Source organism: Mycobacterium farcinogenes, from assembly GCF_019739075.1.
Classification (GTDB): domain Bacteria; phylum Actinomycetota; class Actinomycetes; order Mycobacteriales; family Mycobacteriaceae; genus Mycobacterium; species Mycobacterium senegalense.
In genome coordinates this window covers 3,661,762-3,719,432 of the sequence record NZ_CP081673.1, presented here as the reverse complement: position 1 = coordinate 3,719,432, position 57,671 = coordinate 3,661,762, and the positions used below count along the sequence as shown (strand labels likewise).

At 66.6% G+C, this 57,671-nt stretch carries 46 protein-coding genes (2 of these 46 only partly in view); 29 read left to right on the top strand and 17 right to left on the bottom strand.

The window, feature by feature from the left end; all coding sequences use genetic code 11:
• From scpA to K6L26_RS17640, 10 genes are all read left to right on the top strand, one after another.
• Positions 1–75, top strand: partial view of a methylmalonyl-CoA mutase gene (gene scpA, locus K6L26_RS17685; RefSeq protein ID WP_221850979.1) — the end only. 2,187 nt of this gene lie to the left of the window's left edge; 75 of the gene's 2,262 nt are visible here — the last part of the coding sequence; the start codon falls outside the window, past its left edge; the stop codon is at positions 73–75.
• A gap of 2 nt (positions 76–77) precedes the next feature.
• On the top strand, positions 78–1,052 hold the full coding sequence (gene meaB / locus K6L26_RS17680) for a methylmalonyl Co-A mutase-associated GTPase MeaB (RefSeq protein WP_019343920.1): 975 nt from the start codon (positions 78–80) through the stop codon (positions 1,050–1,052).
• Between the two features lie 9 nt (positions 1,053–1,061).
• Positions 1,062–1,394, top strand: a complete 333-nt coding sequence (locus tag K6L26_RS17675; protein ID WP_221850977.1) for a DUF4333 domain-containing protein — start codon at positions 1,062–1,064, stop codon at positions 1,392–1,394.
• A gap of 76 nt (positions 1,395–1,470) precedes the next feature.
• On the top strand, positions 1,471–2,736 hold the full coding sequence (locus K6L26_RS17670) for an esterase/beta-lactamase LipL (RefSeq protein WP_221850976.1): 1,266 nt from the start codon (positions 1,471–1,473) through the stop codon (positions 2,734–2,736).
• 975 nt (positions 2,737–3,711) lie between these two features.
• The gene (gene pks2, locus K6L26_RS17665; protein WP_221850975.1) at positions 3,712–9,993 is read left to right on the top strand and encodes a sulfolipid-1 biosynthesis phthioceranic/hydroxyphthioceranic acid synthase; all 6,282 of its coding nucleotides are present in this window, start codon (positions 3,712–3,714) and stop codon (positions 9,991–9,993) included.
• 52 nt (positions 9,994–10,045) lie between these two features.
• Entirely contained in the window at positions 10,046–11,494 is a 1,449-nt protein-coding gene (locus K6L26_RS17660) for a condensation domain-containing protein (protein ID WP_221850973.1), read from the top strand.
• Between the two features lie 28 nt (positions 11,495–11,522).
• Positions 11,523–12,884, top strand: a complete 1,362-nt coding sequence (locus K6L26_RS17655; protein WP_221850971.1) for a hypothetical protein — start codon at positions 11,523–11,525, stop codon at positions 12,882–12,884.
• Positions 12,885–12,888: 4 nt separating this feature from the next.
• Positions 12,889–14,280, top strand: coding sequence for a hypothetical protein (locus tag K6L26_RS17650; RefSeq protein WP_221850969.1), 1,392 nt, complete (start codon positions 12,889–12,891; stop codon positions 14,278–14,280).
• 14 nt (positions 14,281–14,294) lie between these two features.
• The gene (locus K6L26_RS17645; protein ID WP_221850968.1) at positions 14,295–16,046 is read left to right on the top strand and encodes an AMP-binding protein; all 1,752 of its coding nucleotides are present in this window, start codon (positions 14,295–14,297) and stop codon (positions 16,044–16,046) included.
• A gap of 18 nt (positions 16,047–16,064) precedes the next feature.
• A complete protein-coding gene (locus K6L26_RS17640; protein ID WP_221850966.1) occupies positions 16,065–17,393 on the top strand; it encodes a hypothetical protein in 1,329 nt (442 codons plus the stop codon).
• Positions 17,394–17,396: 3 nt separating this feature from the next.
• Here K6L26_RS17640 and K6L26_RS17635 read toward each other — a convergent pair whose 3' ends face one another.
• Positions 17,397–18,104 carry a GAP family protein gene (locus K6L26_RS17635; RefSeq protein ID WP_221850964.1) on the bottom strand — a complete coding sequence of 236 codons (708 nt, stop codon included), beginning with the start codon at positions 18,102–18,104 and terminating at the stop codon, positions 17,397–17,399.
• Positions 18,105–18,115: 11 nt separating this feature from the next.
• Entirely contained in the window at positions 18,116–19,360 is a 1,245-nt protein-coding gene (locus K6L26_RS17630) for a glycosyltransferase (RefSeq protein WP_019345245.1), read from the bottom strand.
• 261 nt (positions 19,361–19,621) lie between these two features.
• Between K6L26_RS17630 and K6L26_RS17625 the strand changes: the two genes are divergently transcribed.
• Positions 19,622–22,666, top strand: coding sequence for an MMPL/RND family transporter (locus K6L26_RS17625; protein ID WP_221850962.1), 3,045 nt, complete (start codon positions 19,622–19,624; stop codon positions 22,664–22,666).
• On the opposite strand, the gene K6L26_RS17620 is transcribed toward K6L26_RS17625, so the two are convergent.
• Together K6L26_RS17620 and K6L26_RS17615 are read right to left on the bottom strand one after the other, a co-directional pair.
• On the bottom strand, positions 22,652–23,386 hold the full coding sequence (locus tag K6L26_RS17620; RefSeq protein WP_019344953.1) for a hypothetical protein: 735 nt from the start codon (positions 23,384–23,386) through the stop codon (positions 22,652–22,654). The two genes, K6L26_RS17625 and K6L26_RS17620, sit on opposite strands and share 15 nt — an antisense overlap.
• Positions 23,387–23,429: 43 nt before the next feature.
• Positions 23,430–23,798 (bottom strand): hypothetical protein, encoded by a 369-nt coding sequence (locus K6L26_RS17615; protein ID WP_036389799.1) that lies wholly within the window; start codon positions 23,796–23,798, stop codon positions 23,430–23,432.
• A 136-nt stretch (positions 23,799–23,934) separates the two neighbouring features.
• Here K6L26_RS17615 and K6L26_RS17610 point away from each other — a divergent pair, with 136 nt between their 5' ends.
• Both K6L26_RS17610 and ileS read left to right on the top strand, forming a co-directional pair.
• Entirely contained in the window at positions 23,935–24,501 is a 567-nt protein-coding gene (locus K6L26_RS17610) for a hypothetical protein (protein WP_084676639.1), read from the top strand.
• A gap of 290 nt (positions 24,502–24,791) precedes the next feature.
• Entirely contained in the window at positions 24,792–27,932 is a 3,141-nt protein-coding gene (gene ileS / locus K6L26_RS17605; RefSeq protein WP_221850960.1) for an isoleucine--tRNA ligase, read from the top strand.
• 85 nt (positions 27,933–28,017) lie between these two features.
• Here ileS and K6L26_RS17600 read toward each other — a convergent pair whose 3' ends face one another.
• Positions 28,018–28,236, bottom strand: a complete 219-nt coding sequence (locus K6L26_RS17600; RefSeq protein WP_019344017.1) for an RNA-binding S4 domain-containing protein — start codon at positions 28,234–28,236, stop codon at positions 28,018–28,020.
• 33 nt (positions 28,237–28,269) lie between these two features.
• Here K6L26_RS17600 and K6L26_RS17595 point away from each other — a divergent pair, with 33 nt between their 5' ends.
• Positions 28,270–29,652 (top strand): DNA polymerase IV, encoded by a 1,383-nt coding sequence (locus K6L26_RS17595; RefSeq protein ID WP_221850958.1) that lies wholly within the window; start codon positions 28,270–28,272, stop codon positions 29,650–29,652.
• Positions 29,653–29,656: 4 nt separating this feature from the next.
• Here K6L26_RS17595 and K6L26_RS17590 read toward each other — a convergent pair whose 3' ends face one another.
• Entirely contained in the window at positions 29,657–30,127 is a 471-nt protein-coding gene (locus K6L26_RS17590; protein ID WP_435405338.1) for a hypothetical protein, read from the bottom strand.
• A 23-nt stretch (positions 30,128–30,150) separates the two neighbouring features.
• On the bottom strand, positions 30,151–31,110 hold the full coding sequence (locus K6L26_RS17585) for an asparaginase (RefSeq protein WP_221850956.1): 960 nt from the start codon (positions 31,108–31,110) through the stop codon (positions 30,151–30,153).
• Positions 31,111–31,152: 42 nt separating this feature from the next.
• Here K6L26_RS17585 and lspA point away from each other — a divergent pair, with 42 nt between their 5' ends.
• From lspA to dnaE, 5 genes are all read left to right on the top strand, one after another.
• Positions 31,153–31,824 (top strand): signal peptidase II, encoded by a 672-nt coding sequence (gene lspA, locus K6L26_RS17580; protein ID WP_076111982.1) that lies wholly within the window; start codon positions 31,153–31,155, stop codon positions 31,822–31,824.
• Positions 31,824–32,747 (top strand): RluA family pseudouridine synthase, encoded by a 924-nt coding sequence (locus K6L26_RS17575; protein ID WP_019345860.1) that lies wholly within the window; start codon positions 31,824–31,826, stop codon positions 32,745–32,747. The genes lspA and K6L26_RS17575 overlap by 1 nt, the downstream gene beginning before the upstream one ends.
• A gap of 47 nt (positions 32,748–32,794) precedes the next feature.
• The gene (gene rarD, locus K6L26_RS17570; protein ID WP_036389797.1) at positions 32,795–33,694 is read left to right on the top strand and encodes an EamA family transporter RarD; all 900 of its coding nucleotides are present in this window, start codon (positions 32,795–32,797) and stop codon (positions 33,692–33,694) included.
• A 138-nt stretch (positions 33,695–33,832) separates the two neighbouring features.
• The gene (locus K6L26_RS17565) at positions 33,833–34,429 is read left to right on the top strand and encodes a TetR/AcrR family transcriptional regulator (RefSeq protein ID WP_019345858.1); all 597 of its coding nucleotides are present in this window, start codon (positions 33,833–33,835) and stop codon (positions 34,427–34,429) included.
• A gap of 70 nt (positions 34,430–34,499) precedes the next feature.
• Positions 34,500–38,048 (top strand): DNA polymerase III subunit alpha, encoded by a 3,549-nt coding sequence (dnaE, locus tag K6L26_RS17560; protein WP_019347643.1) that lies wholly within the window; start codon positions 34,500–34,502, stop codon positions 38,046–38,048.
• Here the strand turns inward: dnaE and K6L26_RS17555 are convergent.
• Positions 38,014–38,496, bottom strand: coding sequence for a PPOX class F420-dependent oxidoreductase (locus tag K6L26_RS17555; RefSeq protein ID WP_019347642.1), 483 nt, complete (start codon positions 38,494–38,496; stop codon positions 38,014–38,016). The two genes, dnaE and K6L26_RS17555, sit on opposite strands and share 35 nt — an antisense overlap.
• Before the next feature lie 55 nt (positions 38,497–38,551).
• Between K6L26_RS17555 and K6L26_RS17550 the strand changes: the two genes are divergently transcribed.
• On the top strand, positions 38,552–38,941 hold the full coding sequence (locus K6L26_RS17550; RefSeq protein WP_019347641.1) for a MerR family transcriptional regulator: 390 nt from the start codon (positions 38,552–38,554) through the stop codon (positions 38,939–38,941).
• A 12-nt stretch (positions 38,942–38,953) separates the two neighbouring features.
• Here the strand turns inward: K6L26_RS17550 and K6L26_RS17545 are convergent, their stop codons facing one another.
• Positions 38,954–39,787 carry a class I SAM-dependent methyltransferase gene (locus tag K6L26_RS17545; RefSeq protein WP_064899716.1) on the bottom strand — a complete coding sequence of 278 codons (834 nt, stop codon included), beginning with the start codon at positions 39,785–39,787 and terminating at the stop codon, positions 38,954–38,956.
• A 100-nt stretch (positions 39,788–39,887) separates the two neighbouring features.
• On the opposite strand from K6L26_RS17545, the gene K6L26_RS17540 reads away from it, so the two are divergent.
• Complete coding sequence (locus tag K6L26_RS17540; protein WP_085141294.1) at positions 39,888–40,292, top strand: SRPBCC family protein; 405 nt, start codon at positions 39,888–39,890, stop codon at positions 40,290–40,292.
• Here the strand turns inward: K6L26_RS17540 and K6L26_RS17535 are convergent.
• Both K6L26_RS17535 and K6L26_RS17530 read right to left on the bottom strand, forming a co-directional pair.
• Positions 40,286–40,516, bottom strand: coding sequence for a hypothetical protein (locus K6L26_RS17535; protein ID WP_221850955.1), 231 nt, complete (start codon positions 40,514–40,516; stop codon positions 40,286–40,288). The two genes, K6L26_RS17540 and K6L26_RS17535, sit on opposite strands and share 7 nt — an antisense overlap.
• Before the next feature lie 74 nt (positions 40,517–40,590).
• On the bottom strand, positions 40,591–40,998 hold the full coding sequence (locus K6L26_RS17530) for a lipoprotein LpqH (RefSeq protein ID WP_245008609.1): 408 nt from the start codon (positions 40,996–40,998) through the stop codon (positions 40,591–40,593).
• A 167-nt stretch (positions 40,999–41,165) separates the two neighbouring features.
• Here K6L26_RS17530 and ilvA point away from each other — a divergent pair, with 167 nt between their 5' ends.
• A complete protein-coding gene (gene ilvA, locus K6L26_RS17525; RefSeq protein ID WP_036387560.1) occupies positions 41,166–42,458 on the top strand; it encodes a threonine ammonia-lyase IlvA in 1,293 nt (430 codons plus the stop codon).
• A 13-nt stretch (positions 42,459–42,471) separates the two neighbouring features.
• On the opposite strand, the gene treZ is transcribed toward ilvA, so the two are convergent.
• Genes treZ through K6L26_RS17505 form a run of 4 tightly spaced genes read right to left on the bottom strand, consistent with a single transcriptional unit; the run spans position 42,472 to position 50,805 of the window.
• Positions 42,472–44,196 carry a malto-oligosyltrehalose trehalohydrolase gene (gene treZ, locus K6L26_RS17520; protein ID WP_221850953.1) on the bottom strand — a complete coding sequence of 575 codons (1,725 nt, stop codon included), beginning with the start codon at positions 44,194–44,196 and terminating at the stop codon, positions 42,472–42,474.
• Complete coding sequence (gene treY / locus K6L26_RS17515) at positions 44,189–46,456, bottom strand: malto-oligosyltrehalose synthase (protein WP_221850952.1); 2,268 nt, start codon at positions 46,454–46,456, stop codon at positions 44,189–44,191. The genes treZ and treY overlap by 8 nt, the downstream gene beginning before the upstream one ends.
• A 1-nt stretch (position 46,457) precedes the next feature.
• Positions 46,458–48,623, bottom strand: a complete 2,166-nt coding sequence (gene glgX / locus K6L26_RS17510) for a glycogen debranching protein GlgX (protein ID WP_047037770.1) — start codon at positions 48,621–48,623, stop codon at positions 46,458–46,460.
• A gap of 4 nt (positions 48,624–48,627) precedes the next feature.
• The gene (locus K6L26_RS17505) at positions 48,628–50,805 is read right to left on the bottom strand and encodes an acetyltransferase SucT (protein ID WP_064899707.1); all 2,178 of its coding nucleotides are present in this window, start codon (positions 50,803–50,805) and stop codon (positions 48,628–48,630) included.
• Positions 50,806–50,896: 91 nt separating this feature from the next.
• Here K6L26_RS17505 and K6L26_RS17500 point away from each other — a divergent pair, with 91 nt between their 5' ends.
• The 4 genes from K6L26_RS17500 to K6L26_RS17485 are packed head-to-tail and all read left to right on the top strand — an operon-like array spanning position 50,897 to position 54,557.
• The gene (locus K6L26_RS17500; RefSeq protein ID WP_221850950.1) at positions 50,897–52,195 is read left to right on the top strand and encodes an adenosylmethionine--8-amino-7-oxononanoate transaminase; all 1,299 of its coding nucleotides are present in this window, start codon (positions 50,897–50,899) and stop codon (positions 52,193–52,195) included.
• Between the two features lie 28 nt (positions 52,196–52,223).
• Positions 52,224–53,372 (top strand): 8-amino-7-oxononanoate synthase, encoded by a 1,149-nt coding sequence (locus K6L26_RS17495; protein WP_221850948.1) that lies wholly within the window; start codon positions 52,224–52,226, stop codon positions 53,370–53,372.
• A complete protein-coding gene (bioD, locus tag K6L26_RS17490) occupies positions 53,369–54,046 on the top strand; it encodes a dethiobiotin synthase (RefSeq protein WP_221850946.1) in 678 nt (225 codons plus the stop codon). The genes K6L26_RS17495 and bioD overlap by 4 nt, the downstream gene beginning before the upstream one ends.
• Position 54,047: 1 nt before the next feature.
• The gene (locus tag K6L26_RS17485; protein ID WP_019348852.1) at positions 54,048–54,557 is read left to right on the top strand and encodes a 2'-5' RNA ligase family protein; all 510 of its coding nucleotides are present in this window, start codon (positions 54,048–54,050) and stop codon (positions 54,555–54,557) included.
• A gap of 88 nt (positions 54,558–54,645) precedes the next feature.
• On the opposite strand, the gene K6L26_RS17480 is transcribed toward K6L26_RS17485, so the two are convergent.
• Positions 54,646–55,263: a TetR family transcriptional regulator gene (locus K6L26_RS17480; RefSeq protein WP_221850945.1), complete on the bottom strand. Its 618-nt coding sequence runs from the start codon at positions 55,261–55,263 to the stop codon at positions 54,646–54,648.
• Positions 55,264–55,358: 95 nt separating this feature from the next.
• Here K6L26_RS17480 and bioB point away from each other — a divergent pair, with 95 nt between their 5' ends.
• Genes bioB through K6L26_RS17465 form a run of 3 tightly spaced genes read left to right on the top strand, consistent with a single transcriptional unit; the run spans position 55,359 to position 57,332 of the window.
• On the top strand, positions 55,359–56,366 hold the full coding sequence (gene bioB / locus K6L26_RS17475; RefSeq protein ID WP_221850943.1) for a biotin synthase BioB: 1,008 nt from the start codon (positions 55,359–55,361) through the stop codon (positions 56,364–56,366).
• Positions 56,367–56,379: 13 nt separating this feature from the next.
• Positions 56,380–56,628, top strand: coding sequence for a biotin synthase auxiliary protein BsaP (locus K6L26_RS17470; protein ID WP_435405371.1), 249 nt, complete (start codon positions 56,380–56,382; stop codon positions 56,626–56,628).
• A 29-nt stretch (positions 56,629–56,657) separates the two neighbouring features.
• Positions 56,658–57,332, top strand: coding sequence for a DUF2567 domain-containing protein (locus tag K6L26_RS17465; protein ID WP_435405337.1), 675 nt, complete (start codon positions 56,658–56,660; stop codon positions 57,330–57,332).
• Here the strand turns inward: K6L26_RS17465 and K6L26_RS17460 are convergent.
• Positions 57,313–57,671 carry the 3' portion of a VOC family protein gene (locus tag K6L26_RS17460; protein WP_221850938.1) on the bottom strand. Its footprint extends 52 nt past the window's final position, so the window shows 359 of its 411 coding nt (coding positions 53–411); its start codon lies off the right edge, out of view — the gene reads right to left on this strand; its stop codon occupies positions 57,313–57,315. The two genes, K6L26_RS17465 and K6L26_RS17460, sit on opposite strands and share 20 nt — an antisense overlap.

Here is a 57,671-nt window from a genome sequence, read left to right as displayed (position 1 = left end):
GGCACCGTGATCGCCGAGGCGGCCATCGGCCTGCTGCAGAAGCTGGCAGACCGGCTCGGTTACCAGTTGAGCTAGTAGTGGCTGCATCAGTTCCCGAGCTGGCGGCCGCTATCCGCAGTGGTGACCGCGCCGCACTGGCGCGGGCCATCACGATGGTGGAATCCACCCGCGCCGACCATCGTGACCAGGCTCAACAGTTGCTGCTCGAGCTGATGCCCGAGGCGGGCAGAGCTCAACACATCGGCATCACGGGAGTTCCCGGCGTCGGCAAGTCGACGACCATCGAAGCCCTCGGTATGTACCTGATCGAGGCTGGGCACAGGGTCGCGGTCCTGGCGGTGGATCCGTCGTCGACCCGCACCGGCGGCTCGATCCTGGGTGACAAGACCCGGATGGCCCGCCTGGCGGTGCATCCCGATGCCTACATCCGGCCGTCGCCGACCTCGGGAACGCTCGGCGGGGTGGCCAAGGCCACCCGCGAGACCATCGTGCTGCTGGAGGCGGCGGGCTACGACGTGATCCTGGTCGAGACGGTGGGGGTGGGGCAGTCGGAGGTCACGGTGTCGAACATGGTCGACACCTTCGTGTTCCTCACCCTGGCCCGCACCGGTGACCAGCTGCAGGGCATCAAGAAGGGTGTGCTGGAGCTGGCCGACGTGATCGTGGTGAACAAGGCCGACGGCGAGCACGCGATCGAGGCCAAGGCAGCCGCTCGTGAACTGACCGGTGCCATCCGTCTCATCTATCCGCGCGAAACACTTTGGCGGCCACCGGTTCTCACGATGAGTGCCATCGAAGGCCACGGGTTGGCCGAGCTGTGGGAGACGGTGCTCAAACACCGCGAGGTGCTCTCCGAGGCCGGCGAGTTCGAGGCCAGGCGTCGCGCACAGCAGGTGGACTGGACCTGGTCCATGGTGCGTGACACGGTGTTGGATCGGGTGATGTCGCATCCCGGCGTCCGCAGTATCCGCGACGAGGTGGAGCGCCGAGTGCGCGAGGGCGAACTGACCCCGGCCCTGGCTGCCCAGGAAATACTCGACGCGGCCGACTGAGATGAGGACATGATGGCGAATCTGCGTGTGCTGCTGGCCGCCGCGATGGTCGGTGGTGCGGTGTTGACCGGTTGTGGCGGTGGCGGTTCGACCGATCCCGCACCAACGGTGGCCAAGACCAAGCTGCAAACCATGGCGAAGGAGAAGTTGGAAGCCGCGGCCAAACGCAAAGCCAAGTCTGTGACCTGCGACGATGGGATCGTCGGCAAGGTGGGGACGACCCAGCGTTGTGTGCTGACAGCCAAGGACGGCACCAAGTACGGCGTCACGGCGACGGTCAAGGCTGTCGAGTCCGGAAAGGTCAATGTGGACTTCAAGGTGGACGACAAGCCGAGCTCGTGACCGGTTGGCCCATCTCAGGGCTAACAGGTGGATAACGCGTCTGGAATTTGCCGGGGGTCCAGGTAAATTCAGGTGTGTGACCGATCACAACGGTGAGCGCGACGAGGCGCTCCCACATGGTGTCCAGGGCGCAGCGGACAGGAACTTCGCCTGTACCGTTCGCGGGTTCTCGAAGCTGTTTCCCGGCCGCAAGTACGGCGGTGGAGCGCTGGCGATCCTTCAGGACGGTGAACCTGTCGTGGACGTCTGGACCGGCTACTCGGACCGCGCAGGTACGCAGCACTGGACAGCTGACACCGGTGCGATGGTGTTCTCCGCGACGAAAGGAATGGCCTCCACGGTCATCCACCGGCTCGTCGACCGCGGATTGCTCGAATACGACCTGCCGGTGAGTGCGTATTGGCCCGAATTCGGGGCCAATGGCAAATCCGCGATCACCGTGCGGCAGGTGATGGCGCACGAAGCAGGGCTGTCCCAGCTCAACGGCGTCAGCAAAGCGGATCTACTGGATCACCTGGTGATGGAGAGCCGGGTCGCCGCTGCGCCGGTGAACTCGCTTCTGTACGGCAAGCCGGCCTATCACGCGCTGACCTACGGCTGGCTGTTGTCGGGTCTGGCCCGCGCGGTCACCGGGAAGGGTATGCGCGAACTGATCCGCACCGAGCTGGCGGAGCCGTTGGGCACCGACGGGCTACACCTTGGGCGCCCACCGCTGCACGCTCCCACCCGGGCCGCGCAGATTCTCGGCCCGCAACGGCGTTGGCCCAATTACTTCTTCGACTTCGTGGCGCCGCGGGTTGCCGCGTTGAACTTCTCCGGCGCGTTCGGCTCGATGTATTTCCCCGGCGTGATGTCGCTCGTTCAGGGGGAGACTCCTTTCCTCGACGCGGAGGCGCCCGCGGTCAATGGCGTGGCTACCGCGCGCGGTCTGGCCAGGATATATGGCGCGATCGCCAACCGGGGCCGGCTCAACGGCGTGGAATACCTGTCCGAGCGCACCGTGGCCGGGTTGACCGGTGCGTCTGGTATCCGCGCGGACCGGAATCTGGGGGTGCCGCTCGGCTTCCACCTCGGGTACCACTCGGTGCCGTTCGGGATCATGCCCGGATTCGGGCACGTCGGGCTCGGCGGTTCGGTCGGCTGGGCGGATCCGGCCAGCGGCCTGGCGATCGGGTTCGTGCACAACCGCTTGTTGACCCCGATGGTGCTCGACATGGCCGCGTTCGTGGGTCTGAACGCACTTATTCGCAAGGACGTGGCTCGTGCGCGTGAGCGCGGATACGCCGCCGTGCCCGATCTCGGGGCGGCACCGCACGAGGTGTCCAAACCCGTGGCCGGATAGCCCGTTCCGCTGTCCGATTCCGAGCCGGCCTGACGGATACCGTCAGGCCGGCTTCTTCGTTGCGGCTGGTGGGAAGCGGTCCGGGAACGGTGGTGTACCGCCGCCGGCATGCCGTGATTTAAGTCACATGATGTCCCAGATTTGGGACGGTCTTTCCTGCGTTGCAGCGCATGTCCACCGTTAACCTGCGACGATTTGCTTCAGTAGACAGATTGTGGGTTCTGTCACGCCCGCGCCTCGCCGGTGGTCTGCATCTCAACCGGCTCGGCCTCGGTGCCCCACATTGGTACGTGCACGTCCCAGGATTGCGACTCGTCCGGGTCTCGTCATGATCACCGCAGGTTAATCACGTTGCATAGTCAAGCACCACCATTAGCTGATGGGTGAATCGGGTACACATTCGTACCGTAATCGCGCGTCGGATGAGCGGAACGTGAATTCGGTTCAACTACAGTTTCGGCAGTTTGCGTACTGGTAGCCAGCTAACTTGAGTCAGCGTGACTGTGGATTAACTGTGAACCCGAAATTGGACACCGTTTGCGTGCGCTGGACAACATGCGAAATGGTGTTCGCCCATGTTGAAAGCGACGCGCGACTAGTTAGCGGGATAAATACTTACGCTTCGATCATGGTCTGGTCGTTTGTTACCAATAGTGCTGCACTGCAAGCGAATTCGGGTAGCTCCAGGTGGTGCCAGGACCTTTGCGGGTGTCGCACCAGGTAAATTGACTGGCCCTGTCAGTTTTTGCTAATCGCTTCCGCCAGCGAACAGGCGACCGTTTTTGAGATCGGATGTTTCCAACATCTAGGGTGGGCCGCACGCTACGCTACGGACCTTCGTTGGCAACGACTCGAGCCGGATATGGGGATTCGGTACCGTGCGTCGATGACAACGTGGCACACATTCTTTTCCACAGTCTTAGTACGTTGATCGGAGCTTTGCTCGCAGATCACATCGAGAGAGGTTGAGCCGACTTGGCCGAGACTCCAGTGACCCCGATTGCCGTCATCGGCATGGGCTGCCGGCTCCCGGGCCAGATCGAATCTCCCGAACAGTTCTGGGCGGCACTTCTGCAAGGTGACGACCTGGTCACCGAGGTACCCGCCGAGCGGTGGGACGCCCAGGAGTTCTATGACCCAGAACCCGGGGTCCCCGGCCGGTCGGTGTCGAAGTGGGGAGCGTTCCTCCACGACGTGGCCGGGTTCGACACCGGATTCTTCGGGATCAGCGAACGCGAGGCCACTGCGATCGACCCCCAGCATCGCCTGCTCCTGGAAACCGCCTGGGAAGCGATCGAACACGCGGGCATCGACCCGGCCTCCCTCTCCGGATCGCTGACCGGGGTGTTCATGGGGCTCACCCATGGCGATTACCAGCTGCTCGCCGCGGATGCCCACTCGATCGAGGGGCCCTACGGCTTCACCGGCAACAACTTCAGCCTGGCCTCCGGCCGGATCTCCTATCACCTGGGTGCGCACGGCCCTGCCTACTCGGTGGACTCGGCCTGCTCATCGAGCTTGCTGGCAGTGCACAACGCCTGCCGCAGCCTGCACGACGGCGAGAGCGACGTCGCTCTGGCCGGCGGGGTGTGCATCGTGCTCGAGCCCCGCAAGCTGGCCTCGGGTTCGGCTCAGGGCATGTTGTCCCCGACCGGCCACTGCCACGCGTTCGACGTGGCGGCCGACGGGTTCGTGGCCGGAGAGGCCGCCGCGGTGGTCATGCTCAAGCGATTGGCCGACGCCGAACGCGACGGTGATCGTGTGCTGGCAGTCATTCGCGGTACCGCGGTGAATCAGGACGGTCGCACGGTGAACATCGCCACCCCGTCGCGCGACGCCCAGGAGGCGGTATACCGGGCGGCGCTGGCCGCGGCCGCGGTGGACCCGGCCACCGTCGGGCTCGTCGAGGCGCACGGCACGGGCACTCCGGTCGGCGACCCGATCGAGTTCGCAAGCCTGGCTGCCGTTTACGGGACGGCCGCGCCGTGCGCGTTGGGCTCGTCGAAGACCAACTTCGGTCACAGCCAATCGGCCTCGGGCGTGGTCGGCCTGATGAAGGCCGTGCTGGCGCTGCAGCACGGCATCGTTCCGCCCAACCTGCATTTCACCCGCCTGCCTGACGAAATGGCGCGCATCGACACAGACCTGTTCGTCCCGAAGGAGACCGTCGATTGGCCGGTCGCCGGGCCGCATCCGCGCCGGGCAGCGGTGTCGTCCTACGGCTTGTCCGGCACCAACGTGCACGCCGTGCTGGAGCAGGCGCCCGACGCCGAAGGGGTCGCCGGCCCGCGGGGCCGCACCGGTTCCTCACTGTTCGCGCTCTCGGCGACATCTGCCGAAGCGCTTCGGGATACCGCGGGCCGATTGGCCGAGTGGCTGGCCGACCGGGCCGACGTCGACCTGACCGATCTGGCCTACACGCTGGCGCGCCGACGTGCGCACCGGCCGGTGCGCACCGCGGTACTCGCCGAGGATCGGGTGAGCTTGATCGCCGGGCTGCGTGAGATCGCCGACGGCGAAGTGCCTTTCGAGCCCGCCGTGGCGCAGGACGATCGCGGTCCGGTATGGGTTTTCTCCGGCCAGGGATCGCAATGGGCCGGGATGGGTGCCGGGCTGCTGGCCTCCGAGCCTGCGTTCGCGGCGGCCATCGCCGAGATCGATCCGCTCATCGCGCGTGAGTCCGGATTCTCGGTCACCGACGCGATGACGGCACCCGACGTGGTGACCGGCATCGACCGGGTGCAGCCCACGGTGTTCGCCGTCCAGATCGCGTTGGCGGCGACCCTGCGTGCGCGGGGCGCCGAACCCGGTGCCGTGATCGGACATTCGATGGGTGAGGTGGCCGCCGCGGTCGTGTCCGGGGTGCTGTCGCTCGAAGACGGCGTCAAGGTGATCTGCCGACGTTCGCGGCTGATGGCGACCCTGGCCGGTGCCGGTGCCATGGCGTCGGTCGAGCTGCCCGCCCAGCAGGTGCTGTCGGAGTTGGCCGCACGCGGCGTCAACGACGTGGTGCTGGCGGTGGTGGCGTCACCGAAGTCGACCGTGGTCGGCGGGGCGAAGGAGTCGATCCGCGCGCTCATCGCCGAGTGGGAGAGCCGCGACATCATGGCCCGCGAGGTCGCGGTCGACGTGGCATCGCACACCCCGCAGGTCGACCCGATCCTCGATCAGCTCGCCGACGAGCTCACCGATCTCGACCCCGCCGAACCGACCATCCCGTACTACTCGGCCACCTTGTACGACCCACGCGATCTGGCTGAATGGGATGCGGACTACTGGGTGGACAACCTGCGGCACACCGTGCGATTCGCGGCTGCGGTTCAGGCTGCGCTCGAAGACGGATTCCGGGTGTTCACCGAGCTCGCGCCCCATCCACTGCTGACCCACGCCGTGGACCAGACCGCACGCACCCTCGACATTCCGCACATGGCCCTGGCCACCTTGCGGCGCGACCAGGAGCTGACCGGCGGCTTGCTCGGGGCGGTGGCCGACTTGCACAGTGCCGGCGCCCGGGTGGACTTCGCGGCGGTGTGCCAGCAGGGCCGGCTCATCGACGCACCGTTGCCCGTCTGGAATCGCCAGCAGTTGATGCTGGTTCGCGATCCCAACGAGCTCGCCCCCGGTGGGGCCGTGCTCGCGGTGCATCCACTGCTCGGCGCGCACGTGCGGCTCGCCGAAGAACCCGAACGCCATGTGTGGCAGTCCGACGTCGGCACGGACACGCAGCCGTGGCTGGGTGATCACCAGGTGCACAACGTCGCAGCCTTGCCGGGTGCGGTCTATTGCGAGATGGCGCTGGCGGCCGGGCGGGCGGTCGTCGGGGATGCCGCGGAACTGCGCGATATCTCGTTCGATCAGATGCTCCTGCTCGAGGAACAGAGTCTGGTGTCGGCGTCGGCGACCGTGACCGGCGACGGGGCAGCCGATTTCGTGGTCGAAACGGTGCATGAGGGTGAGCGTGTCCGGCGCGCCGCAGCTCGGATCAGCCGCAACGACGCCGCGTCGGTGCCGGCCGGCTATGACATCGCCGCGCTGTTCGACACCCACCCGCAGCGGGTGGAGGGGGCCGAGATGCGGGCCGGCTTCGCCGAGCGGGGGATCCAGTACGGCCCCGCCTTCTCCGGTCTGGTCGCCGCGTATGTCGGCGCGCCGGAGGGCGACACTGCCGACACGGTGCTCGCCGAGGTCGCGCTGCCCGGTTCGATTCGTTCGCAGCAGGGCATGTACGGCATCCACCCGGCACTGCTCGATGCCTGCTTCCAAGCAGTCGGTGTTCATCCCCGCTTGCGTGGTGACCTCACCGGCGCCCTGATGTTGCCGCTGGGAGTGCGGCACCTTCGGGCCCATGGGTCGACTCGCAATGTGCAGTATTGCCTGGCGCGGGTCACCGAGATCACCCCGGCCGGAGTGGCAGTCGACATCGACCTGCTCGACGAGCAGGGGGCCGTGCTGCTGAGTATCGGCGGATTGCGCTTGGGCACCGGCGTTTCAGCGAGCGGCCAGCGTGAGCGCACGCTCAACGACCGGCTGCTGGCGATCGAGTGGCGTCAGCAGGAGCTACCGGAACCGGATTTCCGGGATCCGGGCCGCTGGCTGCTGATCAGCACGTCCGATGCGGCGGACCTGATGGCGACCAGGCTGGCCGACACGCTGAAGGCGCACGAGGTCGCCGTGACGACCATGGCGTGGCCGCAGCGGTCCGATCACGCCGCGCGCGCTGCGCGGCTGCGTGAGCATCTTGCCGCTCGCCCGTTCAGCGACGTGCTCGTGGTGACCGCGCCGCGCAACGGCATCACCGACGACCAGGCCGGCGCCCGCGCCGGTGACAACGTGCGGCACCTGGTGCACATCGCCCGGGAACTGCCCGAGGTGCTCGGTGAACCACCACGCCTGCACGTGTTGACGCGCAACGCCCAGACGGTGTTGGCCGAGGACTCCGCCAACCTGGAGGAAGCGGGCCTTCGCGGTCTCATCAGGGTGATCGGTACGGAGCATCCGCGGCTGCGAGCCAGCCAGATCGACGTCGACGATTACACCGACCCGGCGCGTGTCGTGGCGCAACTGCTGGTCGGGTCCGACGAGGACGAAACTGCCTGGCGAGGCGGCAATTGGTATGTGGCACGGTTGATTCCGGGCCCGCTTCGGCCGGAGGAGCGCCAGCGGACCGTGGTCAACCCGGCCCGCGAGGGCATGCGGCTGCAGATCCGGGTGCCCGGTGACATCCAGTCGCTGGAACTGGCGGCCTTCGACCGGGTGGCACCGGGACCCGGGCAGATCGAGGTGTCGGTCACCGCGTCGAACTTGAACTTCGCTGATGTGTTGGTGGCGTTCGGCAAGTACCCCAGCTTCGAGGGACGGCTGCCGAAACTCGGCGCGGATTTCGCCGGCGTGGTCACCGCCGTGGGCGCCGGAGTGGTCACCCACCAGGTCGGCGATCAGGTGGGTGGCATATCGGCCGACGGTGCCTGGTCGACGTTCGTCACGTGCGACGCGAACATGGCCGTGACTCTGCCGGCGGGGGTGCCGATGAGCCGCGCCGCGGCGGTGCCGAGCGCGCACGCCACCGCCTGGTACGGCCTGCACGATCTGGCGAGGATCTCGGCCGGCGACAAGGTGTTGATCCATTCCGCTACCGGCGGTGTGGGGCAGGCCGCGATAGCCATCGCGCGTGCCGCGGGGGCCCAGATCTTCGCGACCGCGGGTAGTGAAGCCCGGCGGGATTTACTGCGCGGCATGGGTATCGAGCATGTCTACGATTCGCGGAGCGTTGATTTCGCCGACCAGATCCGGCGGGACACAGACGGTTACGGCGTCGACATCGTGCTGAACTCGCTCACCGGCGCAGCTCAGCGGGCCGGCCTGGAACTGTTGTCCTTCGGCGGCCGCTTCGTCGAGATCGGCAAGCGGGACATCTATGGCGACACCCGGCTGGGGCTCTTCCCGTTCCGCCGCAATCTGTCGTTCTATGCGGTTGACCTGGCCTTGCTGGCCTTGACCGAGCCCGACACCCTTCGGCGTCTGCTGGAGGTCTGCTACGCGCGCATCGCGGACGGAACACTGCCGCTGCCGCAGACCACGCACTACCCCCTGCAGGACGGTGCCACCGCCATCCGGGTGATGGGGGCGGCCGAGCACACCGGCAAGCTGGTGCTCGACATCCCTGAAGGCGGACAGATCCCGGCGGTGGTCCCGCCGGAAGAAGCGCCTGCCTTCCGGTCGGACGGCGCCTATGTCGTCACTGGCGGCCTGGGCGGTCTCGGGTTGTTCCTCGCCGAGACGCTCGCGACGGCTGGTTGCGGCCGGCTCGTGCTCAACGGTCGTTCCGAGCCGTCTCCGGACGCCCTGGCCGTCATCGACCGGATACGCAGTGGCGGAACAGAAGTCGCTGTGGAGCTGGGTGACATCGCCGAACCCGGCACCGCAGCCCGCCTGGTGGAAGTGGCGTGCGCGACGGGGTTGCCGTTGCGTGGAGTGTTGCACGGCGCGGCCGTGGTCGAAGACGCCGTACTGGCCAACATCACCGATGAGCTCATCGAAATAGACTGGGCACCAAAAGTTTACGGTGCCTGGAATCTGCATCAGGCCACCCTGGGTCAGTCATTGGACTGGTTCTGCTCGTTCTCCTCGGCGGCGGCCCTGGTCGGCTCGCCGGGGCAGGGCGCGTACGCCGCGGCCAACAGTTGGCTGGATGCGTTCACCCACTGGCGGCGTAGCCAGGGGCTGCCCGCGCTGGCGATCGCGTGGGGCCCATGGTCGGAGATCGGTCGCGGTACCGGCCTGGCCGCGGATTCGGGTGCGGCGATCTCACCCGACGAAGGGGCTTACGCGTTCACGACGCTGCTGCGCCACAACCGGGCCTACACCGGATATGCGCCGGTGCTCGGGACGCCGTGGCTCGTCGCGTTCGCGCAGACGAGTCGGTTCGCCGAAGCGTTCGCATCGGCCGGATCGCGTGGCGGCGCGGGCGGCAGCGCGTTCCTCTCCGAATTGCGCGCCCTTCCGCCGGCCGAGTGGCAGGTCCGGATGCGCAAGATGATCGCCGAGCAGATCAGCACGATCCTGCGCCGTTCCGTCGATCCGGACCGCCCGCTGGCCGAATACGGTCTCGACTCGCTCGGAACCCTGGAGGTCCGTACCCGGATCGAGGCTGAGACGGGTATCCGGGTCGGCGCGACAGACATCAGCACCATCCGGGTTCTGGCCGAACGCCTCTGTGACGCACTGGCTCCGGATTCGCCCGTGTCGGTTCCGTCGTGACGGTGGGCAGCGCGGCGCCGTCCGGCGTGATCATCAAGACAGGAGATACGCAGTGGTTGCGATGAAACCCATTCACGATTGGTCGGGCGAGCCCGGCGAAGTGGTGTCGTGGAATCCATCGCAGGCATCGGTGGCCAAGGTGGCCGAAGCGCCGGTCAGTGATGTGCCGGTGAGCTACCAGCAGGAGCAGCATCTGCTGGCGTTCCGCAAGCACGTGTCGCAGGGCACCGACATGGCCCGGCTCAACATCCCGGCCTGGGATGTCCCGGGCCGCTGCGATATCCGTGCGATGTCTCACGTCATCAACGCCTACCTGCGCCGGCACGACACGTTCCACAGCTGGTTCGAGTACGTCGAGGACGGTTCGATTCGTCGGCGCACCGTGAGCAACCCTCGCGACATCAAGTTCGTGCCCACCAAGCACGGCCAGATGACGGCCGATCAATGGCGTGAACACATCCTCGCCACACCGGACCCCTGGCAGTGGGACTGCTTCCGCTTCGGGATCATCCAGCGGGACAGTCATTTCACGATGTACATCAGCGTCGACCACGTCCACACCGATGCGATGTTCATGGGGCTGGCTTTCGTCGAGATCCACATGATGTACCAGGCGCTGGTCCACGGGGCCGCGCCACTGCAACTGCCCGACGCCGGCAGCTACGACCGGTACTGCCTGGAACAGCGCAAGTACACGGCGGCACTCGATCTGAACTCGCCGGAAGTGCGGGACTGGATCACGTTCTTGAAGGCCAACGACGGAACCCTGCCGCGGTTCCCGTTTCCGCTCGGGGACCCGGCGCTGCCGCACACCGGTGACGTGATCACCGTCCAACTGCTCGACAAGGAACAGGGTGACCGGTTCGAGCAGGCCTGCATTGCGGCGGGGGCGCGGTTCAGCGGGGGCGTATTCGCCTGTGGCGCGCTTGCGCAGTATGCGCTGACGGGTGAGGACACCTATCGGGTCATCACCCCGACCACGACGCGACGCAGCGAAAACGAGTTCATGACGACCGGCTGGTTCACCGGTTTGGTGCCGATCACGGTCGAAGTTCCCACGCCGTCGTTCAGCGCCGCCGCCCGCGTCGCCCAGCAGTCGTTCGACGGTGGCATGGACCTCGCGCACGTCCCGTTCGAGCGTGTCTTGGAGCTGGCAGACCCCGACAGCGGTATCCGCAGCCCGGACCCAGGCGTTCCGATGCTGTCGTATCTGGATGCCGGCCTGCTCTCGCCCGCGGTGATCGCGGAATGGCAGCGGCTCAACGGCACCCTCTACAGCGATTCCCGGTCGGCCTTCCAGGTCGGCATGTGGGTGAACCGGGTCGAGGACTGCACCACCGTCACCGCCGCATTCCCCGGCAACCCGGTGGCGCGAGAGTCGGTGCTCCGCTACCTCGAAGCCATGAAAGCCGCCTACCTACGGGTGGTGGAGGGGCACGACGAGGTGGTCACCGCCGGCGAGGCCGGTGCCCGAGCGGGCCTCGGGCTGAAGACAGCGTGAGCACGGACATGCCGGAGGTTTCTGCGCGATGACGGGTTCTGTGACGCGATCCGAGGATCGGCTGTCGTTCACCGATCAGGCGATGTTCCTGGGCCTGCGCGCCACGGGCCAGGAAGCCGTCATGCAATGTGTGTGGATCTACGAACGCCCGATCGACTACGACGGGGTCCGGCGCTTCTACGAGGGTATCGGCCACGGCGTCTTCGGCAGGCGAATCGAGTGCTCGCCGTTGCCGTTCGGCCGGCATCGGTGGGTTTCGGCGCCGGGGCCTCAGGCAGAACTGGATATCGCCGAGGCGCGCACGCGTGGTGAACTCGGCGCTTGGGTGGACGAGCGGGCGGCCATGGCCCTCGATCCTGAACGTGGGCCGGGCTGGCACATGGGCGTGCTTCCGATGACCGACGGCTCGACCGCGATCTGCCTGGTGGGATCCCACTGCCTGGGCGACGGCGGCGGCGGCATCCTCACAATCCTGGATGCGGTGTACGGCAACAAGACCGACTTCAACCATCCGCTTCCGGCGTCGCGGACCCGCTGGCGGGCGATCCGGTCGGATCTGGGAGAGACTGTGCGTGGCGTGCCCGAGGTGGCTCGCACAGTGGTGGCCGCGGCCAAGCTCGCCCGGCGTCGACGCGGCGACATCTCGCGGTCCGGGGCGGCCATGCCGCGTGCGGTGGCCGGTGCTGACGAGCGCGTGTACATGCCGGCGGTCACCGCTTACGTCAATGCCGAGGATTGGCATCTGCGGGCGAAGACCCTTGGCGGCAACAGTTATTCGCTGGTAGCCGGAGTGGCGGCCAGGCTCGCCGAAGCGATGGGGCGGGTACGTGACGAGGATGGCGCCGTGACGCTGAACATCCCGCAGAACGACCGCACCCTGGAATGCGTGGACACCCGGGCGAACGCGGTGCGACTGGTCAATGTCGCGATCGACCCGGCCAGGGTGACCACGGATCTGTCCGGCGCTCGGGCCGCGATCAAAGCCGGCTTGGCCTCCGCGCGCGACAATCCTGACGAGACCCTGCAGTTGCTTCCGCTGACTCCGTTCATCCCGAAACGGGTGGTGCGCAAGATGGCTGACATGGTCTTCGGATTTGCCGCCGATCTGCCGGTGTCGTGCTCGAACATGGGGGAGGTCCCGGCTGCGGTGGCTCTGGCCGACGGCACCGAAGCCGATTACCTGTATTTCCGGGGCATCGACCGCTACGCCACCCGAGGAGCTCTCGAACAGCGTCGTGGACTGCTGACCGTGGTCGCCTGCCAGGTCGACGCCAAGGTGTCATTGAGCATCGTGGCCTACCAGCCGGGCGGGGAGAATTCCACGCCCTGGCTGCACGCCCTGGTGGCCGAGACCCTGGCTGACTTCGAGCTCGCCGGCGTGATCGAGTAGTCCGATGTCCCGATCACATTCTTCGACAAGGCGATTCAACTCGTCGACCGATCTGCCGGACAACCGGTTGGCGTTGTGGGACGAGGCCGCGGTGCGGATGATGCGTGCCACCGGCCGCGTGCAGGTCATGCAGTGCTCCTGGGTCTACGACCATCCGGTCGACTTCGAGGGGCTGCGGCGCTTCCACCGGAATTTCGGCGGAGGCTTGTTCGGCCGCCGGATCGAGCGTTCGCCGCTGCCATTCGGCCGGTACCGCTGGGTTTCCGCGCTCGGCCCCCAAGCTCCACTCCATGTCGACGAGCCGCGACCCCGCGCCGAGATCGGCGACTGGCTCGACGAACGGGCGCAACTGCCGATCGATCCCGAACACGGGCCGGGATGGCACATGGGGGTGCTGCCGGTGACCGACGGTTCGACCGCGGTCACCGTGGTGGTTTCCCACTGTCTCGGTGACGGCGTCGGGGGAGTGATGGTGGTGGCGGACGCGATCGCCGGCCGGCAGCTCGATCTCGGCTATCCGCTGCCGAAGTCGCGCGGCAGGCTGCGTGCGATTGTGCGCGATGTCCGCCAAACCGTGGCCGACATTCCGGAGGTGGCCCGCACGGCCGCCGTCGCCGTACGGCTGCTTCGCAAGCCGAATCCCGATGCCCCCGCGGGTGAGGAGGGCAGGCCGGTCCGGGTGGTGCCCGACGGCGACGCGACAACGGTGCTGCCCGCGATCTCGGTGTTCGTCGATCTCGCGGACTGGAATGCGCGCGCGGAAGCGGTTGGCGGCAACAGCTATTCGATGCTGGCAGGTTTCGCGGCGAAACTGGGGGAGAGCATGGGGCGGTGCGGGCCGGATGGTGACGTCACGCTGCTGATCGCGGTCAACGATCGCACGGACGGCGATACCCGGGCCAACGCGATGTCCCTGGCGACCGCGCGAGTGGACCCGATGACGGTGACCACCGATCAGTCCGGCGCCCGTGGCGTCATCCGGCAAGCGTTCAAGACGCTGCGCGACCATCCCGACGAGACCCTGCAACTGCTACCGCTGACCCCGCTGGTGCCCAAGGGATTCCTGAAACAGGTGGCCGACGGCTTCATCGGAAATGGCGACCAACCGGTGTCCTGCTCGAATCTCGGGGACCTCACATCGGACGTGACCCGGGTGGACGGCACGGAAGCCGAATACATCGTGTTCCGTGGCGTCGACCAGGGCACCACCCGACAGGAATTGGAGGATGCCGACGGCCAGCTGGTGCTGGTGTCCTCCCGGGTCGGCGGCAAGGTCTCCATTGGGATCACCGGATATCAAGCGGGCGAACAGAATTCGAAGGCCAGGTTGGCCGAGTTGGCGGCAAAGACCCTGGCCGAGTTCGATCTCACCGGCGAGATTGACTGGAACGGCTGAGAAAGGCTGAATCGATGATCGACACGACGCTGATCGGGGTGCTGCAGGAGCGTGCCAGCCTGCAACCCGACGACAACGCCTACACCTACGTGGATTTCGACAACGATCCCGCTGGCGTGTCCGTCACCCTGACCTGGTCGCAGCTGTACCGCAAAGTGCGGGTGCTGGCGCACGCGCTTCGGCAGCACGGCTCGGTCGGTGACCGGGCGGTGATCCTGGCTCCGCAGGGGCTGGAGTACGTCATCGCGTTCCTGGGATCGCTGCAGGCCGGGTTCATCGCGGTGCCGCTCTCGGTGCCGATGGGCGGAGTGCACGACGAGCGGGTGTCCGCGGTGCTCACCGATTGCCGTCCTTCGGTCATTCTCACCACCTCGCCGTCGGCCCCGGCGGTCACTGAATACGCTGTCCAGCAGGGTGATTCGGAAGCTCCCGCGGTGGTCTCGGTCGACACCCTCGATTTCGACGCACGGGTGAAGGCGATCAGCAGTCGCGAGGCCCGCCCGGAGACGGCTTATCTGCAGTACACCTCTGGCTCTACCCGCACCCCGGCCGGGGTGATGGTGACCAACCGCAACCTCACCGCCAACTTCGGGCAGATGATGTGCGACTTCTTCCCGCACTTCGGCAAGGTTCCGCCACCGGGTACCAATGTGGTCTCCTGGCTGCCGTTCTACCACGACATGGGTCTCATGCTCGGTGTCGTGGCCCCGATCCTCGGTGGCTGGCACACGGTTTTCACCACTCCGTTCGCCTTCCTGGCACGGCCGGCCCGCTGGGTCCAGATGATGGGCAGCTACCCCCGGGTCGTCACCGCCGGACCGAACTTCGCCTTCGAGCTGGCCGTCGGACGCACTTCGGACGAGGACCTCGCCGGCGTCGACCTCAGCGGTGTGATCGCGGTATGGAGCGGCGCCGAACGTGTGCACGAGGCGACCCTGAAGCGTTTCGCCCAGCGGTTCGGCAAGTTCAATTTCTCGGAGGACGTACTGCGTCCGTCCTACGGCTTGGCCGAGGCGACGCTGTATGTCGCCACCGGCGAGCCCGGTCCGCCCAGCGTGGTGGCCTTCGAAACGGAGAAGCTGTCGGCCGGGCACGCCGAGCGGTGTGAACTCGGGTCTGGTACTCAGCTGGTCGGATACGGCACTCCGGAATCACCGGTGGTGCGGATCGTGGATCCCGAGACGCGCCTGGAAGTTCAGGCCGGAGCCGTCGGTGAGATCTGGTCGCACGGCGAGAACAACTGCCTCGGCTACTGGGAGAAGCCTGAACAGTCCGAGTACACCTTCGGCGCGACCCTGCCCAGCCCGTCGCCCGGTACGCCGGAAGGGCCGTGGCTGCGCACGGGAGATCTCGGCTTCATCTCCGACGGTGAGCTGTTCATCATCGGGCGCATCAAGGATCTGCTGATCGTCCGGGGGCGCAACCACTATCCCGACGACATCGAAGCCACCATCCAGGAGATCACCGGCGGCCGTGTCGCGGCGATCGGGGTGGAGGAGGACCGCACCGAGCAACTGGTCGCGATCATCGAAGTCAAGAAGCGCGGCGATACCGAGGAAGCGGTGGCGGAAAATCTTCTGACCATCAAACGGGATGTGGCGTCGGCGATTTCACAGGCGTACGGGCTGAGTGCCGCCGACTTGGTACTGGTGCCCCGCGGTGCGATTCCGATCACCACCAGCGGCAAGATCCGGCGCGCCTCGTGTGTGGAGCAGTACCAGAACGGTCAGTTCAACCGGCTCGACGAAGCCCTGCAGCCGGCGTAGCGCGAGTACCCGACACACGTGGATTGCAGACTCGCCTTCATCGACCAGGCATCGTTTCTGAGCCTGCGCGCCCTGGATCGTGGACCGCTCATGCAGTACACCTGGATCTACGATCGCCCGGTTGATCTGGACGGAATCCGCCGATTCCAGCGCAACCTGGCAGGTGGTCTGCTGGGGCGGCGGATCGAGCGGTCACCGTTGCAGTTCGGGCGGCACCGGTGGGTCGCGTCGCCGGCGCAGGCCGATCTCGAAGTCTCGGTGAGCGATTGCCCACGCGCCGACGTGTGGGCCTGGGCCGACGACCGGATCCGGCGTCCGATCGATCCCGAGCGAGGACCGGCGTGGCACCTCGGTGTACAGCCCTTCAGTGACGGAGGTGCGGCGGTGTCCCTGGTGGCGTCGCATTCCGTGGTCGACGGGCAGGCCATGACGATGTCGGTCGCCGAGGCGGTGACCGGCGCGAAACGTGAATTGGGTTATCCCGAGCCGGGATCGCGGTCGCGCAGGCAAGCGTTGGCCGAGGATGCCCGGGCTGCTTTCCGGTCGGTGCCCGACATCGGCCGGGCGGCAGTTGCTGCCGTGCGGGTGGCCCGCGCCGAGCGTGAGGATCTTGCGTCCTCGTTCAAAACCGCGGCCGACGTACCGCCGGCGGGGGATGACCTCCCGGTGCTGGCCCCGACTGTTGCGGTGTTCATCGACGTGGAGCAGTGGGACGACCGGGCGAGAAGGCTTGGCGGCACGAGCAATTCGTTGTTCGCCGGGGTGGCCGCGCGGCTGGGGCAGAAACTGGGGCGCCCCGGTGCCGACGGGACGGTTATGTTGTCGTGGCCGGTCAGCGAGCGCACCCCGACCGACACGCGCGCCAACGCGTTGATCGCCGCAAAGATGCGCGCCGATCCCGACACCGTGACCACCGACCTGAGCGCGGTCCGCAGTGCGATGAAGGCGGCCCTCGCCGAGTCCGCGGAGTTGTCGGCTCGGCTGCTCGCGCCCTTGCCGTTGACTCCGCTCACGCCTAAGGCATTGGTTCGCAGACTCGAGGCGATGGTGGTGTCCGTCGACAACCCGATCGGCTGTTCCAACATCGGCGAACTGGACCCCGCGATGAATCGTCCCGACGGTACCGACGCGGACCTAGTCTCGCTGCGCCTTCTGGAGCCTCAGATCACCACCCGCGTGCTCAACCGGATCGGCGGTTACCTTTCGCTGGTGTCAGGACGGGTGAACGGCCGGATATTCATCAGCGTCGGGGCGTGGACAGTCGGCGCCGTGAATTCCAAGGAGGCTCTGCGCGCAACGGTGCGGGCCGGGTTGGACGACTTCGGGTTGTCCGGCGTCGTCGAATAACGCTCAGCGCCCGGCGAATCCGAGGGCGATCAGCAAAATGCCGGCGATTGCGAGCACCAGCGCGAAATCGCGGCGCCGGCGAGCCCGGATCCAACGCTGGAAGGATGCGAGGGCGGACTGTGTCCGGTCCGGTGCAACGGCATAGCTCACCAGCGGCGCCGCGGACACGATGTTGGCTACCAGGAGATAGCCGCCGATGGTCAGTGCCTTCGCCCATGCGGACACGCTCGACGCAGCGATGACGACGAGCAACGCCATGTACTCGACCGAAGGTAGTGCGGTGCTGACGCCCATCGCACCTGACACCCAGGGTGAGGTCCCCAGCGCCCTGCCTTTGAGCCAGCCGGGCGTTTCGGCTACGGGCACCACGCCGGCGTCGCCGACCTCTGGCTCGGCAGCTCCGACCGGCACGGCTTTGCGTGACAGGGCGCCGACGGAGACGTTGGTGGCCAAGAACGCCGCGAGCAGCACTGCCAGCACGCCCACGACGAGTTGCACTGTGGCACCGTCGATCTCAGGGACCCTGAACAACCCACGGTGCACCACGAACACCACGAGAACCGCGACTGCGGCGCTCATCAGCACGCCGCCGCACAGGTAGGCGGCGAGTTGCAGGATCGGCCGGGGCCGGCTCAGCACGACGAGGATGAAACCGATTCGGGTCGGGTCGAAGTTCACCGCGATGGCAAGCGCCAGAACGGTGGTCCACATGCTTGACGACCTTACCGGCGGCCCGCCGCGGCGGACTGTTCGAGCAGCGTCGCCGCGTTCGCGACGCTGACGTCCGGAGCGGTCATCCCGGCGCCGAACGCCCGCGCGCGCGATGCGTATTCCGGCCGCAGGATCTTCTCCAGCTGAGTTCGCAGTGATTTGGCCGTGACGCTGGAGAACCGCTGTGCGGATCCGACTCCGAGCCGTTTGATCTGACGGGCGAAGATCGGTTGATCGGCTGCGACCCACAGGATCAGGGCGGGCACCCCGGCCCGCAGGCCCGCGGCCGTGGTGCCCGAACCGCCGTGATGGACGACGGCACGGCAGAGCGGGAAGACCGCGGCATGGTTGACCGCGCCCACCACCTTGACGTGTTCGGCTTGCCGAACAGCCGGCAGATCCCACACGCCGGCGCTGATCAGCGCGCGCTGACCGAGTTCGCCACACACGTCGGAGATCATCTGCACGGCCTCGGCAGGGTTCTCGACCGGCATGCTGCCGAATCCGAAGTAGATCGGCGGCGGCCCGGCGCCGACCCAGGATGTCACTTCGTCGTCGTGGTCGGTGCCCAGGCCCATGGTGATCGTGCCGACCAACGGCCGTGTCTCGCCCCATTCCGCGGACAAACCGGGGAAGAGCAGCTTGTCGTACGCCTGGATCTCCAGCGCACCACTGTCGACGACGCGCCGGGCCGAGCGGACTCGTGCCGGCGGCAGGCCCAGTTCTCGTCGTTGGGTGTCTTCGGCTTTCTTGGACAGCCGCCACAGCGCCCATTCCAGGCCGGCGAACCCGGATTCGATCAACCACTTGGGGGCCGGCACCGGGACGATCTGACTGTTCGGGCGGGCCGGGAAATAGTGCAGAGCGGCCAACGGAATGCCATGGTGCTCGGCGACATTCGCGGCGACCTCTTGGTAGGTGGTCCCGGTCAGGATCAGGTCTGCCCCGTGTGCCAGCGGCGCCAGAGCGGCATTCATGTCCGCCCAGCCTTCGGCGATGTAGGCGATGCCTTCACGCAGGGCGGTGACGGGGTTCTGCGGTTTCCAGAAGTTACGGAACACGTCGTTGTCGAGCTGCTTCTGGGAATCGACTCCGTAGGCCGTTGCCGGCGCCAGCCCGACTTTCTCGACGAACTCGATCAGGTTCGGCGGCACAGCCATCCGAACTTCGTGGCCACGGTCGCGCAAGGCCAGACCGACGGCGGCGCACGGCTCGACATCACCGCGGGTTCCGTGGACTGCCACGACAAACTTCACTGGCTACCCCACTGTCGGTTCAAGGCGCCGAACGCCTGGATTCCGCTACACGCTAGCGGTTGCGGTGGGTTCATGGCCTGCCAGGTTCGGCAGGAACCGCCTGCGACGTCGGCACGCCAGCTGATGGATGCTGTTCGGCGACTTTGCCATTGGGAGGCCGATTTGGCGTCTCATCCGGCGTCGCCGCAGCCTTCGATGATTGCTGCGCCACCAGGCATTCGTAGCGGTTGTTTGCCTCTGAGAGCCGTGTAGCCTGTTGGGATGTTGAGCCGCGCCAAGGTCAGCGGCGCGTTCGCTCGCGTAAGTTTCGCCGGCATCGGTCAACTCGTCGTTCGGCATCCCGTGGCGGTCATTGCCGCGTGGTTGCTGCTGGCGGCGTCACTGTTTTTGGCCATTTCACCGCTGACAGAGGTGGCCCAACGGAATCCGCCGGACTTCCTGCCGGCGAGCGCACCGGTGCTGGTGGCCGGACAGAAGATGAAGGACGCGTTCCACGAGGCCGACGCGGGCAATTTCGCCGTGGTCGTGCTGAGCAACGAGAACGGCTTGTCCACCGCCGACGAAGACACCTACCGGCACCTCGTCGAGCGCCTGAAGGCCGACAGCGACAGCGTGACCTCGACGCAGAACTTCGTCGACATTCCCGAATTGCGCGCGGCCATGACGAGCAAGGACCAGAAGGCCTGGACCTTGCCGGTGAGCCTGGCCGGAACGATGGGAACCGGGCCCGGGCAGGAGGCGTATCGGAGCGCGATCAAGACCGTCGAGGAGGCCACGCAGAATTCGACACTGTCGGTCAACGTCGTGGGCGCTGCGGCCACGTTCGACGACATCGACAAGATCGGCGCGCGTGATCAGCACGTCATCGAGATCGCCACCGTCCTGATGGTGCTGACGATCTTGATCATCGTCTACCGGAACCTGGTGGCGATGGTCATCCCGTTGATCACCATCGGGGTGTCGATGGTCGTCGCGCAGCAGGTCGTGGCCGGCCTCGGTGAGCTGGGACTCGGGCTTGGTCCGCAGACGATAGTGCTGATGACCGGCATGCTGATGGGTGCCGGGACCGACTACGCGGTGTTCCTGTTCAGCCGGTATCAGGAATTGCTGCGGGCCGGAATGAGCTCCGACGTGGCCATCGTCAGCGCGCTGACCTCGATCGGCGAGGTGATCGCCGGATCGGCGGCGACTGTCGCGATCACGTTCCTCGGCCTGATGTTCACCACCCTGGGCGCCTTTTCGACTGTCGGTCCGGCGTTGGCGGTGACCGTCTTCATCGGCTTCCTGGCATCGGTGACGCTGCTGCCCTCGTTGATCACCCTGGCCGGCCGCCGCGGGTGGGTCAAACCTCGCCGAGACGTGACCGGCAGGTTCTGGCGCAGGTCGGGCATCCACGTGGTGCGCCGTCCGTTCGCGCATCTGGCCGGCAGCCTGGTGATCCTGTTCGCGCTGGCCGCGTGTGCGGCCATGGTCAAGTTCAACTACGACGACCGCAAGGCGCTGCCTGCCGATTCCGCGAGCAACCGCGGGTATGAGGCGATGGACAAGCATTTCCCCATCAGCCAGACCTTGCAGCAGTTCATCCTCATCCAATCGCCACAGGATCTGCGCACGCCCAAGGCGCTTGCCGACATGGAGCAGATGGCCCAGCGGGTCAGCCAGCTCCCCGACATCGACGTGGTGCGCGGTATCACGAGGCCGACCGGGGAGGTGCTCGAACAGGCCAAGGCCACCTACCAGGCCGGTGAGGTGGGCGGCAAATTGCGCGATGCCTCCAACCTCATCGAGAGCAACAACGACAATCTCGACAAGCTCAGCGGAGGCGCGCATCAACTCGCCGACGTGTTGGGCCAGGTGCGGACCCAGGTGGTCGGCGCGATCGGCTCGGTTCGCGGTCTCGTGGGCGCACTCGAGGACATGCAGAAGCGCTTCGGCGGATCCAAGACCCTGACCTCCGTCGACAGCACGTCGAGCCTGGTCGGCAATATGCGATCACTCGGGGATGCGCTCAAGAAGAACCTGAGCCAGGCCAAGGCCATCCGGGACTGGGCGAAGCCGGCCGTCGATGCCCTCAACGTCAGTCCGGCCTGCAATCTCGACCCGGCCTGTGTGTCGTCGCGGGCAGACCTGCAGCGTGTCGTGGCCGCGTACGACGACGGCACCGCGAACACCATCGCCGATCTCAGCCGGCAGCTCGAGTCCACCGACGGCAGTTCCACCCTCGATGACACGATCCGTGACCTTGAGGCGACGATGGGCAAGGCGACCAGCGCACTTCAGCAGCTGGGCATGAATGATCCGCAAGGCCTGCAACAGCAGATCAACACCGCGGTCCAGGGAGCCAACCTGCTGGCCGATTCGAGCCGGCAACTGGCCGATGGCGTGCAGTTGCTCGTCGACCAGACCCGCACGATGGGTGGTGGCCTAGACCAGGCATCGGGGTTTCTGCTCGGGATGAAGCGGGACGCGGCGAATCCGCCCATGTCGGGCTTCTACATTCCGCCGGAGATACTCACCCAAACGGAGTTCGAGAAGGCGGCGAAGCTGTTCGTCTCGGATGACGGCCACACGGTGCGCTACCTCGTCCAGACCGCGCTCAACCCGTTCGGCAGCGAGGCGATGGATCAGATCGATCAGATCGTCGCGACCGCCAACAGTGCCAAACCGAACACGACGTTGGCCGACGCCGAGATCTCGATGGTCGGTTTTTCTGCGGTCAACCGCGACATCCGCGGGTTCTACAACGCCGACATCCGCTACATCGTGTGCATCACGTTGATCGTGGTGTTCTTGATCTTGGTGGCGCTGCTGCGGGCGGTGGTGGCACCGCTGTACCTCGTGCTCTCGGTCGTGGTGTCCTATCTATCGGCGCTGGGCATCGGTGTCGTGTTGTTCCAGTTCATCCTCGGCCGGGAGCTGTCCTGGAGCGTTCCGGGAATGGCGTTCCTGGTCTTGGTCGCGGTGGGTGCCGACTACAACCTGCTGCTCATCTCGCGGATCCGTGACGAATCCCGGCTGGGTATCAGATCGGGGGTGATCCGCACGGTAGGGGCGACGGGCGGGGTGATCACCTCGGCCGGTCTGATCTTCGCCGCTTCGATGCTGGCCTTGACGGTGAGCAGCATCGCCAGCATCGTCGAGATCGGTTTCATCATCGGCGTCGGGCTGTTGCTCGACACGTTCCTGGTCCGCACGATCACCGTGCCCGCCGCGGCCGTTCTGATCGGCAAGTTCAACTGGTGGCCGTCGAAACCCCGCCGACACGGGGCCGATGCGCGGGATGCCGACGCCTCAGTGCCGGCTTGAGGTCAGCCACCGCGTCTTGATTCGCCAGGAGTGGGCGGAGGCCAGCGCGAAGATCGCGCCGCATGCGCACGCGAAAACCCAGACCAGGCGGCCGTTTTCGATGGGCTGCAGGGCCGGGACCAGCGACGTGACGATCCGGGTGGCGCAGGCGAGCATCCCGCTGACCGAGGCGAACAGGTAGATGTTGGCGATCTTTCGGGATTGCGGGTCGCGGCGTAGCACCAGCATGGCCCGGGCGCCGTAGCCCAACAGGTAGAGCAAGGTGCCGCAGAGCAGGATCCAGTAGGCACTGAGCCAGAAGTCCGTCGGCACCTGGAAGAAGTCGGCCCGGTACACCGCGGCGCCGTTGCCCATCCAGAACGTGGCGAGCAGGACGGGGATGCAGATGGTGGCCGGTCGCTCCACGTACTGCTTGAAGGAGCGTTGCATGGCGTTGTCGTCCTGCAGGCGGCCCAGGGAGTTGTAGACGATGGCCGAGGCGGCGACGATGTAGGCGTCGTGGCCGATGTAGTCCTCGACGTTCCACTTACCGGTCAGCTGGTACAGAACGTGCCCGATGGTTTCCGAGGCCCACGGGGACATCAGGAACACCGCTACTCCCTGGAGGGCGATGTTCAGGGTGGCGGCCACTTCCCACCGGCAGGACCAGGTGACCCTTCTGATCCACAGACTCCATGCGATGCAGCCCAGTGTGATGGCGATGAGGGTGGCGACGGACATAGCGATTGCCTCGGGAGATCGTGCGGGAACAGGCGCGCCGCTGCTAGAGCGGGGGAGCGTCGGGTCGTGGGGTCAGTTCGGACAACTTCTTGGGCCGGTGGACGGCGGGACGGACACGGGTGGAGGTGTTCACCGGGGCCACCGTCACCGGTGACGACTCCATGTAGTGCCACACTTCCTGGCGACTCATCAGCCCGAATCGGATCTGCAGGTCGGGATAGCTGAGGTGGAAGCGGTCGGCTACCTGCCGCAGCTCCTCGGCATTGGGATAGTCGGCCTCTTTCACCCGCCGGTAGTACGTGCTGCTGGAGACGCCCAGCGCGCTGTACACCGCCTTGGCGTCGACTTCGCCGTCCAGCAGATAATCGAGCAGGGCCTTGAGTTGCCTGCCGTTCTCGTCGGTGCGCGGCATCAGAACACCATAAACCGTGAGCCCGTGTTCGGTCACAACGAACCACGGCAAAGCCAGCAATCACGTAATTGACAATGATGTCAGACTTTTGGCACAGCTCTCCCATTTTTGGGAATGGCTGGCTAGCGTTGTCGGCATGTCTGTTTCCGTCCTGCCTGACGCATATGGCACCGGCTCGTGGATCGCCGACTATGCCACGGTCGGGCCACCGGTCGCCGCCGACATCGCCACCGTCTCGAGCGCGTGGGATGCCGTGCTGGCCGCGGAGTTGCACGGCGCCGCGGCCGCCATGGACTGCAAAGTCGAGGAACTGCTGCTGGCAGCTCTTGGCCGCACGGTGGCCCGCACGATCGGTGAAGGCACGCTGGTCGTCGATGTCGCGACCGGCCCGCAGGGCGCCGGTGTCCGTCGGGTCGCGGTGCCATGTCTGGGGCGCCGCGGCCTGTCCGGGGTCGAACTCCTCGCGGCCGCCCGGCGGGGCGTCGACAGCGCCGATCATCCTTCGGCGGACGTGAGCCTGTCCTACGGTGGCGGGTCGGCGACGGCCCGGTCGCCGCACGCGCTGGCGGTTCAGGTGCAAGGCGACACCGAGGCCACGATGTGCCTGCAGTGGCGGTTCGACAGCCGCAGGTTCGATCACGGCACGGTTCAGGAATTGGCCGAGCAGTTTCCGCTCGCCTTGATCGAGGTCACCTCCGGGTAGGAGTGATTTCGTCACGATTTGCGGTGCTCATTAGACTGGGCGCATCGGCGCTGATCCGGCCATCACCGGGGAGCCTTCGGAAGAACAGCTGCTCTGGTTCGAATGTCGGATCCGGATCGGCCCAGTAGAACCGGACGGGTGGGCCCGTGATCGCCTGAAAGTTGAGCGGCGTGCTGCGGTGCAGCGCGCAAGCGGGGTGGTACCGCGGCGCTTGCGCAACCGTGCGACGTCGTCCCCGTGCCAGATGTGTGTCGAGCCGCCGAACTCGACACCGGCACAGGAGACGAGACGTGAGCGCCTACCCCAAGCCGGCCGCACCCAACTTCCCCGAGCGGGAACTCGAGGTGCTCGACTATTGGGCTGCCGACGACACCTTCCGGGCCAGCATCGCCCGACGCGCCGATGCCGAGGAATACGTCTTCTACGACGGGCCGCCGTTCGCCAACGGCCTGCCGCACTACGGCCATCTCCTGACCGGCTACGTCAAGGACATCGTGCCGCGCTACCGCACCATGCGTGGCTACAAGGTGGAGCGCCGATTCGGCTGGGACACCCACGGCCTGCCCGCCGAGCTCGAGGTGCAGCGCCAGCTCGGGATCGCCGACAAGGCCCAGATCGAAGAGATGGGCATCGAGAAGTTCAACGCCGCCTGCCGCGCCTCGGTGCTGAAGTACACCGACGAATGGCGCGCCTACGTCACGCGGCAGGCCCGGTGGGTGGATTTCGACAACGACTACAAGACCTTGGATCCCACCTTCATGGAGTCGGTGATCTGGGCCTTCAAGCAGCTGTGGGACAAAGGCCTGGCCTACGAGGGCAACCGCGTCTTGCCGTACTGCTGGAACGACGAGACCCCGTTGTCCAACCACGAGCTGCGCATGGACGACGACGTCTACCAGAGCCGCCAGGATCCGGCGGTGACGGTCGGGTTCACCGTGACCGACGGCCCGCTCAAGGGCGCCCACCTGCTCATCTGGACCACCACGCCGTGGACCCTGCCGTCCAACCAGGCCGTCGCCGTCAACCCCGACATCGATTACGTGCTGGTGCAGGGCGCCGACGGGCGCCGCTACGTCTTGGCCCAGGCGCGCCTGGCCGCCTATGCGCGGGAGCTCGGCGAGGAACCCGAGGTGCTGGGCAGCTACAGCGGCCGGGACCTGCTCGGCACGCATTACCTGCCGCCGTTCACCTATTTCATGGATGCGCCCAACTCGTTCCAGGTGCTGGCCGCCGATTTCGTCAGCACCGAGGACGGCACCGGCATCGTGCACATGGCTCCGGCCTACGGTGAGGACGACAAGGCCACCGCGGACACCGCGGACATCGTCGCGGTCACCCCGGTCGACTCGAAGGGCCGGTTCGACGCGTCTGTGCCCGATTACGCGGGGCAGCAGGTCTTCGAGGCGAATTCGCAGATCATCCGCGACCTGAAGAACGGCGACGGTGCCGCGGCGGCGAACGGGGCGGTGTTGCTGCGCCACGAAACCTACGAGCACTCCTACCCGCACTGCTGGCGGTGCCGTAATCCGTTGATCTACCGCGCGGTGTCGTCGTGGTTCATCAAGGTCACCGATTTCCGGGACCGGATGGTCGAGCTGAACCAGCAGATCACCTGGTATCCCGAGCATGTCAAGGACGGGCAGTTCGGCAAGTGGCTGTCCAACGCGCGGGACTGGTCGGTATCGCGAAACCGATACTGGGGCAGCCCCATTCCGGTGTGGAAGTCCGATGATCCGGCGTACCCGCGGATCGACGTCTACGGCAGCCTCGACGAGCTCGAACGCGATTTCGGGGTGCGGCCGACAGATCTGCACCGGCCGTTCATCGACGAATTGACCAGGCCGAACCCCGACGATCCGACCGGAAAGTCGACCATGCGCCGGATCGAGGACGTATTCGACGTCTGGTTCGACTCCGGGTCGATGCCGTACGCGCAGGTGCACTATCCGTTCGAGAACCGGGAGTGGTTTGACGGCACCCAGCGCGAGGACGCTCATTTCCCCGGCGATTTCATCGTCGAGTACATCGGCCAGACCCGAGGCTGGTTCTACACCATGCACGTGCTGGCCACCGCGCTGTTCGACAAGCCGGCGTTCAAAACCTGTGTGGCACACGGGATCGTCCTTGGCAACGACGGCCAGAAGATGAGCAAGTCGCTGCGCAACTACCCCGATGTCAGCGAGGTGTTCGACCGCGACGGGTCCGACGCCATGCGGTGGTTCCTGATGGCATCGCCGATCCTGCGCGGTGGCAACCTGATCGTCACCGAGCAGGGCATCCGGGAAGGCGTGCGTCAGGTACTGCTGCCGCTGTGGAACGCCTACAGCTTCCTGGCGCTCTACGCACCGCAGAAGGGCACCTGGCGGACCGACTCCGAAAATGTACTGGACCGTTACATCCTGGCCAAGCTGGCCCAGTTGCGTGACGATCTGACCGCTGCTCTGGACATGTGTGACATCTCCGGGGCCTGTGACGAGTTGCGGCAGTTCACCGAGGCGTTGACGAACTGGTATGTGCGCCGGTCACGTTCGCGCTTCTGGGAGGAGGACGCCGACGCCATCGACACCCTCCACACCGTCCTTGAGGTGGCCTGCCGGCTGGCCGCACCGCTGTTGCCGCTGGCTACCGAGGTGATCTGGCGTGGCCTGACCGGTGAGCGTTCGGTACATCTGACCGACTGGCCGGAAGCCGATGTGCTGCCGAAGGACGCCGACCTGGTGGCCGCGATGGACCAGGTGCGGGAAGTATGCTCGGTGGGTTCTTCGCTGCGCAAGGCCAAGAAGCTTCGCGTGCGCTTGCCGTTGCCGAAATTGACCGTGGCTCTGGATAAGTCGGTCGATCCGGCGGCTCTGGCGCCATTCGCCGATCTGATCGCCGACGAACTCAACGTCAAGGCCGTCGAGTTGACCGACGACATCGACACCTACGGCAAGTTCGATCTCGCGGTCAACGCCCGGGTGGCCGGGCCGCGTATCGGAAAGGACGTGCAGGCCGCGATCAAGGCGGTGAAGGCGGGGGAGGGCGTGGTCAATCCCGACGGCACCCTGACCGCCGGTCCGGTCGTCTTGCAGCCCGAGGAGTACACCGCGAAACTGGTTGCCGCCGAACCGGAGTGGACCGCCGCGCTGCCCGATGGCTCGGGTCTGGTGGTCCTCGATGGCACGGTAACCGAGGAACTCGAGGCTGAAGGCTGGGCCAAGGACCGCATCCGTGAACTTCAGGAACTGCGCAAGTCGACCGGCCTCGAAGTGTCCGATCGCATCTCTGTGCAGATCTCGGTACCGGCTGAGTACGAGCCGTGGGCCCGCGCCCACCGCGATCTCATCGCCGGTGAAATTCTGGCCACCACGTTCGAGTTCGTCGGCCCGGACGCGGGGCTGGACGGCGCAGCGATCGGAGACGGGGTGCGGGTCGCGATCGCCAAAGCGTGACGCGGGCATCAGCGCCGAGCGTGAACAAGATTGCGAGAATTCAGAACTTCTTCGACAACGAGTTCACGTTCGGCGCAGGGGTCCGTCAGCGTTCGGTCACGCGAGCCGTACGCTCGGCGAACGACACGATGTCGCCCGCTCGTAGCTGGCGGCCACGCCGCAGCTCGACCGCACCGTTGACACTCACCAGACCGTCGGCGATGACGGCCTTGGCGTCGGCGCCGCTGTCGATGAGTGAGGCCAGCTTGAGGAATTGCCCCAGGCGGATCGAGTCATCCCTGATCGGTACGTCAACCGGCTCCATGCACGTCAGGCTAGCGCCATAGCATCAGTAGACATGAACGGCGCCGAAGTCGCGGGCGCGGGCGGACGCTGGGTCCTGCACCTCGACATGGATGCGTTCTTCGCCTCCGTCGAGCAGTTGACGCGTCCCACCCTGCGCGGGCGGCCCGTGCTCGTCGGCGGGCTGGGCGGGCGCGGTGTGGTGGCCGGGGCCAGCTATGAGGCGCGCCGCTACGGCGCGCGCTCGGCGATGCCGATGCATCAGGCTCGTCGGCTGGTCGGCGCGCCTGCGGTGGTGCTGCCGCCGCGCGGCGCGGTCTACGGGGTGGCCAGCCGTCGGGCACTGGACACCGTGCGCGGCGTGATCCCGGTACTGGAGCAGCTGTCCTTCGACGAGGCGTTCGGGGAGCCGGCCGAGCTGGCCGGAGCCACCGCGGCCGAGGTCGAGGAGTTCTGTCAGCGGTTGCGGGCCAAGGTGCGCGAGCAGACGGGGCTCGTGGCCTCTGTGGGAGCAGGTTCGGGAAAACAGATCGCCAAGATCGCCTCGGGATTGGCCAAACCTGACGGGATCCGGGTGGTTCGCCGGGACGAGGAATCGCGGTTGCTCGACGGTCTTCCGGTGCGCAAGCTGTGGGGGATCGGTCCGGTTGCCGAAGAGAAGCTGCACCGGCTGGGCATCGAGACGGTGGGCGCGTTGGCCGCGCTTTCGGAGGCCGAGGCCGCGAGCGTGCTCGGTACGGCGGTGGGCGCTGCGTTACATCGGCTGGCTCGCGGCATCGACGATCGCCCGGTCGCCGAGCGGGCCGAGGCCAAGCAGATCAGCGCCGAGTCGACATTTCCCGAGGACCTCACCACGTTGCGTCAGCTGCAGGACGCGATCGGCCCGATCGGGGAGCACGCCCACCGTCGCCTGGAGAAGGACGGTCGCGGCGCTCGCACCGTGACCGTCAAGCTCAAGAAGTCCGACATGAGCACGCTGACCCGTTCGGCCACCCTGGCCTACGCCACCACCGAGGCCGCCACCCTGATCGCCACCGCTCGCCGGTTGTTGCTCGATCCCGTCGAGATCGGCCCGATTCGTCTTGTCGGCGTGGGATTTTCGGGATTGTCGGACAGTAGGCAGGAGTCATTGTTCCCCGATCTGGAGCAGCCGGACGAAAGCTCTGACTCCCACCATCAGGCCGCGGAGACCGCGCAGGTCACCCAAACCGGGTGGCGCATCGGCGACGACGTGATGCATCCCGACCACGGGCACGGCTGGGTCCAGGGTGCCGGACACGGCGTGATGACCGTGCGTTTCGAGACCCGTGCCACCGGGCCCGGCCCGGCCCGAACGTTTCCCGACGACACACCGGGTTTCCGTCGGGCCGACCCGATCGCCAGTCTGGACTGGGGTGATTATCTCGATGGGTTGGCCGACTACCAGAGCCCGCCGTAGTCCGCTACCAGAGCACGCCGGATGCGGGATCGAGTGAAAAGCCGTGGCGGCCAGAGGTTTTGCAGATCAGTGTGCCCTCGTGGGTGACGGCGCAGGCGGCCTCCCAGTTCTCCAGTCGATAGCCCGCGGGCAGCACGTCGACGTCTCGGGTGAACAGCTTGCTCCCCGAATAACGGTAGGAGGCCGGTGCGCCGGCCTCCACGAAGGTCTGGTTCATCCCCTCGGGCGCGTCGGCGGGCACCGAGTCGCAACCGACCGGGCCGCGGTTGGGCAGGATTCCGCAGAACCGACCGTCCGGGGTCTGGAAATACAGCCCATAGAAATCGGTGGGCGAGGTGTAGTTGCCCTCGGCGATCGGGTAGCCGTTGATGTCCTCGATGCCGGGTGGCGGCGGCCACGGCCAAGCCTGCGCGGTCGGAAGCGGGCTGAACGTCGTCAAGCCGACGGCAGCCGCCGCCGCAATGTGGAAACGCACGTTCCCTATTTAACCTCAGCTCGTCAACCCCACGTGGTGATGACCTCGGCAACCGGTCGCGCGGTGGCCAACGCGGCCATCAGCAGGACCCTGGCCTGGGCCGGTCGGAGCCGGGGCGCCACCACAGCGCCGGCATCGACGAGTTGTCGGCCCGGTCCGTACTGGGCGGCGACCGGTCCGTCCGGCACGCGGCTCGACACCGCGACCGCCACGCCGCCGGCGCAGTGTCTGCGGACACCGTCGATCAGTGCGGCGCCCGCGTTGCCGGAGCCCATCGCCTCGATCACGATGCCCCGCGCACCGGCGGCGACGCAGGCGTCCAGGGCGGCCGCGTCAGCGCCTGGATATGCGGCGACGATGTCGACCCGCGGTGCTGTCGCAGCGGCCGGCGCGCCGAGGAACGCGCGAGCTTTCGTCGCGGTGATCGCACACCGGCCGTCGCGCACGGTTCCGAGCGCCGTTCCGTTGAAGGCGTCCAGCTCGTAGGTGTGGCGCTTGCGCAGGCCGAGCGGTTGCCAGACGGTGCCGGCGAAGCTGACCGCCACGCCGAGACCCCGTGCCTGGAGACTGGCCGCGACGGTGATCGCGTCGCGCAGGTTGCCCGGGCCGTCGCTGTCCGCGGCATCTGCGCTGCGTTGCGAACCGGTGAGCACCACGGGCACGTCCGCACCGTAGGTGAGGTCCAGCCACAGCGCGGTTTCCTCCATGCTGTCGGTGCCGTGGGTGACCACGACGCCGTCGGCCCGCTCCGTGGCGGCACCGACCGCGCCGGCGATCCGGTCCCAGTCGGCGGGTGTCAGCAGTGCGCTGTCGGTCGCCATCACGTCGACGACGTCCACGTGCGCCTCGACGGGGATCCCGGCCGTGAGCTCTGCGCCGGAGCGCGACGGGCGCCTGATACCGGCCTCGTCGGTGCTGGTCGAGATGGTGCCGCCGGTGGTGATGACGACGATGCGTCCGGGCGGGTTCGTGGACTCCGTCACGGTGCAGATTGTCCCGCACCGACTGTTTGGGATGATGGGAGAGTGACTGATGAAACGTCAGGCCCGGCCGAGCCGGTGACCGACGCTACCGGGGACGCGAAATCGTCCCCTGCACCCGCCGCTGCGCCTCGGCGGCGGCTGCGTCTGCTGCTCACCGTTGCTGCCGTGGTCCTGTTCATCGACGTGGTGACCAAGGTGCTGGCGGTCCGCCTGCTGACACCTGGCCAGCCGGTGTCGATCATCGGTGACACAGTGACCTGGACGTTGGTGCGCAACTCCGGCGCGGCCTTCTCGATGGCAACCGGATACACCTGGGTTCTGACGCTCATCGCCACCGGCGTGGTGATCGGAATCGTGTGGATGGGTCGCCGGCTGGTTTCGCCGTGGTGGGCGATCGGCCTGGGCATGATCCTCGGCGGGGCGACGGGAAACTTGATCGACCGCTTCTTCCGTGCGCCCGGACCGCTGCGCGGCCACGTGGTGGATTTCTTCTCGGTCGGCTGGTGGCCTGTGTTCAACGTGGCCGATCCGGCGGTGGTGGGCGGTGCGATCCTGCTGGTGGCGCTGTCGTTGTTCGGCTTCGATTTCGATACCGTCGGGCGGCGCCGACCGGACGACGAGACGGCTGGGGCCGACGAGACCGCTGGGGCCGACGAGCCGGTGAGCTCCTCTGACGAGTCGGACGCGGTCGGTCGCCAGGCCGAGACGTCATAGTGACCACCCGGTCGATGCCGGTGCCCGAGGGCCTGGCGGGAATGCGAGTCGATGCCGGGCTGGCCCGGTTGCTCGGCTTGTCGCGGACGGCGGTGGCCGCGATGGCCGAGGACGGCGGTGTCGATATCGACGGCGTTCCGGCGGCGAAGTCGGACAAGCTCGTCGCGGGCGCCTGGCTGGAGGTCCGACTGCCCGAGGCCCCACCGCCCGTCGAGAACACGCCGGTCGACATCGAGGGGATGGACATCCTCTACGCCGACGACGACATCGTGGCGGTGGACAAGCCGCCGGGGGTGGCCGCGCACGCCACGGTCGGCTGGCACGGACCGACAGTGCTGGGCGGCTTGGCCGCCGCCGGGTTCCGCATCAGCACCTCGGGGATCCACGAACGCCAAGGCATCGTGCACCGGCTCGACGTGGGTACCTCCGGCGTCATGGTGGTCGCTCTGTCGGAGCGGGCGTACACGGTCCTCAAGCGGGCGTTCAAGCAGCGCACCGTGGACAAGCGTTACCACGCGCTCGTGCAGGGCCATCCGGATCCGTCGAGCGGCACCATCGACGCGCCGATCGGGCGGCACCGGGGGCACGACTGGAAGTTCGCGGTGGTCGAGGGTGGTCGGCACAGCATCACCCATTACGACACGGTCGAGGCGTTTCAGTCCGCCAGCCTCCTCGACATTCACCTTGAAACGGGGCGGACCCATCAGATCCGTGTGCACTTCGCCGCTCTGCACCACCCGTGTTGTGGCGACATGACCTACGGTGCCGACCCCACCTTGGCGAAAAGGCTTGGGCTGGAACGGCAGTGGCTGCATGCCCGGTCCCTGGCCTTTGCCCATCCGGCTGACGGCAGGCGGATCGAGATCACCAGTCCATACCCGGCTGACCTGCAGGCCGCGCTCGACGTCCTGCGCCGTCACTAGCCGTGGGCGTCCAGGCGCCGCCGCGGCGTGGGGTCGGGCGCTCCGGGGTGCTGTACGGCGCGGGCGCCTACATCTGGTGGGGCCTGTGTCCGGGGTTCTTCCTGTTGTTACTGCCGGCCGGGGCGCCAGAGGTGTTGGCCCACCGCATCGTGTGGAGCGCGCTGTTTCTGGTCCTGGTGCTGGCGGTCGCCCGTCGGCTCGGTGATCTACGGCGCCTGACGCGGCGGACCTGGCTGCAGCTGTTGGGTGCCTCGGCCCTGATCTCGATCAACTGGGGCACTTACATCTACGCCGTCACGACCGGTCATGTCGTGGATGCGGCGCTCGGATACTTTATCAATCCCTTGGTGAGCGTGCTGTTGGGTGTGCTGGTGTTCCGGGAGCGGATCAACCGGTGGCAGGCGGTCGCGTTGGCGCTGGCTGTCGTGGCAGTGGCGATCTTGACCGTCGAGCTGGGTGCCCCGCCCTACATCGCGGTCATCCTGGCGCTGTCATTCGGGGTCTATGGGCTGGTCAAGAAGGTGGTGCAGGCCGATCCGCGGGTGAGTGTGGCGGTGGAAACCTTGGTGGCGCTTCCGATCGCGGCGGGCTACCTGATCACCCTTGAGGTGTTGGGGCTGGGCAACTTCCTCAACCACGGCCCCTGGCATGCGGGGCTGCTGTTGCTCGCCGGACCGGTCACCGCCGTGCCGCTGCTGCTGTTCGCTGCGGCCGCGCAGCGTCTGCCGATGGTGACGCTGGGCCTGCTCTTCTATCTCAACCCGGGCTTGCAGATGGCCTGGGGTGTGTTCATCGGTCACGAACCCATGCCGCCGGGGCGCTGGGTCGGCTTCGCGTTGATCTGGGTGGCGTTGGTGATCATGACGGTGAGTGCGCTGCGGGGAAAGCCCGCCGATTCGGGCACCGCCACCGTGGCTGCGGCGGAATCCGAATCCTCCTCGCGGTGACGGCCCGGGGCAGGCGCTGACCCGCGTCGGTACGGCAGTTGCGGGGTGCCTCTTGACCCCGACTGGCAATGCCATAAGGTTTGCTAGATGACTTCGCGTGGCAGGTCTCTGGGCGGCCGTCGAGGGCCGGGTCGGCCGGTGGGTGCTGACGCTGCGCAAACCCGTGAGCGCATCGTGCAAGCGGCCTACGAAGTGATCAACGAGCGCGGTTATGCGGCGACGACATTCCAGGAGATCGCCAAGCGCAGCGGCCTGAGCCGCCCGACGCTGAACTACTACTTCGCCACTCGCGAAGACCTCTACCATGCACTGCTGCAGCAGGCGCACGAGGTCGTCACGTCGTGCATCCGGATCGCGAAACAGCATGACGCAACACTGGATCGGCTACGCGCGTACATTGATGCCGTCGTGGCGGTATGGCACCGCGACGGAGCTGTGGTGGGGTTCCTGGTGAATGCGCGGCTCGAGTCGTACCGTCATCCCGGCCTGCCGTCGGCCACCGTCGCGGCAACCCGGGGCTTTCTCGGCGAACTGGTCAGCGAGGCGGTGGTCCGACGCGAGCTGCCGTCGCACACTGATCAGGCGAGTTTGGTCGAACTGCTGTATGCGATGCTGTGGGGAATGGGCGCCTACGCCGGCTGGCAGCGCCGCCCTGTCGATGTCGCGGTGATAGCTAAGCAACTGCAGATGGTGATCGGTGACGGACTGGCTCCGGTCACCGATCGTGATCGCTGACACTTCGGCACAGACACGCACCACCGACACGCCCGAACGTGTCGGTGGTGCGCCATAGACTGGCAGCCCTATGAGCGGTTCATCTTCGGGCTCCTTCGTCCACCTGCACAACCACACCGAGTACTCGATGCTGGACGGCGCCGCGAAGATCACCCCGATGCTGGCCGAGGCGCAGCGGCTGGGCATGCCGGCGATCGGCATGACCGACCACGGCAACATGTTCGGCGCCAGCGAGTTCTACAACTCGGCGACCAAGGCCGGCATCAAGCCGATCATCGGTATCGAGGCGTACATCGCGCCGGCCTCGCGGTTCGAAACCAAGCGTGTCCAGTGGGGTGATCCCAGCCAGAAGAGTGACGACGTCTCGGGTAGCGGTGCGTACACGCACATGACGATGGTCGCGGAGAACGCAACCGGTCTGCGCAACCTGTTCAAGCTCTCCTCGCTGGCCTCATTCGAGGGTCAGCTCGGCAAGTGGGCCCGCATGGACGCCGAGATCATCGCCGAGCATGCCGAGGGCATCATCGCGACCACCGGTTGCCCATCGGGTGAGGTGCAGACCAGGCTGCGGCTGGGCCACCGGCAGGAGGCGCTGGAGGCGGCGGCCAAATGGCGCGACATCTTCGGGCCCGACAACTTCTTCCTCGAACTCATGGACCACGGCCTCGACATCGAGCGCCGAGTCCGCGAGGGCCTGCTGGAGATCGGGCAGAAGCTGGGCATCCCGCCGCTGGCCACCAATGACTGCCACTACGTCACGCGCGACGCCTCGCAGAACCACGAGGCCCTGCTGTGCATTCAGACCGGTAAGACCCTGTCGGACCCGAACCGCTTCAAGTTCGACGGCGACGGCTACTACCTCAAGTCGGCCGAGGAGATGCGCGCGCTCTGGGACTCCCAGGTGCCCGGCGCGTGCGACTCCACGGTGCTCATCGGCGAGCGCGTGCAGTCCTACGCCGACGTCTGGACCCCTACCGATCGCATGCCGGTGTTCCCGGTCCCGGACGGGCACGACCAGGCCTCCTGGCTGACCCACGAGGTGCAGGCCGGCCTGGAGCGCAGGTTTCGCGGTGACCAGGTGCCGGCTGAGTACACCGATCGTGCGGCCTACGAGATCAAGGTCATCTGCGAGAAGGGCTTCCCGTCCTACTTCCTGATCGTGGCCGACCTGATCAACTACGCCCGCTCGGTCGGGATCCGGGTGGGCCCGGGCCGTGGGTCGGCGGCCGGTTCGTTGGTGGCCTACGCCTTGGGCATCACCAACATCGACCCCATCCCGCACGGTCTGCTGTTCGAGCGCTTCCTCAACCCGGAACGTCCGTCCGCCCCCGATATCGACATCGACTTCGACGACCGCCGCCGCGGCGAGATGCTGCGGTATGCGGCCAACAAGTGGGGCAGTGACCGGGTGGCCCAGGTCATCACCTTCGGTACCATCAAAACCAAAGCGGCGCTGAAGGATTCGGCCCGCGTGCATTACGGTCAGCCGGGTTTCGCGATCGCCGACCGGATCACCAAGGCGCTCCCGCCGCCCATCATGGCCAAGGACATCCCGGTCTCGGGGATCACCGATCCCAACCACGAGCGGTACAAGGAAGCCGCCGAGGTTCGCGCGCTGATCGACACCGATCCGGATGTGCGGACCATCTTCGAGACCGCGCGCGGGCTGGAAGGCCTGGTCCGCAACGCGGGTGTGCATGCCTGTGCGGTGATCATGAGCTCCGAGCCGCTCATCGACGCGATCCCGCTGTGGAAGCGGCCCCAGGACGGCGCGGTCATCACCGGTTGGGACTATCCGTCGTGTGAGGCCATCGGCCTGCTGAAGATGGACTTCCTGGGGCTGCGGAACCTGACGATCATCGGTGACTGCCTGGAGAACATCAAGGCGAACCGGGGGATCGACCTGGACCTGGACACGCTGCCGTTCGACGATCCGGCGGCCTACGAGCTGCTGGGCCGCGGCGACACGCTGGGGGTGTTCCAGCTCGACGGCAGCGCGATGCGTGACCTGCTGCGGCGCATGCAGCCCACCGGTTTCAACGACATCGTGGCGGTGCTCGCGCTCTATCGTCCCGGCCCGATGGGCATGAACGCCCACAACGACTACGCCGATCGCAAGAACGGCCGCCAGGCCATCAAGCCCATCCATCCGGAGCTCGAAGAGCCGCTCAAGGACATCCTCGCCGAGACCTACGGCCTGATCGTCTACCAAGAGCAGATCATGTTCATCGCGCAGAAGGTCGCCTCCTACACCATGGGTAAGGCCGACGCGCTCCGGAAGGCCATGGGTAAGAAGAAGCTTGAGGTGCTCGAGGCCGAGTACAAGGGCTTCAAGGAAGGCATGACCGCCAACGGGTTCTCCGAGGGTGCGGTGAAAGCCTTGTGGGACACCATCCTTCCGTTCGCCGGCTACGCGTTCAACAAATCCCACGCGGCCGGCTACGGCTTGGTGTCCTACTGGACGGCCTACCTGAAGGCGAACTACCCGGCCGAATACATGGCGGGCCTGCTCACGTCGGTCGGTGACGACAAGGACAAGGCGGCGGTGTACCTGGCGGACTGCCGCCGGCTCGGTATCACCGTCCTGCCGCCCGACGTCAACGAGTCGGTGCAGAACTTCGCCTCGGTGGGCGACGACATCAGGTTCGGTCTGGGCGCGATCCGCAATGTCGGTGCGAACGTCGTCGCGTCGCTGATCAGTACCCGTACCGAGAAGGGCAAGTACGCCGACTTCTCCGATTATCTCAACAAGATCGACATCGCGGCCTGCAACAAGAAGGTCACCGAATCATTGGTGAAGGCAGGTGCTTTCGATTCGCTCGGGCACCCCCGCAAGGGGTTGTTCCTGGTGCACACCGATGCGGTCGACTCGGTGCTCGGCACCAAGAAGGCTGAGGCCATGGGCCAGTTCGACCTCTTCGGCGGTGCCGATGACGGCGGTGGCACGGACGCGGTCTTCACCATCAAGGTGCCCGACGAGGAGTGGGAGGACAAACACAAGCTCGCCCTCGAGCGCGAGATGCTGGGCTTGTACGTGTCCGGCCATCCGCTCAACGGGGTCGCGCACCTGCTGGCCAATCAGGTCGACACGCAGATCCCGGCCATTCTCGACGGCGATGTCGCCAACGATGCGCAGGTGGTGGTCGGCGGCATCCTGGCTTCGGTCAACCGCCGCGTGAACAAGAACGGCTTGCCTTGGGCCTCAGCTCAATTGGAAGACCTCACCGGTGGTATCGAGGTGCTGTTCTTCCCGCAGACCTACTCACTGTTCGGCCATGAGATCGCCGACGACGTGGTGGTGCTGGTCAAGGCCAAGGTGGCGGCGCGCGACGACCGGATCTCGCTGATCGCCCACGAACTCGTGGTGCCCGACTTCAGCAGTGCCCAGGCCGACCGCCCGCTCGCGGTCAGCCTGCCCACTCGTCAGTGCACGATCGACAAGGTCAGTGCGCTCAAGCAGGTTCTGGCCAATCATCCCGGCACATCTCAGGTCCATCTGCGGTTGATCAGCGGTGAGCGGATCACCACACTGGAACTGGACCAGTCGTTGCGGGTGACGCCGTCCTCGGCGTTGATGGGTGACCTCAAGGCGCTGCTGGGCCCGGGCTGTCTGGGGTAGCGGCCAGGTCGATCTTCACGATCGCGCTGTCCGGCCAGAGCTCACGGGTGCGAGCCCGCCGTAGTTTCTCCCGCAGCGGGAGGTCGCGGTGCACATTGGTGACACCGGGGATCTTCAATAGCGGCACGATGTTCCACTGCCAGCCGTAGCGGCGGTGCAGGGCACGGTTGGCCTGTTCGGCCGCCTCGCCGTCCAGGATGCTGGCCCGCCCGCTCAGCCAGGTGCCGCCGGTGATTCGCCCTTTGTAGTCACACACCACCAGTTCGACCTCGGGCCGGGTGGCGAGCCGCCGGGTTTTCGGCCCGATCTTGGTGCGGAACAATGCCGTTGGGCCGTCGAGGGCGAACCAGATCGGCGTGTCGACGGCGGTGCCATCGCGGCGGTAGCTGCGCAGCAACGCGTACTGGGAGTGGGTGAGGGTCTCTAGTGCGGTGTCGGTATGCGGCATGGAGCCAGTCAACGACTTAGAGTTGGCTCTAAGTCAAGCTCGGCGAGGAGGGCAGATGGCTGCGACGCTGACCATCGGAGACGTCACGCAGCGGACCGGGGTCGCTCAGACCGCGCTGCGCTACTACGAGCAGGTCGGTCTGCTGCCCGCGCCGCAGCGGGTGGCCGGGCAACGCCGCTACCAGGAGTCGGTCCTGATGCGGCTGGAAGTGATCAGGTTGTGCAAAGCGGCCGGGTTCTCGCTGTCCGAGATCGGGCTGCTGCTCAAAGACGACACTCCGGGTCGGCCGGTGGCTCGTGATCTGGCCCAGAGCAAGTTGGCCGAGATCGACGCACAGCTGGAGGCGCTGGCCCGTGCGAGGGCCATCATCGAGTGGGGAATGCGGTGCACCTGCCCGTCGATTGAGTTGTGCACCTGCGGGATTCATCACGACCTGCCAGTCTGAGGCGACGGCCGTTCAGAACCGGTACCGCAGGATGCGCGCCTTGCGGGCCGTGGCCTTGCTGAGGCCGCTGGCGCGCGTGGCGATCCGCAGTAGTCCCGGGAAAAGGTCGACTTCCGGTTGGTGGGTCAGGCTCGATTCCTCGATGAGGTGCAGGCGCGGGTTCCAGGTTTCGGGCTGGTGCGCGTCCTTGAAACCGGGGTAACCCCATTGACTTCCGACGTCCTTGAACATCTTGGCCGGGAAGAACTTCAGGGCCGCCCGGCTCACCCAGCCGATGCGGCCGTAGTCGTTGAAGGCGATCTCCCCGGAATCGAAGTGTTCGGTGACGGTCCGGAAGACACTTGCGATCACGGGTTCCGTGAGGAACGCGAACAGCCCGTCGGCCACCAGCATCGTCGGTCGATCGGCGGGGATGGGGTCAGTCCAGTCCGGGTCGGCCAACGACGCGGCGACGGTGTGGGCCTGGGGGAGCACCGGGAGCACGCGATCGCGCAACTCGCTGATCCCCGGCAGGTCCACGTTGTACCAGTCGACCGTCACCGGCGGCGAAACGCGGTGCACGCCGCTGTCGAGACCTCCGCCGAGATCGACCACGACGGCGTCGGGATGGTCGGCCACGAATGCCCGGACCCGGTCGTCGAGCATCTTGGCCCGCAGGGCGGTCTGGCAGACCACGCTGGTCTGGACCCCGAGGCCGGCGAAGTCGTAGTCGAGCTCCTCGGCGGTTTCCGCGGCCATGGTGTCACCGAGGATCGGATGATCCCAGCGGCTGTCGAGCGCCCTGGCGTACAGCGTCAGGAATGCGGTTTCCTCTACCGGGGTGAGGCCCGTCGTCGCAATACCCACAAGCCGACCGTACACCCGCCCACCGGCTGAACGTTCGAGCGAAAACGTTTACCTCCCTTGTGATCCCGGGGAGACGCGGGGCATGGCCTACGGTGGAACCATGCGCAGCAAGCATGTGAGCGTCTGGATCGCAGTGGCCCCTGACGTTGTGTACGCCTATGCCTCGGATCCGCGACAGTTGGCCACGTGGGCGGCGGGACTGGCGCAGGGCGGGTTGCGCCTCACTTCGCAAGGGTGGGTGGCGGATTCTCCGATGGGTGAGGTCACCGTCGAGTTCACGCCGACGAACACGCTGGGCGTGCTCGATCACGTGGTGCGGCTGCCCTCCGGAGAGGCCGTTTACAACCCGATGCGGGTGGTTCCGGCAGGCGTGGACGCAGCGGAGTGCGAGGTGGTGTTCACGGTCCGGCAGCGACCCGGCGTGACCGATGAGGAGTTCGAGGCGGATGTCGCCGCGGTGGCCGCCGACCTGGAGACGTTGCGCCGGCTGCTGGAGAGTCAGTGATCAGTTGGTGACATGTGGCCGAGCGCCAGCCACACCACGAAGGCGGCAGCGGCCGCCGAGAGCACAGCGGGCGCGGCGCTCATGGTCACCACCCCGACAGCCACCAACACCACGGCACCGATCGCCAGGGCGATCAGCTTGTAGGTCGGCCAGGGCACCCCGGCGATGTCGACCTCGTGATCGGCCCGGGAGGTGATGCTGCGAAAGTTCCCGGCGGTGGTCATATGTTCACGATAGCTCGCAACCATGATTTCGGCCAGCCGAAACCTCAGATCAGGCGTGTCGATTCACCAGCTGATCAGCAGTGCGCCTCCATTCGGAAGTGAACGTCGGCCGGTTTGGTCGGGCGATCGGCGAAGGAGCCATGCGCGGTGCCGCTGAGGTGGAATGCGGTGCCCTCGATACTGGCCTTCGCGTCAGTCGCCTTAGCCTGCGCGGCGCCGGTGAATCCGGTCAGGTCGCGGATCCGCATGACCTTGGGCTCGACCGTGCCTCCGGTCTGGATGATGGCGGTGAATCCGGGTTCTTTCGGCAGCGTCTCGATGGTCCACAACCAGGACAGTTGCGTGCAGTCGACCGTGAAGGTGGTCGGTATCTCCCGGCCGTCGATGAAGACCCGGGCGGTATTGGCATCGGCCGGGCTTCCGGTGGTCGTCGTGCAGGCCGCCGCGGCCAGTGCCAGCATCGTCACGACGTGTGCCGTCACGCGCTTCGCCCGTTGCTGAATGTGCCGCATACGGTTGTTTTCCCAGTTGGGAAGCGGACCAACCTCATCTCGGGGATTTCGGCAGTCTTACCACGCCGACGCAGCGATTACCGCCCGTGGACCTACCCAGATGCGGTGAAACCGCTGGCCAGTGGCACCATTGAACGGTGACTGCCGATCTGAGCAAAAGCTCCCGGGTGTCCCCGCCGGCCGCGCCGCTGACTGCGGCCGACATCGACGAGGCTGCCAAGCGAATTTCCGGGGTGGTCACCCGCAGCCCGCTGCAGTTCAACGAGCGTCTTTCTGAAGCGACCGGGGCCAACGTCTACCTCAAGCGCGAGGACCTGCAGGCCGTGCGGTCCTACAAGGTACGTGGAGCCTTCAACCTGATGGCCCAGCTGTCGCCGGAAGAGTTGGCTGCCGGGGTGGTGTGCTCATCGGCGGGCAATCACGCTCAGGGCTTCGCCATGGCATGCCGGTCGATGCGGATCCATGGACGCGTGTATGTGCCGGCCAAGACGCCCAAGCAGAAGCGGGACCGGATTCGGTACCACGGCCGTGAGTTCATCGAGTTGATCGCGGGCGGGTCGACCTACGACCTGGCCGCAGCCGCGGCACTCGAGGACGTCGCGCGCACCGGGGCCACGCTGGTGCCTCCCTATGACGACGTGCGCACGATGGCCGGCCAGGGCACCATCGCCGCTGAGATCCTCGAACAGCTCGACGAGGAGCCCGACCTGGTGATCGTCCCCGTCGGTGGCGGCGGCTGCATCGCCGGGATCACCACCTATCTGGCCGAGCGTGCCTCGGGAACGTCTGTTCTCGGTGTCGAGCCGGCCGGCGCGGCCTCGATGATCGCCGCTCTGGCCGCGGGTAAGCCTGTCACTCTCGACCATGTCGACCAGTTCGTCGACGGCGCGGCAGTGGCGCGCGCCGGGGCGCAGCCGTATGCCGCTTTGGCCGCCGCCGGTGACATGGTCGCCCTCACCGCGGTCGACGAGGGCGCGGTCTGTACCGCGATGCTCGACCTGTACCAGGACGACGGAATCATCGCCGAACCCGCCGGTGCGCTGTCGGTGGCCGCGTTGCTGGAGGCCGACATCGAGCCCGGTTCCACCGTGGTCTGCCTGGTCTCCGGCGGCAACAACGATGTCTCCCGCTACAACGAGGTGGTCGAGCGGTCACTGGTGCACTTGGGCCTCAAGCATTACTTCCTGGTCGATTTTCCGCAGGAGCCCGGGGCGCTGCGCCGCTTCCTCGACGAGGTGCTCGGGCCTGGCGACGACATCACGTTGTTCGAGTACGTCAAGCGCAACAATCGGGAGACGGGCGAGGCGCTGTGCGGCGTCGAGTTGAGCGCCGCGACCGACCTGGACCCGTTGCTGGCGCGGATGCAGGACTCCGATATCCACGTCGAACTGCTCGAGCCGGGGACGCCGACGTACCGGTACCTGACCTGAGTGTGTGCCGCCGTCAGGCGCTGCGCAGGACGGCGAACGAGTGGCCCGTCAATGTGGTAGCGGTGGAACCGATCTCGGGCTCTGCCCAGGCCGTGACGAGTTCACCGGTCACCGGCACCGACACCGCGTCGGGGCCGAGGTTGCAGGCGATCGCCAGGGCGCCCCGGTGTAGGACGATCCAGCGCTGCTGTTCGTCGAAATCGATCGTCATGTGGTCCAGCCACGGATCGGCGAGGTCGGGTTCGGTGCGCCGCAACGCGATCAACTCCCGATAGGTTTGATGCAGCCTCGCATGATCACCGACGGTGGCCTCGCTCCAGTTCAACTTGGACCGGAGAAATGTCTCGGGATCCTGGGGATCCGGGATTTCGTCGGCATCCCAGCCGTGCTCGGCGAACTCGGCCTTGCGGCCCTCGGCGGTAGCTCGGGCGAGTTCCGGTTCGGGATGTGAACTAAAGAATTGGAACGGTGACGAGGATCCCCACTCTTCGCCCATGAAAAGCATTGCTGTATAGGGGGATCCGAGTGCCAGCGCGGCCTTGACCGCTAGCTGGCCGAAGGACAGCAGCTGTGACGGCCGGTCGCCGACAGCACGGTTGCCCACCTGATCGTGGGTCAGGGTGTAGGCCAGTAGCCGAGTACCGGGAATGGTGGCGGTGTCCAGCGGACGGCCATGCCTGCGGTGGCGGAACGATGAGTAGGTGCCCGCGTGAAAGTACCCGTGCTTCAACGTCTGCGCCAACGTGGCCAGGGAGCCGAAATCGCCGTAATAGCCCTGCCGTTCCCCCGACACCGCAGAGTGGATCGCGTGGTGGATGTCGTCGTCCCACTGCGCTGTCAGGCCGTAGCCGCCACGATCGCGCGGGGTGATCAGCCGAGGGTCGTTCAGATCGCTCTCGGCGATCAGTGACAGCGGCCGGCCGAGTTCCTCGGCCAGGGCATCGGTATCGGCGGCCAGTTCTTCCAGCAGGTGGATGGCCGTGGTGTCCACCAATGCGTGCACAGCGTCCAAGCGCAGGCCGTCGGCGTGGAAGTCGCGCATCCAGCGCAGCGCGCAATCGATGATGTACGCGCGGACCTCGTCGGCGCCGGCGTCGGACAAGTTGATCGAGCTGCCCCACGGGTTGTGGCCGGACGACAGGTACGGGCCGAACCGCGGAAGGTAGTTTCCCGAAGGCCCGAGGTGATTGAACACCGCGTCGATCAGCACGCCGAGTCCACGGGCGTGGCAGGCATCGATGAGCCTGATCAGGCCGTCCGGCCCGCCGTAGGGCTCGTGCACCGCGTACCAGAGCACCCCGTCATACCCCCAGCCGTGGACGCCGTTGAAGGCATTGACCGGCATCAACTCCACGAAATCGACGCCCAGATCCAGCAAGTGGTCGAGCTTTTCGATTACGGCATCGAAAGTTCCCTCGGCAGTGAAGGTTCCGACGTGAAGTTCGTAGATCACCGCGCCGCTGATGGACCGGCCCGCCCAGCCGTCGTCGGTCCAGGCGCCGGGCGCGGGCTGCCACAGCTGCGAGCGCTCATGTACGCCGTCGGGTTGGCGCGCTGAACGAGGATCCGGCAACACGGTCGGATCATCGTCGAGCACGAACCCGTACCTGGCGTCAGCGCGGCAACGGACCTCGGCCCGCCACCAGCCGTCGTCGGCGCGCGTCATGTCGTGCAGTGTTCCGTCGACGTCCACCCGTACCCGGTCGGGAGTCGGTGCCCACACGGCGAATTCAGTCATCGGTGCGCTCCAACAACGCTACCGGCGAATCGACGAGCAGTTCGGTCAACGGCACCAGCCCCGTCCACCGGCGGCCGCTGAGCCGGTCCAGCCATTGACCTTCGGGTAGCGGCAATGCGGTGTCCTCCCAGCCGGTTTCTGCCAATGCGACGGTCCAACGGCACGCGGCCACCACGACATCCCGACCGCGGATGAACGACACCAGATGTGGCGCAGCGCTTCCCGTCGCCGGAAGCGGGGTGTAGCTGCCGGTCAGAAATGTCTGCGGCCGGGCCCGGCGCAGCGCCAGGGCGGCCATGGTCACCCTCAGCTTCTCGTCGCTGCCGCGCTCCATCGCACTGCGCAGTGCCGCATAGTCGACCGGGCGCCGGTTGTCCGGATCGACCAGGCTGTCCTCGGTCGTCTCGGTGCCCTGGTAGACGTCGGGGATGCCGGGTGCGGTCAGCTGGATGAGTTTCTGGCCCAGGCTGTCGTTGTGGGCGTGCACGTCGAGTCGGCTGACCAACGCCGTGAGTTCGGCCGCCACCGGCCCGTCGAGCACCCGGTCCAGCCAGGCGTGCACCTCGTTCTCGAAATCCACGTCCGGGTCGTGCCAGGAGGTCCGGGTGGCGGCCTCCCGGATCGCCTTCTCGGCGTAGGCGTGCAGCCGGCCGCGAAGCTCGTCGGTGACGGTGCCGTCGACCGGCCAGACGCCGAAGATGTTCTGCCACAAGAACAGTGCTGTGCCGTGGTCCGGGGGAGTAGACGATTCCGTCCACCGCTCGACCGACTCTGCCCACGTCTCCGGCACCTGGGTGAGCAGGCCGATACGGGCACGGACGTCTTCGCCCCGCTTGGTGTCATGGGTGGACAGCGTGGTCATCGCCGTGGGCCAGACGCGCATGCGCGTCGTCGCCCGCTGGTGGAACTCCGCGGTCGATACCCCGAACAACTCGGGTGCGCCGCCGACCTCGTTGAGCGAGACCAGTCGGGCGTCACGGTAGAACAGACAGTCCTCGACCGCCTTGGCGGTCGCCGCGCCGCACAACTGGTTGAACCGCGTCACCGTCTCGGTACTGACCGACAGGGCCACTGCGACGGTGGCCAGGGCATCGGTGAGTTCCGGTGTGGCAGAGGATGTCTCATGCATCGCCATCGGCAGGATCGCATCGAGCGCCGGATAGTCGGTTCGGTATACCCCGATCCTGCTGATCAGCGCCGCGACGGCGGCAGGAAGATGAGGGTCGGATTGCGCGGTCGCTGTTGTGATGACCCGGCACAGCCGGCCCAGTTCGCTGGCCAGGGTATCGGTGACGGCGGTGGCTTTGAGTCTGTGCTCGGCCTGAAGATCCCGTGGTCCGCTCACCGCGGTGAGCGACGCTTCGGCGGACGGCGCGATGAACAGGCCGCCGATCTCGCGCAGCGCGTCGTATCCGGTGGTGCCGTCGACCGGCAGGGCCGCATCCAGGCTCTCGTCGGGGGCCAGGATCTTCTCGACCACGATCCAGGCATCGGGACCGGTGAGCTCGCGTAACCATCGCAGATAGCCCGCCGGGTCGGACAACCCGTCGGGATGGTCGACGCGTAGACCGTCCACCAGCCCCTCGTCGAACCAGCGTTTGATCTCGACGTGGCTCGCGTCGAAAACGGCTCGGTCTTCCTGCCGCAGTGCCGCCAGAGACGTGATCGAGAAGAAGCGTCGGTAGCCGCAGATCCCGGTGCGCCAACCGGTCAGCCGGTAGTGCTGTCGCTCGTGCACCGCGCTGCCGGTGCCGTTGCCGGTTCCGGGTGCGATGGGGAAAACCAGATCCCCCAGTCGCAATCGGTCCCCGTCGACCATCAGATCGTTCACGTCGCCGGGGGCACCCAGGACCGGCAGCACGATCCGGCCGTCGTCGAGATCCCAGTCGATGTCGAAGAATTCGGCGTACGCCGAATCTCGGCCGTGTCGCAGTAGATCCCACCACCATCGGTTCTGCTCTGGATCGGCCACGCCGACATGGTTGGGCACGATATCCACGATCAGGCCCATGCCGCGGGACCGGGCAGCCTCGGACAGTCGTCTGAGACCGTCCGGGCCGCCGAGGGCGGCCGAGACAGTGGTGGGGTCGGTGACGTCGTATCCGTGCGTGGACCCCTGCGCGGCGGTCAGGATGGGTGACAGATACAGATGCGAGACGCCCAACCGGTCGAGGTAGTCGAGCAGATTCACCGCGTCGTCGAATGTGCAGCAGTCCGCCCGCATCTGGAGTCGGTACGTGGACAGGACCGGGCGGGGCATCTCAGGCCGTCTTGCGTAGTACGAGTAGTGAGCGGGCTTGCAGCGAGACCTTTTCGCCGGCGGCCACGACCAAATCGGAATCACCCGTGGGGCTGGCGGTATCGAGGTCGCCGGTCCACTCGGCGGCGTAGTCGCCGTTCGGGGTGACGAAGTCCTGGTCGTGGTCGTTGGCGTTGAAGCACAGCAGGAAGGTGTCGTCGACGACGCGTTCGCCACGAGAGTTGGGTTCCGGGATGGACTCGCCATTGAGGAACACCGCGACACAGGTACCGAGCCCGGTGCCCCAGTCTTCCGGTGTCATCTCCGTGCCCGCCGGAGTCAGCCAGGCGATGTCACGAACCTGGTCGCCGCTGCGAATCGGTTTTCCCTCGAAGAACCGGCGGCGCCGAAATGCGGGGTGGCGCTTGCGGAAAGCCAGCACCTTGCGGGTGAACTCCAGGTGATCGGCGTTGCTGTCGAGCAGCGACCAGTCCATCCAGGACAATTCGGAGTCCTGGCAGTACACGTTGTTGTTGCCCAATTGGGTTCGGCCGATCTCGTCGCCGTGGGCGATCATCGGAGTGCCCTGCGACAACATCAATGTCCCCATGATGTTGCGCATCTGCTTGGCGCGCAGCGCCAAGATGTCGGCATCGTCGGTCGGCCCTTCGACACCGCAGTTCCAGGAACGGTTGTGGCTTTCGCCGTCGCGGTTGTCCTCACCGTTGGCCTCGTTGTGCTTCTCGTTGTAGGAGACCAGGTCGTTGAGGGTGAAGCCGTCGTGACACGTGACGAAGTTGATGCTCGCGCTGGGGCGCCGGCCGGTGGCCTCATACAAGTCCGAGGATCCGGTCAGCCGGGAGGCGAACTCGCCCAGGGTCGCGGGCTCGCCCCGCCAGTAATCGCGCACAGTATCGCGATACTTCCCGTTCCATTCGGTCCACAAACCTGGGAAGTTGCCGACCTGGTAGCCGCCCTCGCCGATATCCCAGGGTTCGGCGATCAGTTTCACCTGGCTGACCACCGGATCCTGCTGAACCAGATCGAAGAATGCCGAAAGCCGGTCGACGTCATAGAATTCGCGCGCCAGGGTCGAGGCGAGGTCGAACCGGAATCCGTCGACGTGCATTTCCAGCACCCAGTACCGCAGCGAGTCCATGATCAGTTGCAGGGTGTGCGGGTGCCGGGCATTGAGGCTGTTGCCCGTTCCGGTGAAATCCTTGTAGTACTCGGGTTGCCCATCGAGCAGCCGGTAGTAGGCGGCGTTGTCGATGCCGCGGAAGTTGATGGTCGGACCGAGGTGGTTGCCTTCGGCGGTGTGGTTGTAGACCACGTCGAGAATCACTTCGATGCCGGCGTCGTGAAATGCCTTGACCATGGTCTTGAACTCGGCCACCGCACCGCCGGCGTGCCGGGTGGCCGCGTACTGGAAGTGCGGGGCGAAGAAGCCGACGGTGTTGTAGCCCCAATAGTTTCGCAGCCCGAGGTCCAGCAGGCGGTGATCGTGCATGAACTGGTGCACGGGCATGAGCTCGATCGCGGTGATGTTCAGCGACTGGAGATGTTCGATGACCACGGGGTGGCTCAGTCCCGCGTAGGTGCCTCGCAGTTCCTCGGGGATGCCCGGGTGGGTCTGGGTCATCCCTTTGACGTGTGCCTCGTAGATCACGGTGTCGTGATAGGCGGTCTTGGGCGCGCGGTCCGAGCCCCATTGGAAGAACGGATTGATCACCACGCTGGTCATGGTGTGGCCCAGGGAGTCGATGTGGGGCGGCGTTCCGGTCCCGGGTGGCTCGGCCGTCAGATCGTAGGAGAACAGCGCCTGGCTGAATTCGAAGTCGCCGTGGAACGACTTGCCGTAGGGGTCGAGCAGCAGCTTGCTCGGGTCACAGCGATGTCCGTTGGCGGGGTCCCAGGGGCCGTGCACGCGATAGCCGTATCGCTGGCCCGGCGTGACGGTCGGCAGGTACGCATGCCAGACGTAGCCGTCGACCTCTTCGAGATTGATCCGGTGCTCGGTGCCGTCCTTGGCGATCAGGCACAGTTCGACGCGTTCGGCGACTTCGGAGAACAACGAGAAGTTGGTGCCCGCACCGTCGTAGGTTGCGCCCAGCGGGTAGGCCTCGCCGGGCCAGACAGTCGACATCGGCGTGGGAGCGGAGGATGGCGGTACTGCGGAGGGCGTCATGGCCTCACCACCAACCGGTGGCCGCCGCCATCTGACGGCCCAGTTCGCCCGTCATCGTGCGCATGTACGTCGTCGAGATGTGGTGAGAGTCGTGATAGATCAACACATTTCCCTCCACCGCGCGGCAATAGTCCTCACGGCACACCGCATCGCTCATGTCCAGTGGCTTGAGCAGGGGGAACCTTCCGACGAAATCCAGTGTGGGGTTGTGGTCGGAGAGTACCTTGGACCGGTCGATGCCGCACGAGATGGAATCACCGCCGTTGGCCAGGCAGTCATAGGGGAAGTACGGCTGGCCATTTCGGGTCAGCCATGGGGTGTCGCGCATCGCGAGGACCGGAATGTTGTTCTGGGAGAGGGTTTCCCAAATGCCGATGTAGGTGCCGGGCATGACATCGCCATCTTTGATGTTCCACGGCCGCGTCGAAGTGGTGAACACGTATTCGGGTCGATCGGCGATGAGCTTGGCCATCACCTTCTCGTTCCATTCATGACATTTCGGGTACGGGCGGTTGTCGCCCATCACCAGGGGGGTTTCCTCGGTGGTCAGCGGGCAACCCATCTTCAGGTAGGTGACCACTTTGAAATTGTGCAGACGCCCCAGCAGGTCGAGCGCGGTGATCCAGTGCTCGGCGTGCGACCCGCCTGCCACCGCGATGGTGCGGGCCGCGTCTTTGTCGCCGTATGTGCAGTTGATGACATCGGTATTCCCGAAATCGCTGATGCAGCCGTCGGTCGTCGAGGCGGGCAGATCGTCCTTGGCCTCGAGAACGGTCGGCCGCATCGGCAGCTTGGGTACCCGCGTGTGATTGATCAGGGCGCGGGCGCCCGGATAGTCCCGAGCCGACAGCCCGGACAACTCCTTGCCGTTGGCCCGCTGCACGGTGACGTGTTCACGCCAGGTGAACGAGGTGGCGGTCAGCGCGACACCGAGCAGCCCCACGATGGAGCCCAGCACGATCGTCGGCCGGCGCAGGCGGACCCGCAGCGGCACGGCCGGCAGGGCGGCAGTCTGTGTGGTGTCCTTAGGCTTCTGCGAGCGCAGCGGTTCCTCGATGTAGCGCGTGGTCAGCCAGGCCAGAACACCCGAGATCAGCAGAATGATCGTGCCATCGAGAAAGTTGGCGTGGGCATGGCCGGAGTAGGACAGCCAGAAGATCAGTAACGGCCAGTGCCAGAGATAGAGCGAGTAGGCCATCGATCCCAGCGACACGAACGGCTTTGTCGCCAGCATCCGGTTGGGCGCGGGCAACCGTTGGCCCGCGCTCGGATCGTCCACCCGGTTGGCCGCGGTCAGGATGAAGATGACGGTGGCACCGACCGGTACCAGCGTCCACGGTCCGGGGAATTCCTTGACTCCGTCGAGCCACCAGCCGCACGACAGGATCGCGGCCAGTGAGACGGTGGCCAGCAGGGTGCGCAGCCACATCGGCCACCGCACCGCGGGGACCAGCGCCCCGGCCAGGGCTCCGATCAGCAGCTCCCAGCCGCGGGCAAAGCTGTTGTAGTAGGCGGTGGCCTGATCGGTGTTGTGCGCGATGATCGCGTAGACGAAGGAGGCGATGGTCAGCGCGCTCAGCAAGACGATGAATGCGGTGCGCAGGTGCCGCCCGAACAACCGGCGGCCGAGGAAGGCGAACCCGGAGATCAGCAGCAGGAACGCCAGGTAGAACTGCCCCTGGACGGACATCGACCAGATGTGTTGCAGCGGACTGACCGCCTCACCGGCGCGGAGGTAGTTCGCGGCGGTGTTGGCCAGCTCCCAGTTCTGGTAGTAACCCAGGCTTGCCAGACTTTGGTCAGCAAACGTTTCCCAGCGCGTCTCGGGCTGCACGAGGATGGTGAGCACCGCAGCCGCGGCAAGCACAACGACCAGTGCGGGAAGCAGCCGGCGAATCAACCGGACGGTTTCGGGAAAGGGTCGCAGCGGCGTCGCCGGGTCGAGCGCCAAGCGCAGGATCTTGCCACCGAAGAAGAATCCGGACAGCGCCAGAAACACATCGACACCACCGGAAACCCGGCCGAACCAGATGTGGAACATCGCCACCAGGGCGATCGCGATGCCGCGCAGTCCGTCCAGATCGTGGCGGTAGAAACCCGATGCGCGGGTACCCATGACGGCGCGTGGAACGGCACCGGATTCGGCGCCGGGCTCCGTCCGGGGGGCGTCAAGGGTTTTCATGGTCGAGGCCAATTTACCTAACAACGGTCTGCCGCTCATATTTCGGATGCGTGCGTCACAGTCTGTGAGCAAAGGGCTAGGCTGCCCGACTGTGGCTGAGCTGACCCCAGCGCAGATCAGTGCCATCGACGCGGCCCATATCTGGCACCCGTACAGCGCCATGGGCTCCGACGTACTTCCGCCGGTGGTGGCGGTGGGCGCAAAAGGCGCGTGGCTGACTGTGATCGACCCTACCGATGGCGCACCGATCGAGGTGATCGATGCGATGGCGTCCTGGTGGACCGCCGTGCACGGACACGGGCACCCGGTACTCGATGCCGCGGTGTCCGCTCAGCTGGCCACGATGAACCACGTCATGTTCGGCGGCCTCACCCACGAACCGGCCGCACGGCTGGCCCAACTGCTGGTCGAATTGACGCCGGAGGGCCTGGAGACGGTCTTCTTCAGTGATTCCGGGTCTGTGTCCGTCGAGGTGGCGGTGAAGATGGCGCTGCAGTACTGGCGCAGCCTCGGCAGGGGCGCCAAACATCGCTTGATGACGTGGCGCGGCGGCTATCACGGCGACACGTTCACCCCGATGAGCGTGTGCGATCCCGACGGCGGAATGCACTCCCTGTGGACGGACGTGCTCGTGGCGCAGGAGTTCGCCCCGCCCGTGCCCGCCGACTATCAGCCGTCTTACGTCGAGTCGTTCGAGCGCCAACTGGCCGAACATGCCGACGAACTGGCCGCGGTGATCATCGAACCCGTCGTGCAGGGCGCCGGCGGGATGCGCTTTCACGACCCGCGCTACCTCACTGACCTCCGCGCGATCTGCGATCGCCACGACGTGTTGTTGATCTTCGACGAGATCGCCACCGGGTTCGGCCGCACCGGCAAGTTGTTCGCCGCCGAACACGCCGGAGTCAGCCCCGACATCATGTGCGTCGGCAAGGCGATGACCGGTGGCTACATCACCTTGGCCGCCACGCTGTGCACCCGCGAGGTCGCGCGGACGATCAGCGCGGGGGAGCCCGGGGCGCTCATGCACGGGCCGACGTTCATGGCCAACGCGCTGGCCTGCGCGGTCGGTGTCGCCGCGGTGGAACTGCTGGTCAACGGGGATTGGCCGGCGCGGGTCGACGAAATCGAGGCCGGGCTGCGGACGGGCCTCGAGCCGGCCCGCGGCCTGCCGGGAGTTGCCGATGTGCGCGTGCTCGGTGCGATCGGTGTGATCGAGATGAGTGAGCCGGTGGACATGAAGGTCGCGACCTTGGCGGCGTTGCGGCACGGAGTCTGGCTGCGTCCGTTCGGCAAGCTGATCTATGCCATGCCGCCCTTCATCTGCACACAAGCGGAGGTGGAACAGATCACCGCGGGAATGGTCGGCGTGGCGCGTGCACTAACCTGAACGGTGTTCAATCGAGCGAGGAGCAACCGTGACGCGCACCGATCTATCACCGCTGGCCTGGCTGGCCGATGTCGAAACACGGCGCAGGCAGGCAGGGCTTCGTCGTGAGCTGCGTACCCGCCCCGCGGTGGCAACCGAATTGGACCTGGCCTCCAACGACTATCTGGGTCTGTCGCAACACCCGGAGGTACTCGAAGGCGGAATCGAAGCGCTGCGCACCTGGGGTGCCGGTGCCGGCGGTTCGCGGCTGGTCACGGGCAACACGGAGCTGCACGAAGGGTTCGAGACCGCCCTGGCGACGTTTGTCGGCGCCGAGTCGGCGCTGGTTTTCTCCTCGGGCTACACGGCCAACCTCGGTGCCGTCGTCGCGTTGTCCGGGCCCGGTTCACTTCTCGTTTCGGACGCGCTCACGCACGCCTCCCTGGTCGACGCGTGCCGGTTGTCGCGCGCCCGGGTGACCGTGACACCGCACCGTGACGTCGACGCGGTCGACGCCGCCCTGTCTGCGCGCACCGAGGACCGCGCAGTGGTGCTGACCGAGTCGGTGTTCAGCACCGACGGTGCGCTGGCGCCGCTGCGAGAACTCCATGCGGTCTGCCGCCGACACGGCGCGCTGTTGCTCGTCGACGAGGCACATGGGCTCGGGGTGCGCGGCCCGGGCGGGCAGGGCCTGCTGTACGAGGCCGGTCTGGCCGGTTCGCCGGACGTGGTGATGACGACGACGCTGTCGAAGGCGCTGGGCAGTCAGGGTGGGGTCGTGCTCGGCCCAGAGCCGATCCGCGCTCATCTGATCGACGCCGCCCGTCCGTTCATCTTCGACACCGGGCTGGCACCGGCCGCCGTCGGCGCAGCGTGGGCCGCCCTGCGAGTGTTGATCGCCGAACCTCGACGGGCGCAGGCAGTGTTGGACCATGCCGCCGAGCTGGCCCGCATTTCCGGGGATTCCGCTGTACCCGATTCTGCTGTCGTTTCGGTGATCCTCGGCGAACCCGAGGTGGCGGTGGCCGCCGCGGCCGCCTGCCTGGACCGGGGCGTGCGGGTGGGTTGCTTCCGCCCGCCGACGGTTCCCGAAGGCACCTCGCGGCTGCGTTTGACGGCACGGGCCTCGCTGACCGCCGATGAGATGGATCTGGCCCGGCTCGTGTTGACCGACGTCCTGGCTGAGGCCCGGTTGTGAGCACGCTGGTCGTCACCGGCACTGACACCGGCGTCGGCAAGACGGTGACGACGGCCGCGCTCGCGTGCGCGGCCCGACTGGCCGGTCTCGACGTCGCCGTGTGTAAACCGGTGCAGACCGGAACCGTTGACGGCGACAACGACCTCGCCGAGGTGAGCCGGCTTTCCGGGGTGGCGAACCTGCATGGGGGATGGCGCTATCCGGAGCCTCTGGCACCGGTCGCCGCAGCACAGCGGGCCGGCCTTCCGTTGCCTACGCGCGCGGACTTGGTGGCTTCGGTGCGTGGTGCCCAGCTCGGCGGCGGGCTGACCCTGGTCGAAGGCGCCGGTGGTCTGCTCGTCGAATTGGGCGCAGACGGCGTCACGCTGCGTGACCTGGCTGCCGATCTTTCCGCTGCGGTGCTCGTGGTTGTATCGCCGGGCCTGGGTACCCTCAACCACACCGCATTGACGTTGGAATCCCTTGCCGGCCAGGGTATTAGCTGTGCCGGTTTGGTGGTCGGCGCCTGGCCGGAGAAACCCGGTGTGGCGGAGTCCGGCAACCGGGAGTCGCTGGCGCGGTTGGCGCCGGTGCGCGCGGTGCTGCCTGCCGGCCTGGGAAGCGCCGGAGCGGAGGAGTTCGAGAGGGCGTGCGACGACGCGTTCGACCGGGACTGGCTCATCGGCCTGTTCTGAAATGGTGCATTCCGTCGAGCTGGTCTTCGACCCCGATACCGAGGCCGTAATCCGCGGAATCTGGGATACGCTGCGCGACAAGGATATTCCGAGCCAAGCTCCGGCCAGTCGGCCACATGCGACGCTGACGGTGGCGCAGCACATCGACGCCGAGGCAGATTCGGTGCTGACCGAACTCGTCGACCGATTCCCATTGCCTTGCCGTATCGGCGCCACGCTGATCTTCGGGCGATCCGTTGGGGTGTTGGCGCGGCTGCTGGTTCCGACCGACGAACTGCTCGGAGTGCAGGCCGATGCGTACCGGCTGTGCCTGCCGTTTATGGATCCGGCGCCGATGCCGCACGCCGAACCGGGGAACTGGACGCCGCATGTGACGCTGGCGCGGCGGGTGGCCCCGACCCGGTTGGCCACAGCGGTGCGGATCGCCGGCCGCCCTGCGGAGATCACCGGCCAGGTGACCGGTCTACGGCATTGGGACGGCGACAAGCGCGTCGAGCACGCGATCGGCTGATCGGCCCTGAGCTGTGGGGCTCGCCGTGTGATTTGTGCACGATCTTCCGCGGCTGCCGCTGGAAATCGTGCACAAACCGCTCGAAGGCTCAGCCCTGGCTGCGTTGCGGGATTTCGCTGCCGGAGCTGAGCGTGCTGGCGCCACGCACTGCCAGTCCGTCAACGAGTAATTGCAGGCCGAAATCGAATTGCCGCGACGTGTCGTGGTTGAGCACCGACTGCTCGTCGGCAAGTGCCCCCGCCGCGTCCCACTGCAGCCGGGATTGTTCGTCGGCCGTGAAGCCCAGCACGTAATAGAGCACCGTGCGGGCAGCCAACTCGTCGTCGGGCGATGCCACACCGGCATGCCGGGCGGCATCGGCAAGCTGCGCCACGATTTCGCCGACGATTCGAGACTGACCGGCGGCGAAGCTGGACGAGACCAGTTCGGCTCCGTCGGTGTGCGACAACAGCGCGTCCCGCAACGCCCGGCAGGTCTGGTGGATTCGGCCCGGCCATGCTGCCCCCGGACGCTCGAGGCGCACGGGCTCCAGGATCCGGTCGGCGACGGCGCCGAGCAGTTCCTGTTTGTTGGCGAAGTGCCAGTACAACGCGCCCGGGCTGACATTGAGCTCACGGGCCAGGCGCCGCATCGTCAGGTCGGTGATGCCGTAGTTGTCGAGAATGGCGGTCGCCGCATCCACCACGTCGGGTTTGTGGAGTTGCACACCGTTACCCTAGCCTGAACGGTGTTCAAGTGTCGGCCCGCCGACGTGTTCAAGCGTCGGCCCGCCCGACCACACGATCCACAGGAGGACTTTTCGTGACGCAGGCAGCCGTAGATGTACTGGGCGTAGCTCGCGAGCAGGTTCTGGAGCGTGGTGTCGGCCTCGACCAGGACCAGACACTGCAGGTGCTGCAGCTGCCCGACGACAAGCTCGAGGAGCTGCTGGCGCTGGCACACGAGGTCAGGATGAAGTGGTGTGGCCCCGAGGTCGAGGTCGAGGGCATCATCAGCCTCAAGACCGGCGGTTGCCCCGAGGACTGCCACTTCTGTTCCCAGTCGGGTCTGTTCGCCTCTCCGGTGCGCAGCGCCTGGCTGGACATCCCGAGCCTGGTCGAGGCGGCCAAGCAGACCGCCAAGACCGGCGCCACCGAGTTCTGCATCGTCGCGGCGGTGCGCGGCCCGGACGAGCGCCTGCTGGCCCAGGTGGCCGCCGGTATCGAGGCGATCCGCAACGAGGTCGACATCCAGATCGCCTGCTCGCTGGGCATGCTGACCCAGGAGCAGGTGGACCGCCTCAAGGACATGGGCGTGCACCGCTACAACCACAACCTGGAGACCGCGCAGTCGTTCTTCCCGAATGTGGTCACCACCCACTCGTGGGAAGAGCGCTGGGGCACCCTGGAGATGGTGCGTGAGGCCGGTATGGAGGTCTGCTGCGGCGGCATTCTGGGCATGGGCGAGACGCTGGAGCAGCGTGCCGAGTTCGCCGCAAACCTGGCCCAGCTGAACCCGCACGAGGTGCCGCTGAACTTCCTCAACCCGCGGCCGGGCACGCCGTTCGGTGATCTCGAGGTGCTGCCGGCGTCCGAGGCGCTCAAGGCGGTCGCCGCGTTCCGGCTGGCGCTGCCGCGCACCATGCTGCGCTTCGCTGGTGGCCGTGAGATCACCCTGGGCGACCTCGGTGCCAAGCAGGGCATCCTCGGCGGCATCAACGCCGTCATCGTCGGCAACTACCTGACCACGCTGGGTCGCCCGGCCGAGTCGGATCTGGAATTGCTGGACGATCTGCAGATGCCGATCAAGGCTCTCAACGCCAGCCTGTAGAACTTAGGTGGTGATGATCGAGGAAACGCCGGCTCTGCCCGCACCCGTCGGCGCCGGTCTGTACAACGTCTACACCGGCGTCCAGGTTGACGCGGCGAACGGAACAGCGCTGCCCACCGCTGCTCAGCTCGGCCTGGAACCGCCGCGGTACTGCGCCGAGTGCGGCCGCCGGATGATCGTCCAGGTGCGGCCTACCGGGTGGTGGGCCAAGTGCTCGCGGCATGGGCAGGTGGATTCGACGGACCTGGATATGCGGCGATGAGCCTCTCGGGCGAAGAGCAGAGGGCACAGATGAGCCTCTCGGTCGAAGAGCAGATGGTCTCGGCCGGCTCGGTTCCCGCCGATGTCCCCGGTGCGCCGCGAGTTTCGCGTGAGCGGGCCGTGGTGACGGTCATCGCGGTTCTGGCAGGTGTCGGCGCGGTGCTCGGCGCCCTGTGGGCTTTCCTCGCGCCCGGAGTCCACGGCGTGGTGGCGCTGACCCGTAGCGGTGAGCGGGTACACGCTTACCTGGGTGGCGAGTCCGACCATTTCTTCACGTCGGCATTCATGTTCGTCGGTCTGCTAGTCGTGATGGCGGTCGTGGCTGCGGTGGCCGTGTGGCAGTGGACCGCACATCGCGGGCCGGTTCTGGTCGCCGCGTTGGCCGTCGGGTGTTCCGTGGCCACGGCGGTGGCCGCCGGTGTCGGTGCGGCACTTGCCCATTGGCGGTTCGGTTCGCTCGACATCGCGGGCGCACCCGTCACCCCCGAACATCGTGTCCACTATGTGGTGGAAGCCGCGTCCGTGTTCTTCGGGCACACGCCGCTGCAGATCGCCGGCACGCTTCTGTTCCCGGCGGCCGCGGCGGCAATGGTCTACGCGTTGATCGCGGTCTCCACGGTCCGCGACGACCTAGGCGCCTGGCCGCCGGTGGAGACGCCGACCTATCCGGTCATCCCGCCGGTGGTCACTCCGCCGGAGGCCTGACGGCTGCCGCTTCGAAAATCTCGACGGGGTTGCCGTCGGGGTCGGTGATCTGGATCTGCCGGCCGCCCGGTCCCTCCTCGACCGAATTGCGGAAGGTGACGCCGGCTCGGCGCAATTCGGTGATGGCCCCGTCGAGATCGTCGACCTCCAGCACCACCCGGTTGTAGCCTCCGGGTTTCTGCGCGGTGCCGTCGGGCAGCTGCCGTGCGCCCGAACTGCCCGGCCCGCTCAAGAACACAGTGAGGTTGCCGTTGACCACGGACGCGAACGCGGGCCCGCCGCGGATGGCGATGTCAAACCCCAAGTTTTCGGTATAGAAGGCAACCGCGCGCTCGACGT

Bases quoted from the DNA above. Each gene is read 5' to 3' on its own strand.
- K6L26_RS17675 (WP_221850977.1), top strand. From the start codon at position 1,062: ATGATGGCGAATCTGCGTGTGCTGCTGGCCGCCGCGATGGTCGGTGGT.
- K6L26_RS17655 (WP_221850971.1), top strand. From the start codon at position 11,523: ATGACGGGTTCTGTGACGCGATCCGAGGATCGGCTGTCGTTCACCGAT.
- K6L26_RS17650 (WP_221850969.1), top strand. From the start codon at position 12,889: ATGTCCCGATCACATTCTTCGACAAGGCGATTCAACTCGTCGACCGAT.
- K6L26_RS17645 (WP_221850968.1), top strand. From the start codon at position 14,295: ATGATCGACACGACGCTGATCGGGGTGCTGCAGGAGCGTGCCAGCCTG.
- K6L26_RS17635 (WP_221850964.1), bottom strand. From the start codon at position 18,104: ATGTGGACCACCGTTCTGGCGCTTGCCATCGCGGTGAACTTCGACCCG.
- K6L26_RS17625 (WP_221850962.1), top strand. From the start codon at position 19,622: ATGTTGAGCCGCGCCAAGGTCAGCGGCGCGTTCGCTCGCGTAAGTTTC.
- K6L26_RS17620 (WP_019344953.1), bottom strand. From the start codon at position 23,386: ATGTCCGTCGCCACCCTCATCGCCATCACACTGGGCTGCATCGCATGG.
- K6L26_RS17615 (WP_036389799.1), bottom strand. From the start codon at position 23,798: ATGCCGCGCACCGACGAGAACGGCAGGCAACTCAAGGCCCTGCTCGAT.
- K6L26_RS17610 (WP_084676639.1), top strand. From the start codon at position 23,935: ATGTCTGTTTCCGTCCTGCCTGACGCATATGGCACCGGCTCGTGGATC.
- K6L26_RS17600 (WP_019344017.1), bottom strand. From the start codon at position 28,236: ATGGAGCCGGTTGACGTACCGATCAGGGATGACTCGATCCGCCTGGGG.
- K6L26_RS17595 (WP_221850958.1), top strand. From the start codon at position 28,270: ATGAACGGCGCCGAAGTCGCGGGCGCGGGCGGACGCTGGGTCCTGCAC.
- dnaE (WP_019347643.1), top strand. From the start codon at position 34,500: ATGAGCGGTTCATCTTCGGGCTCCTTCGTCCACCTGCACAACCACACC.
- K6L26_RS17555 (WP_019347642.1), bottom strand. From the start codon at position 38,496: ATGCCGCATACCGACACCGCACTAGAGACCCTCACCCACTCCCAGTAC.
- K6L26_RS17550 (WP_019347641.1), top strand. From the start codon at position 38,552: ATGGCTGCGACGCTGACCATCGGAGACGTCACGCAGCGGACCGGGGTC.
- K6L26_RS17540 (WP_085141294.1), top strand. From the start codon at position 39,888: ATGCGCAGCAAGCATGTGAGCGTCTGGATCGCAGTGGCCCCTGACGTT.
- K6L26_RS17535 (WP_221850955.1), bottom strand. From the start codon at position 40,516: ATGACCACCGCCGGGAACTTTCGCAGCATCACCTCCCGGGCCGATCAC.
- treZ (WP_221850953.1), bottom strand. From the start codon at position 44,196: ATGACTGAATTCGCCGTGTGGGCACCGACTCCCGACCGGGTACGGGTG.
- treY (WP_221850952.1), bottom strand. From the start codon at position 46,456: ATGCCCCGCCCGGTCCTGTCCACGTACCGACTCCAGATGCGGGCGGAC.
- glgX (WP_047037770.1), bottom strand. From the start codon at position 48,623: ATGACGCCCTCCGCAGTACCGCCATCCTCCGCTCCCACGCCGATGTCG.
- K6L26_RS17505 (WP_064899707.1), bottom strand. From the start codon at position 50,805: ATGAAAACCCTTGACGCCCCCCGGACGGAGCCCGGCGCCGAATCCGGT.
- K6L26_RS17485 (WP_019348852.1), top strand. From the start codon at position 54,048: ATGGTGCATTCCGTCGAGCTGGTCTTCGACCCCGATACCGAGGCCGTA.
- K6L26_RS17470 (WP_435405371.1), top strand. From the start codon at position 56,380: ATGATCGAGGAAACGCCGGCTCTGCCCGCACCCGTCGGCGCCGGTCTG.
- K6L26_RS17465 (WP_435405337.1), top strand. From the start codon at position 56,658: ATGAGCCTCTCGGTCGAAGAGCAGATGGTCTCGGCCGGCTCGGTTCCC.